This is a genomic window from Ramlibacter sp. GCM10027632, assembly GCF_042675325.1.
Classification (GTDB): Bacteria; Pseudomonadota; Gammaproteobacteria; order Burkholderiales; family Burkholderiaceae_C; genus Ramlibacter.
Genome location: NZ_JBHTGW010000001.1, coordinates 710,571 through 754,271, shown reverse-complemented (window position 1 = coordinate 754,271; position 43,701 = coordinate 710,571). Strand labels below are relative to the sequence as shown.

Annotated in this window: 40 protein-coding genes and 1 other RNA gene (1 of these 41 cut by a window edge); 17 read left to right on the top strand and 24 right to left on the bottom strand. The window is 69.5% G+C overall.

Annotation, left to right across the window (positions count from 1 at the left end; translation table 11 throughout):
• Positions 1-142: 142 nt before the first annotated feature.
• The 11 genes from ACFQZY_RS03405 to gyrA form a co-directional block, all read right to left on the bottom strand.
• On the bottom strand, positions 143-463 hold the full coding sequence (locus ACFQZY_RS03405; RefSeq protein WP_377412581.1) for a ComEA family DNA-binding protein: 321 nt from the start codon (positions 461-463) through the stop codon (positions 143-145).
• A 97-nt stretch (positions 464-560) separates the two neighbouring features.
• A complete protein-coding gene (gene rfaD, locus ACFQZY_RS03400; protein ID WP_377412579.1) occupies positions 561-1,556 on the bottom strand; it encodes an ADP-glyceromanno-heptose 6-epimerase in 996 nt (331 codons plus the stop codon).
• Entirely contained in the window at positions 1,553-2,482 is a 930-nt protein-coding gene (rfaE1, locus tag ACFQZY_RS03395; protein WP_377412577.1) for a D-glycero-beta-D-manno-heptose-7-phosphate kinase, read from the bottom strand. The genes rfaD and rfaE1 overlap by 4 nt, the downstream gene beginning before the upstream one ends.
• Entirely contained in the window at positions 2,479-3,618 is a 1,140-nt protein-coding gene (gene lapB / locus ACFQZY_RS03390) for a lipopolysaccharide assembly protein LapB (protein WP_377412576.1), read from the bottom strand. Before lapB ends, rfaE1 begins: the two co-directional genes overlap by 4 nt.
• Positions 3,608-3,889, bottom strand: coding sequence for a lipopolysaccharide assembly LapA domain-containing protein (locus tag ACFQZY_RS03385; protein WP_377412574.1), 282 nt, complete (start codon positions 3,887-3,889; stop codon positions 3,608-3,610). The genes lapB and ACFQZY_RS03385 overlap by 11 nt, the downstream gene beginning before the upstream one ends.
• Before the next feature lie 36 nt (positions 3,890-3,925).
• A complete protein-coding gene (locus ACFQZY_RS03380; RefSeq protein ID WP_377412571.1) occupies positions 3,926-4,231 on the bottom strand; it encodes an integration host factor subunit beta in 306 nt (101 codons plus the stop codon).
• Between the two features lie 57 nt (positions 4,232-4,288).
• On the bottom strand, positions 4,289-5,965 hold the full coding sequence (gene rpsA, locus ACFQZY_RS03375; RefSeq protein ID WP_377412569.1) for a 30S ribosomal protein S1: 1,677 nt from the start codon (positions 5,963-5,965) through the stop codon (positions 4,289-4,291).
• Positions 5,966-6,117: 152 nt separating this feature from the next.
• Positions 6,118-8,100 carry a bifunctional 3-phosphoshikimate 1-carboxyvinyltransferase/cytidylate kinase gene (locus ACFQZY_RS03370; RefSeq protein WP_377412567.1) on the bottom strand — a complete coding sequence of 661 codons (1,983 nt, stop codon included), beginning with the start codon at positions 8,098-8,100 and terminating at the stop codon, positions 6,118-6,120.
• A 17-nt stretch (positions 8,101-8,117) separates the two neighbouring features.
• Complete coding sequence (locus tag ACFQZY_RS03365) at positions 8,118-8,984, bottom strand: prephenate dehydrogenase (protein ID WP_377412565.1); 867 nt, start codon at positions 8,982-8,984, stop codon at positions 8,118-8,120.
• A 15-nt stretch (positions 8,985-8,999) separates the two neighbouring features.
• A complete protein-coding gene (gene pheA, locus ACFQZY_RS03360; RefSeq protein WP_377412563.1) occupies positions 9,000-10,085 on the bottom strand; it encodes a prephenate dehydratase in 1,086 nt (361 codons plus the stop codon).
• Between the two features lie 64 nt (positions 10,086-10,149).
• Positions 10,150-12,801, bottom strand: coding sequence for a DNA gyrase subunit A (gyrA, locus tag ACFQZY_RS03355; protein WP_377412561.1), 2,652 nt, complete (start codon positions 12,799-12,801; stop codon positions 10,150-10,152).
• A 231-nt stretch (positions 12,802-13,032) separates the two neighbouring features.
• Here gyrA and ompA point away from each other — a divergent pair, with 231 nt between their 5' ends.
• The 4 genes from ompA to ssrA all read left to right on the top strand — a co-directional run bounded on the left by ompA (position 13,033) and on the right by ssrA (position 15,608).
• On the top strand, positions 13,033-13,728 hold the full coding sequence (ompA, locus tag ACFQZY_RS03350; RefSeq protein WP_377412559.1) for an outer membrane protein OmpA: 696 nt from the start codon (positions 13,033-13,035) through the stop codon (positions 13,726-13,728).
• 81 nt (positions 13,729-13,809) lie between these two features.
• A complete protein-coding gene (gene ubiG, locus ACFQZY_RS03345) occupies positions 13,810-14,514 on the top strand; it encodes a bifunctional 2-polyprenyl-6-hydroxyphenol methylase/3-demethylubiquinol 3-O-methyltransferase UbiG (RefSeq protein WP_377412557.1) in 705 nt (234 codons plus the stop codon).
• Positions 14,514-15,185 (top strand): phosphoglycolate phosphatase, encoded by a 672-nt coding sequence (gene gph / locus ACFQZY_RS03340; RefSeq protein WP_377412555.1) that lies wholly within the window; start codon positions 14,514-14,516, stop codon positions 15,183-15,185. Before ubiG ends, gph begins: the two co-directional genes overlap by 1 nt.
• A 15-nt stretch (positions 15,186-15,200) precedes the next feature.
• Positions 15,201-15,608: a transfer-messenger RNA gene (ssrA, locus tag ACFQZY_RS03335) on the top strand.
• A gap of 99 nt (positions 15,609-15,707) precedes the next feature.
• Here the strand turns inward: ssrA and ACFQZY_RS03330 are convergent.
• Positions 15,708-16,127: a MarR family winged helix-turn-helix transcriptional regulator gene (locus ACFQZY_RS03330; RefSeq protein WP_377412553.1), complete on the bottom strand. Its 420-nt coding sequence runs from the start codon at positions 16,125-16,127 to the stop codon at positions 15,708-15,710.
• A gap of 151 nt (positions 16,128-16,278) precedes the next feature.
• Between ACFQZY_RS03330 and ACFQZY_RS03325 the strand changes: the two genes are divergently transcribed.
• Entirely contained in the window at positions 16,279-18,195 is a 1,917-nt protein-coding gene (locus tag ACFQZY_RS03325; protein ID WP_377412551.1) for an FAD-dependent monooxygenase, read from the top strand.
• Between the two features lie 76 nt (positions 18,196-18,271).
• On the opposite strand, the gene ACFQZY_RS03320 is transcribed toward ACFQZY_RS03325, so the two are convergent.
• The 11 genes from ACFQZY_RS03320 to ACFQZY_RS03270 form a co-directional block, all read right to left on the bottom strand.
• Positions 18,272-18,679: a YbaN family protein gene (locus ACFQZY_RS03320; RefSeq protein ID WP_377412549.1), complete on the bottom strand. Its 408-nt coding sequence runs from the start codon at positions 18,677-18,679 to the stop codon at positions 18,272-18,274.
• Positions 18,680-18,820: 141 nt separating this feature from the next.
• Positions 18,821-20,350, bottom strand: coding sequence for a cryptochrome/photolyase family protein (locus tag ACFQZY_RS03315; protein ID WP_377412547.1), 1,530 nt, complete (start codon positions 20,348-20,350; stop codon positions 18,821-18,823).
• The gene (locus tag ACFQZY_RS03310) at positions 20,347-20,487 is read right to left on the bottom strand and encodes a DUF2256 domain-containing protein (RefSeq protein WP_377412545.1); all 141 of its coding nucleotides are present in this window, start codon (positions 20,485-20,487) and stop codon (positions 20,347-20,349) included. The genes ACFQZY_RS03315 and ACFQZY_RS03310 overlap by 4 nt, the downstream gene beginning before the upstream one ends.
• A gap of 25 nt (positions 20,488-20,512) precedes the next feature.
• Positions 20,513-22,093, bottom strand: coding sequence for a deoxyribodipyrimidine photo-lyase/cryptochrome family protein (locus ACFQZY_RS03305; RefSeq protein ID WP_377412543.1), 1,581 nt, complete (start codon positions 22,091-22,093; stop codon positions 20,513-20,515).
• Positions 22,094-22,095: 2 nt separating this feature from the next.
• A complete protein-coding gene (locus tag ACFQZY_RS03300; RefSeq protein ID WP_377412540.1) occupies positions 22,096-22,584 on the bottom strand; it encodes a nuclear transport factor 2 family protein in 489 nt (162 codons plus the stop codon).
• Between the two features lie 17 nt (positions 22,585-22,601).
• The gene (locus tag ACFQZY_RS03295; protein ID WP_377412537.1) at positions 22,602-23,372 is read right to left on the bottom strand and encodes an SDR family NAD(P)-dependent oxidoreductase; all 771 of its coding nucleotides are present in this window, start codon (positions 23,370-23,372) and stop codon (positions 22,602-22,604) included.
• The gene (locus ACFQZY_RS03290; protein WP_377412639.1) at positions 23,369-23,917 is read right to left on the bottom strand and encodes a DUF3833 domain-containing protein; all 549 of its coding nucleotides are present in this window, start codon (positions 23,915-23,917) and stop codon (positions 23,369-23,371) included. Before ACFQZY_RS03290 ends, ACFQZY_RS03295 begins: the two co-directional genes overlap by 4 nt.
• Before the next feature lie 71 nt (positions 23,918-23,988).
• Positions 23,989-24,561, bottom strand: a complete 573-nt coding sequence (locus tag ACFQZY_RS03285) for a chalcone isomerase family protein (protein ID WP_377412534.1) — start codon at positions 24,559-24,561, stop codon at positions 23,989-23,991.
• Positions 24,533-25,756 carry a class I SAM-dependent methyltransferase gene (locus ACFQZY_RS03280; protein WP_377412533.1) on the bottom strand — a complete coding sequence of 408 codons (1,224 nt, stop codon included), beginning with the start codon at positions 25,754-25,756 and terminating at the stop codon, positions 24,533-24,535. Before ACFQZY_RS03280 ends, ACFQZY_RS03285 begins: the two co-directional genes overlap by 29 nt.
• A complete protein-coding gene (locus tag ACFQZY_RS03275) occupies positions 25,753-26,568 on the bottom strand; it encodes a DUF1365 domain-containing protein (protein ID WP_377412530.1) in 816 nt (271 codons plus the stop codon). The genes ACFQZY_RS03280 and ACFQZY_RS03275 overlap by 4 nt, the downstream gene beginning before the upstream one ends.
• Entirely contained in the window at positions 26,565-27,872 is a 1,308-nt protein-coding gene (locus tag ACFQZY_RS03270) for an NAD(P)/FAD-dependent oxidoreductase (RefSeq protein ID WP_377412528.1), read from the bottom strand. Before ACFQZY_RS03270 ends, ACFQZY_RS03275 begins: the two co-directional genes overlap by 4 nt.
• 121 nt (positions 27,873-27,993) lie before the next feature.
• Here ACFQZY_RS03270 and ACFQZY_RS03265 point away from each other — a divergent pair, with 121 nt between their 5' ends.
• Complete coding sequence (locus ACFQZY_RS03265; protein ID WP_377412526.1) at positions 27,994-29,001, top strand: MerR family transcriptional regulator; 1,008 nt, start codon at positions 27,994-27,996, stop codon at positions 28,999-29,001.
• On the opposite strand, the gene ACFQZY_RS03260 is transcribed toward ACFQZY_RS03265, so the two are convergent.
• Entirely contained in the window at positions 28,985-29,902 is a 918-nt protein-coding gene (locus tag ACFQZY_RS03260) for a LysR family transcriptional regulator (protein ID WP_377412524.1), read from the bottom strand. The genes ACFQZY_RS03265 and ACFQZY_RS03260 overlap by 17 nt on opposite strands.
• Before the next feature lie 125 nt (positions 29,903-30,027).
• Between ACFQZY_RS03260 and ACFQZY_RS03255 the strand changes: the two genes are divergently transcribed.
• The 11 genes from ACFQZY_RS03255 to ACFQZY_RS03205 form a co-directional block, all read left to right on the top strand.
• Positions 30,028-30,882: a fumarylacetoacetate hydrolase family protein gene (locus tag ACFQZY_RS03255; RefSeq protein ID WP_377412521.1), complete on the top strand. Its 855-nt coding sequence runs from the start codon at positions 30,028-30,030 to the stop codon at positions 30,880-30,882.
• Between the two features lie 14 nt (positions 30,883-30,896).
• A complete protein-coding gene (locus ACFQZY_RS03250) occupies positions 30,897-32,981 on the top strand; it encodes a hydantoinase/oxoprolinase family protein (RefSeq protein ID WP_377412519.1) in 2,085 nt (694 codons plus the stop codon).
• Positions 32,978-34,738 (top strand): hydantoinase B/oxoprolinase family protein, encoded by a 1,761-nt coding sequence (locus ACFQZY_RS03245; RefSeq protein WP_377412516.1) that lies wholly within the window; start codon positions 32,978-32,980, stop codon positions 34,736-34,738. The genes ACFQZY_RS03250 and ACFQZY_RS03245 overlap by 4 nt, the downstream gene beginning before the upstream one ends.
• Positions 34,739-34,748: 10 nt before the next feature.
• Positions 34,749-35,159, top strand: coding sequence for a hypothetical protein (locus tag ACFQZY_RS03240; protein WP_377412513.1), 411 nt, complete (start codon positions 34,749-34,751; stop codon positions 35,157-35,159).
• A gap of 28 nt (positions 35,160-35,187) precedes the next feature.
• Positions 35,188-36,165, top strand: a complete 978-nt coding sequence (locus tag ACFQZY_RS03235; protein ID WP_377412510.1) for a Bug family tripartite tricarboxylate transporter substrate binding protein — start codon at positions 35,188-35,190, stop codon at positions 36,163-36,165.
• A 97-nt stretch (positions 36,166-36,262) separates the two neighbouring features.
• Positions 36,263-36,715 carry a cache domain-containing protein gene (locus tag ACFQZY_RS03230; RefSeq protein WP_377412508.1) on the top strand — a complete coding sequence of 151 codons (453 nt, stop codon included), beginning with the start codon at positions 36,263-36,265 and terminating at the stop codon, positions 36,713-36,715.
• Positions 36,716-36,752: 37 nt separating this feature from the next.
• Positions 36,753-38,675 carry a methyl-accepting chemotaxis protein gene (locus ACFQZY_RS03225; protein WP_377412505.1) on the top strand — a complete coding sequence of 641 codons (1,923 nt, stop codon included), beginning with the start codon at positions 36,753-36,755 and terminating at the stop codon, positions 38,673-38,675.
• 206 nt (positions 38,676-38,881) lie between these two features.
• Positions 38,882-40,795 carry a type IV pili methyl-accepting chemotaxis transducer N-terminal domain-containing protein gene (locus tag ACFQZY_RS03220; protein ID WP_377412502.1) on the top strand — a complete coding sequence of 638 codons (1,914 nt, stop codon included), beginning with the start codon at positions 38,882-38,884 and terminating at the stop codon, positions 40,793-40,795.
• Complete coding sequence (locus ACFQZY_RS03215) at positions 40,792-41,484, top strand: response regulator (protein WP_377412499.1); 693 nt, start codon at positions 40,792-40,794, stop codon at positions 41,482-41,484. The genes ACFQZY_RS03220 and ACFQZY_RS03215 overlap by 4 nt, the downstream gene beginning before the upstream one ends.
• Before the next feature lie 140 nt (positions 41,485-41,624).
• On the top strand, positions 41,625-42,872 hold the full coding sequence (locus ACFQZY_RS03210; RefSeq protein ID WP_377412497.1) for a nitrate/nitrite transporter: 1,248 nt from the start codon (positions 41,625-41,627) through the stop codon (positions 42,870-42,872).
• 40 nt (positions 42,873-42,912) lie between these two features.
• A protein-coding gene (locus tag ACFQZY_RS03205; RefSeq protein WP_377412495.1) for an MFS transporter crosses the window boundary here: on the top strand, positions 42,913-43,701 show its 5' end (the start). Its footprint extends 849 nt past the window's final position; the window shows 789 of its 1,638 coding nt (coding positions 1-789); its start codon is at positions 42,913-42,915; its stop codon lies off the right edge, out of view.

The following is a 43,701-nucleotide window of genomic DNA, read 5'->3' as shown; positions in this document are numbered from 1 at the left end:
CCGAACAGGACAGTGAAACGCCTCTGCGCCGATGATAGTGCGGATTCCCGTGTGAAAGTAGGACATCGTCAGGCTCTTACAGCAGCAAATACCCCCTGTGTCGAAAGATACAGGGGGTTTTTGTTTTCCAATCAGGAATTCATTAATTCGAGGGCTTCTTCTTCTCGCCCTTGGGTTCGACAGCCGTCACCATCGGCTTGTAGGACGCGCCGCTGACCGTCATCCCCTCTGCGGAAAGCTTGGCTGCGCGGGCCGGACCGATGCCCTTCACCCGGCCCATCAGGTCCTCCCAGTTCTTGAATTCGGACTTCTTGCGCTCCGCCAGGATCTGGCTGGAGGTGGCGGGGCCGACGCCCTTGATGCCATCCAGTTCGGCTTCAGTCGCCTTGTTGATGTCTACTGCTGCAAAGGCCGCGGAAAGGGCGCCGAGCAGGGCGACGCAGGCCAGGATCTTCTTGAACATGGTTCCTCCTTGAACGTGTGACACAAAAAAGGCCCGTCCGAATGGACAGGCCTTGGTTCAACGGAGGTTGAATGCTTTGGTTGACTATTGCTGGGTATCAACCCTGCGATTTCAGCCAGGTCATGTAGCGGGAGACGCCTGTCTGCACATCCACGAATGCATGGTCGCAGCCTGCAGCGCGCAGGCTCGTCAGGTCCGCCTGGGTGAAGCACTGGTATTTGCCACGCAGCGCGTCGGGGAAGGGGATGTACTCGATGAGGCCTGCAGCAGCGGCCTCGGCCGTGGAGACCGGTTTCCCCCCCAGGGACGAGGCGACCGAGGTGGCCACGTCGTTGAAGGGCTGCGCGCGGCCGGAACCCAGGTTGAAGATCCCGCTCTTGCCCGGGTTGTCGAGGAACCAGAGGTTGACCGCGACGACATCGTCGACATAGATGAAGTCGCGGGACTGCTGGCCGGGCGCGTAGCCGCCGTACTCGCCGAACAGCCGTACCTTGCCGTCCGCCTTGAACTGGTGGAACTGGTGGAACGCCACGCTCGCCATGCGGCCCTTGTGCTGCTCACGCGGGCCGTAGACGTTGAAGTAGCGGAAGCCCGCCACCTGGTGCTGCGCGCGCTCGAACCGCGTGCCGAGCTCGCGGCGCATGCGCTGGTCGAACAGCAGCTTGCTCCAGCCGTAGACGTTGAGCGGCTTCTCGAACTCGGGAGACTCGCGGAAGGTCTCCGAGCCACCGTAGGTGGCCGCGGACGACGCATAGAGGAGGCGAACGCCACGCTCCTGGCAGGTGCGGAACAGGCCGCACGAGAGCGTGTAGTTGTTGTCCATCATGTACTTGCCGTTGGTCTCCATCGTGTCGCTGCACGCGCCCTCATGGAAGACCGCCTCGACGTGGCCGTAATGGCCCGCGGCAAAGGCCTTGTAGAAGTCACCGGCGTCGACATAGTCGGCGATCTGGAGGTCGGCCAGGTTGCGGAACTTGTCGCCCTGGGTCAGGTCGTCGACGACGATGATGTCGTCGATGCCGCGGGCATTCAGGCCCTTGACGAGGTTGCTGCCAATGAACCCGGCGGCGCCGGTCACCACGATGCGGGTCATGCGAAGAGTTCCTCGTAGGAGACGGTGGCCGTGCCGAACTTGCCGACGACGATGCCGCCGGCCTTGTTGGCCAGGGGCATGGCCTCGCGCAGCGGCAGGCCGGCGGCCACCAGGGCGGCCAGGGTGGCGATGACGGTGTCGCCGGCGCCGGTGACATCGAAGACCTCACGGGCATTGGCTTCGACATGCGACTGGCCCTGCGCGTCGAAAAGGGTCATGCCTTCCTCGCTCAGGGTGACCAGGACGGCATCGAGCTGGAGTTGCTCACGCAGGTTCTGGGCCTTGACCGCCAGGCTGGCGGCATCGCTCCACGCACCCACCACCTGCTGCATCTCGGCGCGGTTGGGCGTGATCACGGTGGCGCCGGCATAGCGGGTGTAGTCCGAACCCTTGGGGTCGATCAGTACCGGCTTGCCGCCGCTGCGCGCGGCCCGGATCATGGTCGGGATGTGGGCGAGCCCCCCCTTGCCATAGTCGGAGAACAGCACCGCCTGGTGCTGGGGGACGATCTGGGTGAAGGTCTCGTTCTGCAGTGCCAGTGCCTCATGGTCCGGCTCGTTCTCGAAATCGAGGCGCAGCAACTGCTGGTGGCGGCCGATGACGCGCAGCTTCACCGTGGTCATGAGACCCGGGTTGCGTCTGAGATGGGCCTCGATGCCGCTGCCTTCGAGCAGGCGCTCCATGCGGTGGCCGGGTTCGTCGTCGCCGACGACGCCGAGGAAACTGGCCTGGGCGCCCAGGCAGACGACGTTGTAGGCTACGTTCGCAGCGCCGCCCATGCGCTCTTCTTCCTTGTTCACCTTGACGACGGGGACCGGCGCCTCGGGGGAGATGCGCTCGACGGCGCCATGCCAGTAGCGATCGAGCATGGCGTCGCCGACCACGAGCACGCGCGCCTGCGCGAGTTGTTCCTTGGAGATGTTCATAGTTCTTCCACGCGGCGCGCGGGGTAGCTGTCCCAGGCCTGGCAGCCGGGGCATTGCCAGAAATGGCGATTGGCCTCGAAGCCGCAGGCCGCGCAGCGGTAACGTGTGAGCGGCTTGGCGGCGTGGTCCAGTGCGCGCTGGACCTGGGGATGGAATTCGTCGTGCTCGAGCTTCTCGCCGGCCACCCACTTGGCGGCTGCGACCAGCGACGGCTCGCGCTCGAGGTGCCGCACGTACCATGCGCGGGCGGCTGCTAGGTCCGATTCAAGTAGCACCAGGGCGTCCAGAACGTCGAGCGACGGTGACGCCTCGTGGGACGCCTGCAGGATCTTCACCGCGCGGGCCTGCTGCGAGGCGGCGATCGCGCTTTCAGCCAGTGGGCGAGCGACCAGCCCGATGGCTCGGGGCGCGGAGCCGGCCAGGGTAGCGAGCGTCTCGAAGGCCTCGCGGTGCTGGCCGGCGCGGCGCTGGAGAGCGGCGAGCTCGATGGCGGGTCGGGCGGCGTCGGGCGCAATGGCCTGGGCCTTGCGCACCAGCGGCTCGGCCTGACCCTCGGCTGCGGTGGCCGCCTGCTCGCAGAGGTAATGGGCCAGGCGTCCGCTGTAGTCACCGTAGCCCCGCTGCGTGAGCTTGCCGGCGATCTCGCCGGCCTGGCTCCAGTCACGGGTGCGCTCGTAGATGGCGAGCAGCGCCAGCAGGGCCTGCTCCTCATGCGCCGTGCCTTCGAGCTTGCGCAGGGCATCTTCGGCGCGATCGAGCAGGCCGGCCTTGAGGTAGTCCAGGGCCAGGGCGTGCTGGGCGCGGTGCCGGTCGACACGGCTCAGGTCCGCCCGCGACAGCAGGTGCTCGTGCACGCGCACCGCGCGCTCGTACTCGCCGCGGCGGCGGAACAGGTTGCCCAGCGCGAAGTGCAGCTCGGAGGTGTCGGGGTCGTTGCGCACGGCCTCGATGAAGGCATCGATGGCCTGGTCCTGCTGCTCGTTGAGGAGGAAGTTCAGGCCGCGGAAGTACGCCTTGGGGGCCTGCGCCTGGCGGTTGTGGATGCGGAGCTGGCGCAGGTCCAGTCGGGAGGCGAGCCAGCCCAGCGCGAAGGCGAGGGGGAAGGCCCAGAGCAGCCAGCTGTAATCAGATTCCATTCGGTCCCAGGGAGTTGCCGGCATCTGCCGCGGCGGCGGTGGGCGCCTGCGCGCGGCGCGCATGGGCCCGGTGCTTCCACCAGCGAGGCACCATGCCCAGCGCGCCGACGGCCACGCCCAGCGTGAAGGCCGACAGCACCACCAGCACCAGCGGCGCGCTCCATTGCCTGCCGAAGAAGAAGTTCACGGTGGCTTCGTGCTGGTTGTTCAGCGCGAAAGCGAACAGGGTAAAAAAAATGGCTGCCTTGAGCAGCCACACGAGGTATTTCATCAGGCTCCTCGGTGGAGTCCTGATTCTAGCGGCGCGCTAGCCGCCAGCCTTGATCTCGGCGGTGCGGCGGTCCACGGCCTCGCGCAGGGCCTTGCCCGGCTTGAAGTGGGGGACACGCTTTTCCGGAATCTGCACGCTCTCGCCGGAACGCGGGTTGCGTCCCAGGCGTGGCGGGCGGCGGTTGATCGAGAAGCTGCCGAAGCCGCGGATCTCGATGCGGTGGCCTCGCACCAGCGCCTCGCCCATCGCGTCAAGGATGGTCTTGACGGCGTACTCGGCATCACGGTGCGTCAGCTGCCCGAAGCGGGCGGCCAGTTCTTCAACGAGATCGGATCGGGTCATGGGGCAAGGAAAAAGGGGGCGGCTCGCGCCGCCCCCGGTTCACCGGACGGGAAGTGATTACTTCTCGAGCTTGGCGCGCAGCAGGGCGCCCAGGCTGGTGGTGCCGGCGTTCTCGCGGGCAGCTTGCTGGCTCAGGCTGGCCATGGCGCCCTGCTCGTCGGCCATGTCCTTGGCCTTGACGGACAGCTGGATGTTGCGGGTCTTGCGATCCACGTTCACCACCACGGCGGAGACTTCGTCGCCTTCCTTCAGCACGTTGCGGGCATCTTCCACGCGGTCGCGGGAGATTTCCGAGGCGCGCAGGTAGCCGACGATGTCGTTGCCCAGGTCGATCTCGGCGCCCTTGGGGTCGACGGTCTTGACCTTGCCGGTGACCACGGCGCCCTTGTCGTTCACCGTCACGAAGGTGGTGAAGGGGTCCTGGTCCAGCTGCTTGATGCCCAGGGAGATGCGCTCGCGGTCCACGTCGACGGCCAGCACGATGGCTTCGACTTCCTGGCCCTTCTTGTAGTTGCGCACGGCGGCTTCACCCGGCTCGTTCCAGGACAGGTCGGACAGGTGCACCAGGCCGTCGATGCCGGCAGCCAGGCCGACGAACACGCCGAAGTCGGTGATCGACTTGATAGGGCCCTTGACGCGGTCGCCGCGCTTGGTGTTCTGAGCGAATTCCTGCCAGGGGTTGGCCTTGCACTGCTTCATGCCCAGGGAGATGCGGCGCTTGTCTTCGTCGATCTCGAGGACCATGACTTCCACTTCGTCGCCCAGGGAGACGATCTTGGAGGGAGCCACGTTCTTGTTGGTCCAGTCCATCTCGGAGACGTGCACCAGGCCTTCGATGCCGGGCTCGAGTTCCACGAACGCGCCGTAGTCGGCGATGTTGGTGACCTTGCCGAACATGCGGGTGCCCTGCGGGTAGCGGCGAGAAACGCCCATCCAGGGGTCGTCGCCCATCTGCTTCAGGCCCAGGGACACGCGGTTCTTCTCGGTGTCGAACTTGAGGATCTTGGCGGTGATTTCCTGGCCGGCCTGAACGACTTCGCTCGGGTGGCGGACACGGCGCCAGGCCATGTCGGTGATGTGCAGCAGGCCGTCGATGCCGCCCAGGTCAACGAACGCACCGTACTCGGTGATGTTCTTGACGACGCCGCGGACGATGGAGCCTTCCTTCAGGGTTTCCATCAGCTTGGCGCGCTCTTCGCCCATGGAGGCTTCGACCACGGCACGACGCGACAGCACGACGTTGTTGCGCTTGCGGTCCAGCTTGATGACCTTGAACTCGAGGGTCTTGTTCTCGTAGGGGGTCAGGTCCTTGATGGGACGGGTGTCGATCAGCGAACCGGGCAGGAAGGCGCGGATGCCGTTGACCAGGACCGTGAGGCCGCCCTTGACCTTGCCGGAGGTGGTGCCGGTGACGAATTCGCCGGACTCCAGGGCCTTTTCCAGGGCCATCCAGGACGCCAGGCGCTTGGCCTTGTCGCGCGACAGGATGGTGTCGCCGTAGCCGTTCTCGATGGCGTCGATGGCCACGGAGATGAAGTCGCCGACCTGGACTTCGATCTCGCCCTTGTCGTTCTTGAACTCGTCGATCGGCACGTAGGCTTCGGACTTGAGGCCAGCGTTCACGACGACGAAGTTGTGCTCGATGCGAACGACTTCGGCGGTGATCACCTCGCCGGCGCGCATTTCGGAGCGCTGCAGCGATTCTTCAAACAGGGCGGCAAAAGATTCGGACATTAGATTTCCTTGCACGTCGCGCAGGTTTCCATCGGCACCATTGCAGATGTTTCTAAGGCTGGGACGGCTTCGTGCGGCCAGGGGCCGCGGTTGGGTTTTAGATCCACGTCGCCGATGCGCTGTCGCGCGGCAGGAGCGCCGTGGGCCCGGGGTCAGGCGCGCCCGAAGGGTTGCCTGTCGCTCCACCAGTCGAGAACACGGGCAACCGATTCATCGATCGATTGCTCGGAGTTGTCGAGCAGCAGGGCGTCTTGCGCGGGCTTCAGGGGGGCGACCGTGCGGGAAGAGTCCCTCAGGTCACGCGCCTCCAGGTCCGCGCGAAGAGTGTCGAGTGTAGCCGCAATTCCCTTTGAAATCAATTGGTTATGGCGGCGTTCCGCGCGCTTGGCGGCGCTGGCGGTGAGGTACACCTTCAGCGGCGCGTCGGGGAAGATGACGGTGCCCATGTCGCGGCCGTCGGCCACCAGGCCGGGCAGCCGGCGGAAGGACTGCTGCAGGGCCACCAGGGCGGTGCGCACGGCGGGCAGGGCGGAGACCCGGGAGGCGTTCATGCCGGCCTCCTCGGTGCGGATCGCCTCGGCGATGTCCTCGCCGGCCAGCAGGACCTTGTCCGCCTCGAAGCGCACCGGCAGCCGCTCGGCGAGGTGGGCGATGGAGTGCTCGTGGGCGGCGTCCAGCGCCAGGCCGGCGCGCAGGGCGGCCAGGCCGGTGATGCGGTAGAGGGCGCCCGAGTCGAGGTAGTGGTAGCCAAGGCGGGCCGCGACCTGCGAGGCCAGCGTCCCCTTGCCGGAGGCAGTGGGCCCGTCGACGCAGATCACCGGCACATGGACGCCGTGGGCCACCGAGAACAAGGTCTCGAAGTAGTCCGGGAAGGTCTTGGCCACGCACTTCGGGTCCTCGATGCGTACCGGCACGCCGGCACGGTTGAACGCGGCGAGGGAGAAGCACATGGCGACGCGGTGGTCGTCGTAGGTATGGATGCTCGCCGGCGTCCAGGCCGCGGGCGGGGTGACGCGCAGGTAGTCCGCGCCTTCCTCCACCTGCGCGCCGAGCTTGCGCAGTTCGTTGGCCATGGCGGCGATGCGGTCGGTCTCCTTGACCCGCCAGCTGGCGATGTTGCGCAGCGTGGTGGTGCCGTCGGCGTACAGAGCCATGACGGCCAGCGTCATGGCGGCGTCGGGGATGTGGTTGCAGTCCAGGTCTATGGCCTTGAGCGGCCAGGCGCCGCGGCGCACCTCGATCCAGTTGGGGCCGCTCTGCACCGCGGCCCCCATGGCCTCGGCCGCTTCCATGAAGCGGATGTCGCCCTGGATGGAGGCGCGGCCCAGGCCCTCGATGCGCACCGGCGCGTCGGCCGCGGCGATCGCGCCCAGCCCGACGAAGTAGCTGGCCGAGGAGGCGTCGGCCTCCACATGGACCACGCCGGGCGAGCGCAGGCGGCTGCCCGCGGGGATGGTGAAGCGCTCCCAGCCGTCGCGGCGGACCGCCACGCCGAACTGGGCCAGCATGTTCAGCGTGATCTCGATGTAGGGCTTGGAGATCAGCTCGCCCTGCACCGCGATCACGATGTCGCGGTCGGCCACCAGCGGCAGCGCCATCAGCAGCGCGGTGAGGAACTGGCTGGAGACGTCACCGCGCACCGGGATCGGCTGGTCCAGCTTCAGCGCGGGGCGGCCGATGCGCAGGGGCGGGAAGCCCTCGTTGCCCAGGTAGTCGATCACGCAGCCGAGCTCACGCAGGGCGTCGACGAGGTCGCCGATGGGGCGCTCGTGCATGCGCTTGACGCCCGAGAGCTCGAACTCGCCGCCGCGCACGGCCAGGGCCGCCGCCAGGGGGCGCATGGCGGTGCCGGCGTTGCCGAGGAACAGCTTGGCCGGCGAGGCGGGGGCGGCGTCGCCCAGGCCGGTGAGGTGCAGCACGGCGCCGCGCCACTCGAGCCGGCAGCCCAGCTCGGCCAGGGCTGCGAGCATCACACGGGTGTCGTCGGAGTCCAGCAGGTCGTGGATCTCGGTGGTGCCGGCGCTCATGGCCGCGAGCAGCAGGACCCGGTTGGAGATGCTCTTGGAGCCGGGCAGGACCACGGTGCCGGCGGCGCCGTCCAGGGGCGGGAGGTCGAGGAATTCGGTGGCGAACATGGGGGCTCGTGCGGGTCTCAGTCCTGGCCCATGCGCCAGCGCGAACGCGTGTCGCTGGCCTGCTGGATCAGGGCTTGCAGGCCGGCGGCGTCGCCGGCCTCGATGGTTTTCTCCAGGGCGGCCAGGCCCTGCTCGAAGAGGCGGGCCTGGGCCAGCACCTGGGCGCGGTTGGCCAGCAGGATGTCGCGCCAGACCTGCGGGTCGCCGGCGGCGATGCGGGTGAAGTCGCGAAAGCCCGGGCCGCCCATGGCCAGCATGTCGGGCCCATCGGGTTGGCCGCTCATACCGTTGATGAAGGCGAAGGCCAGGAGGTGGGGGAGGTGGCTGACCGCGGCGAAGGTGGTGTCATGGGCCAGGGGCTCGAGCTGGCGAACGCGCCCGCCGACGGCCTCCCAGACCTGCTGCGCCCGCGCGGCCTGGGCCGGGGGCGTGTCGGCCGTCGGCGTCAGGACCACGAGGCGGCCCTGGTACAGGCCGGCGTCGGCATGGTCCACGCCGGCGGACTCCTTGCCGGTGATGGGGTGGCAGGGGACGAAGGCGCCGAGGCGGTCGCCGAGGGCGCGCTGCGCGGCCTCGACCACGTCCTGCTTGGTGGAGCCGACGTCCATCACCAGGGCGCCGGCCTCGAGGGATTCGCGGATGGCGGCGAGCGTGGCCTCGGTGGCCGCCACGGGCACGGCGACGAGGACCAGGTCGCTGCCGGCGGCGGCGTCGGCGGCGCTGGCCGCGGCCTCGTCGATGACGCCGAGTTCACGGGCGCGCGCGGTGCTCTGCGCCGACTTGCTGTAACCGACGATGCGGTGCACGAGGCCCGCCTGGCGCAGGGCCAGGGCGAACGAGCCGCCCATGAGGCCGCAGCCGATGAGGCCGAGCTGTTGGAACATCGGGCGCCGCTCCGCTCAGTCGGTGACCGGGTAGGTGCCCAGGACCTTGTAGTAGGCGCACATCTGGCGCAGATCGGCCAGGGCGGCGGCCACTGCGGGCTGCGAGGGATGGCCCTGCAGGTCGATGAAGAAGAAGTACTCCCACTGGCCGCCCGAGCGCGCCGGGCGCGACTCGAAACGGGTCATGGAGACTCCGTGCTGCTTGAGCGGCACCAGCAGGTCATGGACCGCGCCGGGGCGGTTCGGCACCGAGACCACCAGGCTCACGCAGTCCTTGCCGGAGGCCTGCGGCGCGTCCAGCGTCTGCGGCAGGCAGATCACGGCGAAACGGGTGCGGTTGAAGGCGTCGTCCTGGATCGCCTGGGCGGCCAGGAACAGGCCGAACTCGCTGCCCGCGCGCTCGCCCGCGATGGCGGCCCAGGCGGGGTTGGTGGCGGCCAGGCGCGCGCCCTCGGCGTTGCTGGAGACGGCGCGGCGCTCCACGTCGGGCAGGTGCTTGGACAGCCAGCCCTGGCACTGCGCCAGGGCCTGGGGGTGGGCCAGCACGGCCTCGATGCCCTCGAGCGAGTTCAGCTTGCGAAGCAGGTGGTGGCGCACCAGCAGGCTGGTTTCGCCCACGATGTGCAGGGGGGACTGCAGCAGCAGGTCGAGCGAGCGGGTGACCACGCCCTCGGTGCTGTTCTCCACGGGCACCACGCCGAAGTCGGCGCTGCCGGCGGCGGCGGCATGGAACACCTCGTCGAAGTTGGTGCAGCGCACGTGCTCGATGCTGGAGCCGAAGAACTGCACCGCCGCCTGTTCGCTGAACGTGCCGGCCGGGCCGAGGTAGGCCACGCGCTGCGGCGCCTCCAGGGCGCGGCAGGCCGACATGACTTCGCGCCAGATGGTGGCGATGTGCGGGGCCTTCAGCGGGCCGGGGTTGGCGGCCTGCAGGCCGGCGATGACCTGGGCCTCGCGCTCGGGGCGGAACACCGGGGAGCGCTCCACGCGCTTGATCTCGCCGACTTCGTGCGCGAGCTGGGCGCGCGCATTCAGCAACGCGAGCAGCTGGCGGTCCACCGCGTCGATTTCCGTCCTCAGTTGGTTCAGGTCTTTGGCCATCTCGAAAGCGAAGAAGGCCGCGCGCCCGGCTGGCGGGTCGCGCGGCGGGGTGAACAGGCGCCGGTCAGGCGTCGCCGGAGGCGGACTCGCCGGAGTCGCCCTCGGCGCCGGCATCGGCATCGAGGCCCGTCTGCGCGTCGTTCTCGACGATGCGCTGCAGCCCGCTGAGTTTGGCGCCTTCGTCCAGCGCGATCAGGGTGACGCCCTGGGTGGCGCGACCAAGCTCGCGGATCTCGGAGACGCGGGTACGCACCAGGACGCCCTTGTCGGTGATCAGCATGATCTCGTCGTCGGCATGCACCAGCGTGGCGGCGACGACCTTGCCGTTGCGCTCGCTCTGCTGGATGGCGATCATGCCCTTGGTGCCCCGGCCATGGCGGGTGTACTCGGTGATGGACGTGCGCTTGCCGTAGCCGTTCTCGGTGGCGGTGAGCACGCTCTGCTGCTCGTCCTCGGCGACCAGCATGGCGATCACGGACTGGCCTTCCTCGAGCATCATGCCGCGCACGCCGCGGGCGTTGCGGCCCATGGGGCGCACATCGTTCTCGTCGAAGCGCACGGCCTTGCCGCCGTCGGAGAACAGCATCACGTCGTGCTTGCCGTCGGTGAGGGCGGCGCCCACGAGGAAGTCGCCGTCATCGAGGTCGACCGCGATGATGCCGGCCTTGCGCGGGTTGCTGAATTCGTTCAGCGCGGTCTTCTTGACCGTGCCCATCGAGGTGGACATGAACACGTAGTGGTCCGCGGGGAAGCTGCGGAACTCGCCGGTGAGGGGCAGCACCACGTTGATCTTCTCGCCCTCGGCCAGCGGGAACATGTTGACGATGGGGCGGCCGCGCGAGCCGCGCGAGCCGGCGGGCACTTCCCAGACCTTGAGCCAGTACAGGCGCCCGCGGTTGGAGAAGCACAGGATCCAGTCGTGCGTGTTCGCGATGAACAGCTGGTCGATCCAGTCGTCTTCCTTGGTGGCGGTGGCCTGCTTGCCGCGGCCGCCGCGCTTCTGGGCCCGGTACTCGGACAGGGGCTGGCTCTTGATGTAGCCGGTGTGCGAGAGCGTGACCACCATGTCGGTGGGCGTGATCAGGTCCTCGGTGGCGAGGTCCTGGGCGTTGTGCTCGACCTCGCTGCGGCGCGCGCCCAGCTTGCTCTGGCCGAACTCCAGCTTCAGCGCGGAGAGCTCCTCGCCGATGATCACCGAGACGCGCTCGGGCTTGGCGAGGATGTCGAGGAAGTCCTCGATCTCGGCCATCACGTCCTTGTACTCGTTGACGATCTTGTCCTGCTCCAGGCCGGTCAGGCGCTGCAGGCGCATCTGCAGGATTTCCTGGGCCTGGGTCTCGGACAGCTTGTACAGCCCGTCGCCCTGCATGCCGTAGGCGCGGTCCAGGCCCTCGGGGCGGTAGTCGTCGGCGTTGACCACGCTGCCGTCCTCGCGGGCGCGCGTGAGCATCTGGCGCACCAGGCCGCTGTCCCAGGGGCGGTTCATCAGTTCGGCCTTGGCCACCGGCGGGGTGGGGGACTCGCGGATGATGCGGATGAACTCGTCGATGTTGGCCAGGGCGACCGCCAGGCCCTCCAGCACGTGGCCACGCTCGCGGGCCTTGCGCAGGTTGAACACCGTCCTGCGCGTGACCACCTCGCGGCGGTGCTGCAGGAAGACCTCGACCAGGTCCTTGAGGTTGCACAGCTTCGGCTGGCCGTCGATCAGGGCCACCATGTTGATGCCGAAGGTGTCCTGCAGCTGTGTCTGCTTGTACAGGTTGTTCAGGACGACCTCGGGCACTTCGCCGCGCTTGAGCTCGATCACGAGGCGCATGCCCGACTTGTCGGACTCGTCCTGGATGTGGCTGATGCCCTCGAGCTTCTTCTCGTGAACGAGCTCGGCCATGCGTTCCTGCAGGGTCTTCTTGTTCACCTGGTAGGGGATCTCGTCGACGATGATGGCCGTGCGCTGGCCGCGATCGATCTCCTCGAAGTGGCACTTGGCCCGCATGACCACCTTGCCGCGGCCCGTGCGGTAGGCCTCCTTCACGCCGGTGATGCCGTAGATGATGCCGGCCGTGGGGAAGTCGGGCGCGGGGATGATCTCCATCAGTTCGTCGATGGAGGCCTCGGGGTTCTTCAGCAGGTGCAGGCAGGCGTCCACCACCTCGTTGAGGTTGTGGGGCGGGATGTTGGTGGCCATGCCCACCGCGATGCCGCCCGAGCCGTTGACCAGCAGGTTGGGCAGGCGCGAGGGCAGGACCAGGGGCTCCTTCTCGCTGCCGTCGTAGTTGGGGCCGAAGTCGACGGTTTCCTTGTCGATGTCGGCCAGCATCTCGTGGGCGATCTTGTCCAGGCGGATTTCGGTGTACCGCATCGCCGCGGCGCTGTCGCCGTCGACCGAACCGAAGTTGCCCTGGCCGTCCACCAGCATGTGGCGCATGGAGAAGTCCTGCGCCAGCCGCACGATGGTGTCGTAGACCGACTGGTCACCGTGCGGGTGGTATTTACCGATCACGTCACCGACGATACGCGCCGACTTCTTGTAAGGGCGGTTCCAGTCGTTATTGAGCTCGTGCATCGCGTACAGGACGCGGCGGTGCACGGGCTTGAGGCCGTCACGGGCATCGGGCAGGGCCCGGCCGACGATCACGCTCATGGCGTAATCGAGGTAACTGCGCCGCATCTCCTCTTCGAGGCTGATCGGGAGCGTTTCTTTGGCGAATTGGGTCATGGAGGGCGGCGGCAAGGTCGCAACCTCGGGATTCTACGGCTTGGCCACACCCTGTCGCGGCGCAGCAACAGCGGGGCGGCCTCGGGGGCTTGTCCTACGGTAGCGGGGCAGGCGCAGCGTTGCCCTTGTAAAGCCCTATGGCACAATGATCCGGACGTTTTTGGTGATGGTCACCTGATTCGTAGTTATTTCGCAGCGCGGCTGCGGCTTTATTCCCCTAAGAGGAGAACCATGAAGAAACTGAACAAAGTGGCGCTCTTGTTTGCATCCGCTGCGCTGGCTACTGCCGCGGGCGCGCAAACCCGCGTGACCGCTGCCGACGGCGGCAACCGCGTCGACAACTGGGTCAACGGCTCGGGCGAGATCGTGATCAAGAACGGCTCGAACGAACTGTGCTGGCGTGATGCCAACTGGACCCCCGCCACCGCCGCCCGTGGCTGTGACGGCGCCCTGGTTCCCCCGCCGCCCCCGGCCCCGGCTCCCGCTGCAGCCCCGGCTCCGGCTCCCGTGGCCCGCCCGGCCCCGGCGCCCGCCCCGGCCCCGGCCCCGGCTCCCCAGCCGCCCGCTGCCACCAAGGTGACCTACGCCGCCGACGCCTTCTTCGACTTCGACAAGGCTGTCCTGAAGGCCGACGGCAAGGCCAAGCTCGACGACCTGGTCGGCAAGGTCAAGGGTGTGAACCTGGAAGTGATCATCGCCGTCGGCCACACCGACTCGGTGGGCACTGATGGCTACAACCAGAAGCTGTCGGTCAAGCGCGCCGAAGCCGTGAAGTCCTACCTGGTCTCCAAGGGCATCGAGAAGAACCGCGTCTATACCGAAGGCAAGGGCGAGAAGCAGCCCGTCGCCGACAACAAGACCGCCGAAGGCCGCGCCAAGAACCGCCGCGTGGAAATCGAAGTGGTGGGCACCCGCCCGAACCGGTAATCTCCCGGTCCTTGCCACGAAAGGCCCCGCTCCGCGGGGCCTTTTTCTTTGGCCGCGCCGCTGTCGCACAATCCATCTTCCATGAGCACCCTGAACGCCGATCCGGCCGAACTGGCCAAGTTTTCCGAGCTGGCCCACCGCTGGTGGGATCCCGAGAGCGAATTCGCCCCGCTGCACCAGATCAACCCGCTGCGCCTGGAGTGGATCAACGGGCTTGTGCCGCTGGCCGGCCAGCGCGTGCTGGACGTGGGCTGCGGCGGCGGCATCCTGGCCGACTCGATGGCCCGCAAGGGCGCGACGGTGCAGGGCATCGACCTGTCCACCAAGGCGCTGAAGGTGGCGCAGCTGCATGCCCTGGAGGCCGGCACGCCCAACATCGCCTACCGCGAGGTGGCCGTCGAGGCCCTTGCGGCCGAGGCCCCTGGCAGCTTCGACGTGGTGACCTGCATGGAGATGCTCGAGCACGTGCCTGACCCCGGCTCGGTCGTGCGCGCCTGTTCCACGCTGGTCAAGCCGGGCGGCTGGGTGTTCTTCTCCACCATCAACCGCAACCCCAAGAGCTTCCTGTTCGCCATCGTCGGCGCGGAGTACATCCTGAACATGCTGCCGCGCGGCACCCACGAGTGGAACAAGTTCATCCGCCCGAGCGAGCTGGCGCGCTGCTGCCGCGAGGCCGGCCTGGACATCGCGCAGACCCGGGGCATGGAGTACAACCCGCTGACCAAGCGCTACTGGCTGTCGGGCGACACCAGCGTCAATTACCTTTTCGCCACCCGCAAGCCGTGATGTTCGATGTGCAGGCGGTGCTGTTCGACCTGGACGGCACCTTGATCGACAGCGCCCCCGACCTCGGCGCCGCGGCCGACCGCATGCGCACCGACCGCGGGCTGCCTTCACTGCCCCTGGACCGCTACCGCCCCATGGCCGGCGCGGGCGCGCGCGGGATGCTCGGCATCGCCTTCGGCATGTCGCCGGACCACCCCGACTTCCCCGAGATGCGCGAGGAGTTCTTCCGCAACTACGAGCGCCGCATGACCGAGCTCACGCGCGCCTTCGACGGCGTGCCGGAGCTGATCGAGGCGCTCGGCGGGCGCGGCCTGGCCTGGGGCGTGGTGACCAACAAGTCGATGCGCTTCACCGCGCCGCTGACGCGCCAGATGCCGCTGTTCGCCACCGCCCGCGCGGTGGTGGGGGGTGACAGCACGCCGCACGCCAAGCCGCACCCGGCGCCGCTGCTGGAGGCCGCCCGCCAGCTGGGGCTGGCCCCCGGCCGGTGCCTGTACGTGGGCGACGATGAACGTGACATCGTGGCCGGCCGGGCCGCCGGCATGCCCACGGTGGCGGCCACCTACGGCTACCTCGGCGCGCGCACCGACACCCAGGCCTGGGGCGCCGACGCGGAAATTGATTCACCTTCGGCCCTGCTGGCCCTCTTGAAACGGGCGATTGCGGCCTAAAATGCGAGCTACCCTGGGGCTGCACCGGTTTCGACGTGGGTGCGGACACGCAGCAGGGCATGCCGAGGTTCAGGTTCCTCGTAAAACCGTCTGAAAAAAACTAACTGCCAACTTCAAGCAGTTCGGTGCCGCCTCGAACGATCGCTCGTTCGCGATGGCCGCTTAATTAAAAGTTAAGCAACCGCGTCGCACCAGTTCGTCGATGGGCTGGGGCAAGGGGCGAAAGCCCTGAGCTGCGACGTCATTCACATCGGCTGGCCTTGCCCGGGTACCTTGGGTGGAGGCGAGAAAATAGGGTACTGGCGGCCGGTGTAGCGTGCGTCTGCGCGACACCGGTGGCGAGAACCAAACCAGAACGCTAAGCATGTAGAACTGCTCGTAGAAGGCTTGCGGACGCGGGTTCAATTCCCGCCAGCTCCACCACATCAGACAACGGCCCGCTTCGGCGGGCCGTTTTCCTTGGTGCCCATCCTCCGGGATCGGCGGCTTTCGTCTCGCGTGGGCTGCGGCGAGATGCGCCTCTCACGGCAGGATGACCCGGCGCGCCAGGTCGATGAAACGCGCCCGATCGGCCTCGTTCAGGGGCTGCAGGATGTCCTCCTGCAGGCTCTCTACGATGGGTCGAAGGTCCGACAGCGTGCGCTGGCCCAGCTCGGTGAGGGACAGCTCGCGCGCCCTCCGGTCACGCTCGCTGACGACTCGATCGACCCAGCCCTTCTTCTCCAGCCGGTCAATGACGCCACCGATCGTGGCCCGGTCGTAGCCGATCAACTCCGCGACACGCGCCTGGTCGGTGGAAGGGTGGTTGTGGATCGCGTCCAGCGCCGCGAATTGCACCGGCGTCAGGTCGTAGCCGGCGGCCTGGGTGCGCTGCACGAAGACCTGGGTGGAGTGCTGGTGAAGGCGGCGAATCAGGTGCCCCGCCATGTCGAGTGTCATCATGTCCACGCCTCTTGATTCATGGGTACTGGTCTGGCACGGGTGATGCCGATCGATTGATAATCATACACATCATCTTGATAGGGATGATAAGTAGAGTTATTATTTCGGCGTGCCGGCGGTCCGGCGCTCTTTCAACCGATGGAGACGAGAGATGCAGTTCTACAAGAACGGATTCCGCGGGGGTAACCCTGATGTCAAGGAGGCGGCGCCGAACCGGCGCAATCGTGGCGTCCATGAGCCCTTGCCTGAAAAGGTGGATGTACTGATTGCCGGCACCGGGCCCGCGGGCCTGTGCCTGGCCGCGCAGCTGGCGCAGTTCCCCGAGATCGAGACGATGATCATCGAGCGCATGCCCACCAACATCATCAAGGGCAAGGCCGACGGCATCAACACGCGCACCATGGAAATGTTCCAGGCCTTCGGCTTCGCCGACAAGGTCAAGCGCGAAACCTACTGGGTCAACCAGACCAGTTTCTGGATGCCGGATCCCAAGAACCCGGCGCACATCCGGCGGGTCGGCCGGGTGCAGGACGTGGCCGATGACAGCTCGGAGATGCCGCACATCCTGATCAACCAGGCCCGGCTGCATGAGCTTTTCCTGGAGGTCATGAAGAACTCGCCTTCGCGCCTCGAACCCGACTACGGCTGGGAAATCGTGGGCCTGACGATCGACCCGACGACCGAGGACCATCCGGTCACGGTGACGCTCAAGGACGCCACTGGCGTGAACTGGGGGGCGACCCGGACGGTGCGGGCCAACTACGTGGTTGGCTGCGACGGCGCGCATTCGGCCGTGCGCAAGGCGATCGGCGGGAAACTGCACGGCGATGCCGCGAACCAGGCCTGGGGCGTGATGGACATCCTGGCCAATACGGACTTCCCGGACGTCCGGCAGAAGTGCCTGATCTCCTCCGCCAACGAGGGGAACGTGTTGATCCTCCCGCGAGAGGGCGGCTACGTGTTCCGGATGTATGTCGAACTGGACAAGCTCCGCCCTGATGAAAGGGCGGCGAGCCGCAAGTTCACCCAGGACGACATGATCGCGGCGGCCAATCGCATCATCCAGCCGTACTCGATCGATGTGAAGGAGGTGGTCTGGTGGTCCATCTACGACATCGGCCACAGCATCACCGACAAGTTCGATGACGTGCCGGAGGGCGAGGACCGCAACCCGCGCGTGTTCACGGCGGGAGACGCCTGCCACACCCACTCGCCCAAGGCCGGCCAGGGGATGAACGTTTCGATGCAGGACACGTTCAACCTGGGCTGGAAGCTGGTGCACGTCCTCCAGGGGCGGGCGGACGCCAGCCTGCTGCGAACCTATTCCAGCGAGCGACTGACCGAGGCCAAGCGACTGGTCGAGACGGACCACCAGTGGGCGCGGATCATGTCGGCGCCGACCACGCAGGCCGAGCGGGACGGCACCGAGGAGCCGCGCATCATCCGCCAGTTCAAGGCGAACCTGGAGTTCACGGGCGGCAATGCCGTGAAATACGACCCGTCGCGCCTGATCGGCCCCGGAACCCACCAGGCGCTGGCGCGCGGCCTGGAGATCGGTCGCCGCTTCCACTCGGCACCGGTCGTGCGCGTATCGGACGCCAAGCAGATGCAACTGGGCCATGTGGCCGAGGCGGACGCGCGCTGGCGCCTCTACGCCTTCGCGGGCAAGGCCGACAGCTCCGAGCCGGGCAGCGCGATCCACCGGCTGGCTGACTGGCTGGAAACCCACCCCGACTCGCCTGTCGTCCAGCACACGCGCAAGGGCGAAGACATCGACGCGGTGATCGACTTCCGCGCGGTGTTCCAGCAGACCTTCGACCAGCTCGCCTACGAGAAGATGCCGTCCCTCCTGAAGCCCAGGACCGGCAAGCTGGGCCTGCAGGACCACGAGAAGGTCTTCTGCGTGGACCACAAGGGCGTGGGCGACATCTTCGCCATGCGCGGGATCGACCGGGACCGGGGATGCATGGTCGTGGTGCGGCCCGACCAGTACGTGGCCCATGTCCTGCCCCTGGACGGGTTCGAGGCGTTGTCTGCCTACTTTGCGGGCGTCCTGAAGCGGGCGTGAAACGCGTGGTCCGCAGAAACCCCCGCGGGCATGGCTGCGGGCGGCGTCGCGGGCCCGGGGAATCCGATGACACACCCTAATCGCGCCCGCCGCCCGGGCGGGGTGCGTCGTCCGGGGCCGGCTCCGGACGGCGCCACAGCCAGCAGCCCACGGCCACCATGACTGCGCAGATGCCCGCCCGCAGCCAGCCGTTCACCGGCACGAACAGCAGCATCAGTGCGCTGCCCGACATCGCCAGCGTGGCGAACCATTTCGCCCGGCGCGGCACCGCCCCGTGCGCGCGCCACTGGCGGATGGCGGGGCCGAAGTGGGCGTGCGCGAGCAGCCAGGCATCCAGCGCCGGCCAGCCCCGCGAAGCGGCCCAGGCCGCCAGCAGCACGAAGGGCACCGTGGGCAGCACCGGCAGGAACACACCCACCACGCCCAGGGCCAGGCTGGCGAGCGCCAGCAGGCGCCAGAGGAGGATGCGGGTGGCAGCGAGCATCGCTGAGGGATGGTGAGGGGCGGTGAGGAGGTCGGCGCAGTGGATGCGCTCCCATCATCGCTCAAGGTGGCGGGCCGCCGCAGCCGCCATCGCCTGAGACGCCGCAGGCATCGCAGGCCCCGGGAATGCGGGCGGCCTGTGTCACAGGGAGTCCAGCCGCGCCAGGCTGCCGGCGGCCTGGGCCCGCAGGGCCTGCAGGGCGTCCGGGGCCAGGCGGTCCAGCTGGCGGTACACCATCGCGAGCCGGTGGTTGCCCGCGAGCCGCGCCCGGTGCCGGTCGAAGAAGTCCCAGTACAGCGCGTTGAAGGGGCAGGCGCGCTCGCCGGTGCGGGCCTTGCGGTCGTAGTGGCAGCCGGCGCAGTGGTCGCCCATGCGGTCCAGGTAGGCGGCGGTGCTCACGTAGGGCTTGGTCGCGAGCCGGCCGCCGTCGGCGAACTGGCTCATGCCCAGGGTGTTGGGCGCCTCCACCCACTCGAAGGCGTCGATGTAGATGCCCAGGTACCAGCGGTGGACCTCGGCCGGCGCGAGGCCCGCGAGCAGGGCGAAGTTGCCGACCACCATGAGCCGCTGGATGTGATGCGCGTAGGCGTGTTCGAGCGACTGGCCGATGGCAGCGGCCACGCAGGCCATGCGGGTGCGGCCGTCCCAGAACCAGGGCGGCAGCGGCCGCTCGTGGCCCAGCCCGTTCGCCTCGGTGTAGCCCGGCATGCGGGCCCAGTAGACGCCGCGCACGTACTCGCGCCACCCCAGCACCTGACGGATGAAGCCTTCCACCGCATGCAGCGGCGCCTGGCCTTCCCGCCAGGCCTGCTCGGCGCGGCCCACCACCTCGCGCGGGTTCAGCATCTTGGTGTTCAGGGCGAACGAGAGCAGCGAGTGGAACAGGTGCCAGTGGCGCCGCGAGAGGGCGTCCTGGTAGTCGCCGAAATGCGGCAGGCCGCGGGCGATGAAGTGGTCCAGCTGCTGCAGGGCCTCGGCCCGGTCCAGCGGCCAGCGGAAGTCGCGGGCCTGAGGCTCGCCCACGGTCTGCACGCCGGCGCGGGCGATGGCCTGCCACAGCGCCGCGTGGTCGTGGCGGGGCCGCGTGTCCTCGGGCGGCGCGGGCGTGCCGGGCCAGGGCCGGCGGTTGTCGGCGTCGTAGTTCCACCGGCCGCCCACGGGCTGGCCGTCGGGCTCCAGCAGCACGCGGTGCAGGCGGCGCTGCTGGCGGTAGAAGGTCTCCATCAGCCAGTGGGGCTTGTCCCCGAACAGCCGTTGCACCGTGTCGCGCGCGGTGTAGAAGTGATGGGTGTCCACCATCGACACTGGCACGCTGCAGCGGCGCGCCCACTCGGCCAGCTCGCGGTCCACGCGCCATTCGTCCGGGGCCTGGTAATCGACGGCGGTGGCGCGGTAGTGCGTGACCAGCGCGTCCAGGTTGCCGGTCAGGCTCTGGCGGTTGCTCGGGTGGTCGATGGCGATGTGCCGCACGCGGTGCCCCGCGGCCTTGAGCCGTTCGGCGAACGCGCGCAGCGCGGCGAAGATGCCCAGCACCTTCTGCGCGTGGTGGCGCACGTAGTCGGTCTCGCTGCGCACCTCCATCAGCACATAGACCACCTCCGGTCGCACCTCGGCATACCAGGGGTGCAGCGGGTCGAGCTGGTCGCCCAGGACGAGGCGAAGGACGGTCATCGCCGGGGCTCCCCGGCCGGCACGGCGCCCTGGCGGCGGCAGCGCTCCGAGCAGTACTTCACCGCCTCCCAGTCCCGCGCCCACTTGCGGCGCCAGGCGAAGTCCAGGCCGCAGCAGGCGCAGCGTTTGGTCGGCAACTCCGACTTCCTTCGCATCTTCATCTCAGAAATCCAGGGAGAGCTGGTCCGCCGCGGCGCACGCGCAGGGGGAGGCGGCGGACCGGGCCGGGCCGCGGGGACGCGCCGTGGCGCCCGGCATGCCGCGGCGCGAGCCGTGCCGCTCCACCACGGCGGCCTTCGCCTCGCGCACCTCGGGCTGGCGGCGCACGGCGTGCAGGCGGGCCTTGGCGTCGCGCAGCGCCGGCTCGAGGTCCACGAGGGGCTGCGGGATGTCGACGCCCACGCGCACGCCGCAGCGCGCCTGCACGTCGGGCGGCATGCGCCAGGGCTCGAACAGCCAGGTGTCCGGGACGCGGCGCATCGCCGGCACCCAGCGACGCACGAAGCGGCCCTGGGGGTCGTGGTCGAGCGCCTGCTTGACCGGGTTGTAGACGCGCGTGGTGTTGATGCCGGTGGTGCCCGACTGCATCTGCAGCTGCGGCCAGTGGATGCCGGGCTCGTAGTCGAGGAACTCGCGGGCCAGCCAGTGGCCCACTTCGCGCCAGTGCAGCCACAGCGGGTAGGCGGCCACCGAGACCAGCATCGCCCGCATGCGGAAGTTGATCCAGCCGGTGTGCCGCAGCATGGCGACGCAGGCGTCCACCATCGGCCAGCCGGTGCGGCCCTGCGACAGCGCCTCGAAGTGCGCCGGGTTCCAGTGCGGCTCGCGCAGGCCGTCGTAGCCGCGGTGCAGGTTGCGCCACTCCAGTTCGGGCTCGCTCTCCAGCTTCTGGATGAAGTGGCAGTGCCAGTACAGCCGGCTCTGGAAGGCCTGCAGGCCGCGGGCCTGCGCCGCGGCGGGCGCGTCCTGCATCGCGGCGCGGGTGGCCTGCACCACCTCGCGCATTCCCAGGCAGCCGTAGGCGAGGTAGGGCGACAGGCGCGAGCAGGCCTGCGGCGCGCTCAGGGGCGAGGAGATGCCGCCGCGGTAGCGGGCGCTGCGATCCCGCAGGAAGTCCTCCAGCACGCGCTCGGCCTGCGGGCGGCCGCCGCGCTGGCGCTGCGGCGGGTCGTGCGGGTCCAGGCCCAGCGCGGCGGGCGAGGGCAGTGGGCGCGAGGCCCAGGGGAACACGGCGGCAGGCAGGTCCCGCGCTTGCGGCGCGGCGAGGGCCGCGGGCAGCGGCGCCTGCGCGGCGGCCATGTGGGCCTCCCACCGGGGTTGCCAGCGTCCGCGGTCTCGCAGGCCGCGCACCACGCCGAACTGCGGCCGCTCGTGCCAGCCCACGCCGCGCTCGCGGCACCAGCGGGCAACGGCGAGGTCGCGCCGGTAGGTGAAGTCGTTGCCGGTTTCCTCGTGCGCGTGGAGCGCGGCGAAGGGCGCGTGCCGGTGCAGGGCGTCGAGGACCTCCACCGCCTCCCCCACCGCCACGTGCAGCCGCGTGCCCAGGGCGCGCAGCGCGCGGTCCAGCGTGGCCAGCGACTCCTCGATGAAGCGGTAGTGCTGCGTCGCCGCGTCCGGCTGCGCCCAGAGGCCCGGCTCGACGATGTAGAGGCACAGCACCGGCCCGAGGCGCGCGGCCTCGTGCAGCGGCAGGTGGTCCTGCACGCGCAGGTCGCGCTTGAACCAGACGACCCGGTAGTCCACGGTCAGGTGCGGGCGCGCCGCTTGAGCCAGCGCATGAGGCCGCCGATACCGGGCAGCTTCTCGTACAGCTCCTCGGCGGCGTCCCAGTAGTCGCGGTGCAGGGTGACGCGGCCCTGGTCGTCGAACACGAGGTGGCTGGCGCCGCGCACCACCTGCCACGACCGGGTGTCGAAGCGGCGGAAGCGGAAATGGAAGTCCCAGGTCAGGAAGCACTGCGCGCCCTGCACCACCTGGCCGGTGACGAGGAAGCGCGGCGCCTCGAGGGACTCGAACATGTGGCGGAAGATGCCCTCGATGGCCGCCGGGCCCTCGACCTCGTTGAACGGGTCCTTGAAGCGCGCGCCGGGGGCGTAGAGCGCGTGAAGGCGCGGCAGGTCGTGGGGCGCGAGGCGTTCGAAGAAGTCCACGAGTTGCGCCACCGCGGGGGCGATGGCCGTCGCGGCAGGCGATGCAGGCGATGCAGGCGGCGCCGGGGTGTCGGGAAGGGCCATGGTGTCAGGCGCCGGATTCACAGGCCGGTGGCCCGCCGCACGGCGGCGAAGTACAGGCGGTACGGCAGCAGCCGCAGCAGCTTCATCACGCCGGTGAAGCGCCGGGGGAAATGGATCTCGAAGCGGCCCCGTTCCCAGCCGGCCACGATGGCCTGCGCCGCCTGGTCGGCGGTGATCAGCGCCGGCATGGGGAAAGCATTGCCCGCGGTCAGCGGCGTGTCGACGAAGCCCGGGTTGATGAGGCTCACGCCCAGGCCCCGCGGGCGCAGGTCGAGGTAGAGCGTCTCGGCCAGGTTGATGAGGGCGGCCTTGGTCGGCCCGTAGGCCAGGCTCAGCGGCAGGCCGCGGAAGCCGGCCACGCTGCTGATGAAGCCCAGGTGGCCCTGGCCGCGGGCCAGCATCGCCGGCGTGACCGCGTCGAGCACGTGCAGCGCGCCGGCGGTGTTGATCGCCTGGTGGCGCATCAGCTCGTCGAGGTCCATCGCGGTGGCGCGCATCGGCTGGTAGTGGCCCGCGCAGTAGCACACCAGGTCCAGCGGGCCGCCGGCCAGGGCCTCCTGGGCGGCGCGGCGCACGGCCTGGCGGTTCGTCACGTCCAGGGGCAGGGCCACGCTGCCCGGGTGCGCCTGCACGAAGGCGTCCAGGGCCTCGGCCTTGCGGGCCGAGACCAGCACCGTGGCCCCGAGGCCATGCAGGCGCTCGGCCAGGGCCCGGCCGATGCCGGTGGACGCGCCCACCAGCCAGACGCGGCGGCCGCGCCAGTCGCGGATCGGCGGATTGAGGCTCACGGCTGCGGCTTGTTGAAGGACAGCGTGACCTCGCCCAGGCGCACGCCGAACTTGCTCATGGTGGCGCGATTGAGCATCACGCGGTCGTCCACCAGGAACATCCAGTCCTCGAAGCGCACCTCGTAGACCTTGCCGTCGACTGGCAGGCGCAGCACGTAGGTCCAGAAGAACGCATTGCCCGAGGCCTGGCCGCTGGCGGTGCCGACCACGTCGTCCGCGGTGCCGGTGTAGCGGCCGTCCGCATGCCGGGTGAGGCGCCAGACACGGCGGTCGGTGGTGCCGTCCGAGTAGGTGAAGCGCTCGTCGAGCACGCCCTGGTCGCCCTCCCAGCGGCAGTCCATGTCGACGGTGAAGCGCCGCACCACCTGGCCGCTGCGGTCCTGGAAGATGCCGTGCGCGACGACCTTGCCGTTGAAGTAGCGCGCCAGGTCCAGGGTGGGGCGCTCGCCGGCGTAGCTGGCGATGTCGGGGTTGGCGCAGCCGGCCAGGCCCGCCGCGGCGGCGAGGGCGAGCAGCAGGCGGCGGGCGCGTGCGAGGGGACTCATCGGGCGCGGCGCGCTGGGGGCTTCGGCGGGGCTCGTGGTGCGCATGGGTTTTCCTGGTGGGGCTCGGCGTCTCAGGGACCGGCGCGCTCGCCCAGGCCCAGGAGCGCCAGGCGCAGCGCCGGCTGCGAGGTGGTGGGGGCCAGCCAGATGCCGAAGAACCGGCGGCCGAAGTCGGGGTCGTCGACCTGCCCCACGGGGCGGCCGTTGTGCCAGAAGCGCGCGCCCTCGCCGGGCAGGTGCAGGCCGGCCAGCCGGTCGCCCGCCTTCACGTCGGGGAACACGCGCGCCATCTCCGCCTGCCAGCGCCGGGCCAGGGGCTCCGGCAGGGGCCCGGCGCGGCGCATCTCGTCCAGCGAGCGGCCGGCGATGGCGCTGCCGGCGAAGTCCCGCAGGTACTCCAGCTCCAGCACCAGCGGCTGGGCCTCGGGCTGGTCGGCCTGGAAGCCGGGCCGGGTCCACAGGCGCGCGTGGTAGACGCGCAGGCCGAAGTAGCGCAGCGTGGCCTCGCCCTGCAGGCGGCTGCCGGCCAGCTGGGGGTGGGGGCCGGGGCTCGCCGCCGCGGGCGGCAGCGCGCCCAGGCACAGCCACAGCGCCAGGGCCAGCAGCAGCGCCCGGTCAACGCGCCAGCGTGTACTGGACCACATCGATGTCCCCCACCGCGAAGCCGGCCTCGCAGTACGCCAGGTAGAACTCCCAGATGCGCAGGAAGCGCTCGTCGAAGCCCAGCGCCAGCACCTCCTCGCGCCGGGCCAGGAAGTCCTCGCGCCAGCGGCGGCAGGTCTCGGCGTAGTCGGCGCCGAAGGCCAGTTCGTCCACGACCTGCAGGCCGGCCGCTTCGGCCTCGCGGCGGAACTCGGCCGGGCAGGGCAGGCAGCCGCCGGGGAAGATGTACTGCTGGATGAAGTCGGTGCCGCGGATGTAGCGCCCGAACAGCCGGTCCTGGATCACGATGCTCTGGATGCAGGCCCGGCCGCCCGGCTTGAGCAGGCGCGCGATGCTGCCGAAGTAGGTGGGCCAGTACTCGCGGCCGACGGCCTCCACCATCTCGATGGAGCAGACCGCGTCGTAGGGGCCGTCGGCGATGTCGCGGTAGTCCTGCAGGCGCAGGTCGGCGCGCTCGGCCACGCCCAGCGCCGCCAGCCGCTCCTGCGCCCAGGCCAGCTGCTCGGTGGACAGGGTGACGCCGGTCAGGTGCGCGCCGAATTCCGTCGTCGCCTTCTCGGCCAGCGCGCCCCAGCCGCAGCCGATCTCCAGCACGCGGTCGCCCGGCTGCACGCCGGCCAGGCGCAGCGCGCGCCGCACCTTGGCGTGCTGGGCCTCGGCCATGTCGCGCTGCGGGTCGCCCTCGAACAGGGCGGAGGAGTAGTTCATGGTCCCGTCCAGCCAGAGCCGGTAGAACGCGTTGCCCAGGTCGTAGTGGGCGTGGATGTTCTTGCGGCTGTTGCGGCGGGTGTTGCGGTTCAGGAGGTGGCGCAGCCGGTACAGCAGGCGGCCGGCCCAGGAGCCGTGGATCACGTCGTCCAGCGCCTGCCGGTTGCGGGCCAGCAGCTCCAGCAGCTGGGGCAGCTGCGGGGTGGTCCAGTCACCGGCCAGGTAGCTCTCGGCGAAGCCGATGTCGCCCGAGCGCAGCGCGGCGCGGCAGGGGCTCCAGTTCTTCAGGTGCAGGGTGGCATGCGGGCCCTGGCCGTCGCCCACCGTGCACACCTCGCCGTCGGGCAGGTGGAGGGTGAGCGAGCCGTGGCGCAGCCGCTGCAGCAGGCGGAACACGGTGCGTGCCGCGGCGGGCGTGCGGGCGGGCAGGGTCAGGCCGGTGGGCGTGGCGGCGGTGAGGGTGTTCATGCGCTCGGGGTCCGGGGGCAGGGGACAGGGGGCTGGCGGGTCACCGCCGCCTCGGGGGCGGGCGGCTTGCGGTGGAATCCGGTGCGTTTCAGCCAGATCTGCAGCGCCTGCCAGTGGATGCGGGCCATCACCATCAGGGTCATGGCCGGGTAGCGCCACAGCGCGCGCCGCAGGGCGGCGGGCGTGACCGGCTCCAGGGTGCCGCTGACGCTGGTGTTCAGGAGCGGGCCGTCGCCGTCGTCATGGTCCACGCGCACCACGGTGCGGGGGCCGGCCTCGCCCTGCGTGCGCAGGAAGCGGAAGCGGTAGCGGCCCTCCACCCGGCAGAACGGCGAGACATGGAAGCACTTGCCGGCCTCCAGCTCGGCGCCGTAGCGGGGGCGGTCCAGCAGGTAGCAGTGGCGCTCGCCGAAGGTGTTGTTGACCTCGGCCACGATGGCGCGCAGGCTGCCGTCGGCCCGGTGGCAGTACCAGAAGCTCACCGGCTTGAAGGTGTAGCCCAGCATGCGCGGGTAGGTGTGGAGCCAGACCTCGCCGTCGGCGTCGGTGATGCCCTCCTGCCGGAGCAGCGCCTCCATCCAGGCCAGCGCGCCGCCCTCGGCCGGGCCGCGGCCGTCGCCGTGGTCGCTGTCGTGGAAGCTGATGGGCGCCGGCCGGTTGACGGCCAGGCCGCCGAGGGCGGCCGGGTCCTGGAGCCGGCGCATCGGCAGCATCAGGAAGAAAGTGTCGTAGACAAACGCATGCCGCCGCGGGCGCAGCCGGGTGTGCCGCACCTGGCCGAAGCCGAGCTGGGCGACCGGCGCCTGGCTCATGCGGCCACCTTGCGGGCAGCGGCGGTATGGGCCAGCAGGTCGGCGGCCACGGCGAGGCCGGACTTGAGCCCGTCCTCGTGGAAGCCGTAGCCCGTCCAGGCGCCGCAGAACCAGGTGTGGTTCATGCCCTGCAGCTGCGGCACGCGCCGCTGCGCGCGGATCGCCGCGGCGTCGAACACCGGGTGGCTGTACTCGAACTCGCCCAGCACCCGGGCGGGATCGATCGGGCGCACCGGGTTCAGCGACTCCACCACCGGCTGGGCGATGGGCAGGGGCTGCAGGCGGTTGAGGAGGTAATGGAGGCAGACCCGGCCGGCCTCCTGCGTGCGGTCCGCGGCGCGCTCGTAGTTCCAGGCGGCCCAGGCGGCCTCGCGGCGGGGCAGGACCGAGGTGTCGGTGTGCAGCACCGCCCGGTTCGGCTGGTAGCGGATCGCGCCGAGCACCTCGGCCTCGGCCGCGGTGGGCTGGGCCAGCAGGGCCAGCGCCTGGTCGGAGTGGGTGGCCAGCACCAGCTGGTCGAAGCGCTCGCTGCCCTGGTCGGTGTGGACCGTCACGCCGGCGGCGTCGCGCCGCACCTGGCGCACGGGCGTGCGCAGGCGGGCGTCCATCAGCTGGGAAATGATCCGGCGCACGTAGTGGCGGGCGCCGCCGGTGACGGTGTGCCACTGCGGCCGGTCGTTCACCTGCAGCAGGCCGTGGTTGTGGCAGAAGCGGATCATGGTCGCCACCGGGAACTGCAGCATCTGGTCCGTCGGGCAGCTCCAGATGCAGCCCAGCATCGGCAGGAAGTACCAGTCCCGGAAGGCCGGGCCGAAGCGGTGGGCGTCGAGGAAGTCGGCCAGGGGCTGCTCCAGGGCGGCCTCGTCCCCCGCCTGCGCGATCCGGGTGCACAGCCGGTTGAAGCGCAGCAGGTCCGCCAGCATGCCGAGGAAGCGCGGGCTGGCCAGGTTGCGCTTCTGCGCGAACACCGTCGCCAGGCTGTGGCCGCTCCACTCCAGCGGCTGGCCGCCGTGCACGCCCGGCACCTGGACGGAGAACGACATGTCCGAGGGCGTGGTCGCCACGCCCAGCTCCGCGAACAGGGCGATGAGCTGGGGGTAGGTGCGCTCGTTGAAGACCAGGAAGCCGGTGTCCACGCCGAAGGTGGTCGGGGCGCCGTGCCGGTTCTGCAGGGTGATGTCGACCGTGTGGGTATGGCCGCCGAAATAGTCCCCCGCCTCGAACAGGGTGACGTGGGCGTGCGGGCGGAGCCGGTGGGCTGCGGCCAGGCCCGAGATGCCGGAACCGACGATGGCGACTTTCATGAAGATTCCTACGGACTTTGAGTTTGTCCTAGACAAATCAATTGTAGGCTGAGTTAAATTCGGACGCAAAGCAGGGCGATCAGCCCCCCACTGCGCCCACCCGACACCCCAAAACCGCCCCATGGACTCCCCGCCCGGCACCCCACCCGACCGCCCGAACGACGGCGATGCCACCTGGTCGATCGCCGACGTGGAGCGCGACACCGGCCTGGGCAAGGACACGCTGCGGGTGTGGGAGCGGCGCTACGGCTTTCCCCTGCCGTCGCGGGACGGGCTGGGGGAGCGGGCCTACCCGCCGGACCAGGTGCGGCGGCTGCGGGTGATCAAGCGCCTGCTGGACGCCGGGCACCGCCCGGGCAAGGTGGTGCCGCTGCCGTTCGACGAACTCCAGGCGCTGGTGGCCCTGGGCGGGCCGGCCGGGCGGGCTGGCGCGGCCCGGGCGTCGGTGGCGCCGGCCGCCGGCCTGCTGCAGGACCTGGCTTCACCCTGGCTCGGCTGGCTGGCGGCCGACCGGACCGACGCGGTGCGGCAGGCGCTGCAGCAGCACATCCTCCGGCACGGGCTGGGCCCGACGGTGGAGGACCTGGTCGCGCCGCTGTGCGTGCTGGTCGGCGATGCCTGGCTGCGCGGCGAGCTGTCGGTCTACCAGGAGCACCTGTTCACCGAAACCCTGCAGACCGTGCTGCGCGAGGCCATCGCCTCGCTGGACGCCAGCGGCCAGGGCCTGGCGCGGCAGCCGCGCGTGCTGCTCACCACGACGCCGGGCGAGCAGCACGGCCTGGGGCTGCTGATGGCGGAGTGCCATTTCGCCCTGGAGTCCTGTGCGCGCTTCGTGCTCGGCGTGTCGACGCCGGTCGCGGACATCGTGCTGGCGGCCCGGCAGCTGCGCGTCGACGTGCTGGCCCTGAGCTTCAGCGCCCATGCCTCGCGGCGCGACCTCGTCGACAGCCTGCGCCAGCTGCAGGACCAATTGCCCGAGGGGGTGGAGGTGTGGGTGGGCGGATCGGCCGCCGCCGCGCACCGCCGGGCGCTGCCGGAGCGCGTGGTGGTGATGCGCCGGGCCAGTGACGTCTCGGCGCAGGTGCAGGCGTGGCGGGAGCGGCGGACGGCCCTCACGCCGGCGTCGTGAGCTGCCCCTTCCACGACTGCACGGTTTCCATCACCAGCCCCGCGACGATGCGGCTGGCCTGGGTCAGCGCCCCTTGCCGGGGGCGGGCGAGGGTCACGTAGCGCCTGAGGTCCGGCGCCACCACCCGGGCCGCCTGCAGCCGGCCCAGGCGCAGCTCCTGGTTCACGGAAAAGGGGCCGAGCAGGGCGTACAGGTGCTTGTGGCTGGCGATCAGCTCCTTCTGCATCGTCAGTGAATCCGCCTCGATCGCCGCCTGCAGCGTGAAGCCCTTGCTGCGCGCCGTCTCGTCGAGGATGGCGCGCCAGTGCCCCGGCCGGCGCGGCAGCACCAGGGGCAGGCCCTCCAGCCGCTTGAAATCCACCGTGTCCGCGTGCGTGAGCGACAGGCCGGGGCTGGACACGAGGTAGGTGCTGGCGGTGACCAGCAGGGTCTCGTCCGGCGTGGAAGGCTTCTCGTAGCGAAAGAGGATGGCCATGTCCACGCTGCCCGCGTCGAGCATGGCGTCCAGCTCGCCGCCCTGGCCCTCGCGGATGTCCAGCGTGATGCGCGGGTACTCCCGGTGCAGCCGCCTGAAGACCTGCGTCATCAGCGGATGCGCCGCCGAGGGCAGGATGCCCATGCGCACCACGCCCATGGGCACGCGCGAGGTCTGGCGGATGTCCGCGAAGAGCTCGTCGCTCTCCTTCACCCACTGGCGCACCCGCTGCGCCACGTGCTGGCCGAACTCGGTCAGCACCACCCCCCGGCCGGTGCGGCGGAACAGGGGGCTGCCGCACTGCTTCTCCAGGTCGCCGACCTGGCGGCTGATGTGGGATTGCACGGTCTGCCGCTGGGCCGCGACCTTGGTGAAGCTGCCGGCCTCGGCCACCTCGAGGAACAGGCGGAAGTCCTGGATCTGCATGTCGTTTCCTTGTCCTTTCAAGCCATGCCATGAAAGGCATGGCTGAAATCTCGGATTGCATTCTAGGCAGATGGCCGGTGCGTCCCTAGACTCCCGCCGCATCGAACCCCCCAAGAGAGAACGCCATGCGATTCGTGAGTTTTGAAAAACAGGGCCAGGCCAGCTACGGCGTGTGGCAGGACGAGGCCGCCTGGCTGCAGGCGCCGGCCGACTTCCAGGCCCGCTTCCCGGACCTGAAGTCCGTCATCGCCGCCGGCCAGCTGGAGGCCCTGGAGCAGGCTGCCCGCCAGGCGAACCAGGTGGTGTCCGCGGCCGAGGCCCGCCTGCTGCCGGTGATCGCCAACCCGGGCAAGGTGTTCTGCGTGGGCCTGAACTACAAGACCCACGTCGCCGAGATGAAGCGCGCCGACAGCGAGTACCCGGCCATCTTCACCCGCTTCGCCGACAGCCTCAGCGCCCACGGAGCGCCGCTGCCCAAGCCGTCCACCACGAACCGCTTCGACTTCGAGGGCGAGCTGGCCGTGATCATCGGCAAGGGCGGCCGCCGCATCGCGCAGGCCGACGCCTTCGAGCACATCGCCGGCTACGCCTGCTTCAACGACGGCACCGCCCGCGACTGGCAGCGCCACACCCACCAGTGGACGCCGGGCAAGAACTTCCCGGCCACCGGCCCGCTGGGCCCGTTCATGGCCACGCGCCAGGCCATCCCCGACGTCAACGCGCTGAACCTGCAGACCCGCCTGAACGGCCAGGTCATGCAGAGCGCCAGCCTGTCCGACCTGATCTTCACCCTGCCCGTGATCATTGAATACCTCTCGGGCTTTACCACCCTGTCCCCCGGCGACATCATCGCCACCGGCACCCCCGGCGGCGTGGGCGACAAGCGCGAGCCCGCGGTCTACATGAAGGCCGGCGACGTGATCGAGGTCGAGATCACCGGCCTGGGCACGCTGCGCAACACGGTCGTCGACGAGGCCTGAAGGAGCACCGACCCATGACCGCATCCAAGAAATCCCTGCGCATCGCCGTCGACATCGGCGGCACCTTCACCGACATGGCCTGCTTCGACGAGGCCACCGGCGAGATCTCCTTCGGCAAGGCCCTGTCCACCCACGGCCACCTGCACGAAGGCATCCAGAACACGCTCGACGGCGCCGGCGTGGACCTCACCAACGGCTACCTGTTCCTGCACGGCTCCACCATCGCCATCAACACGCTGCTGGAGCGCAATGGCGCCAACACCGCGCTGCTGATCACCGAGGGCTTCCGCGACATCTACGAGATCGGCCGCGTCAACCGCCCCGACGCCTACAACCTGTTCTTCTCCAAGCACGTGCCCCTGGTGCCGCGCTCGCAGCGCCATGAGGTGAGCGAGCGCCTGCGCGCCGACGGCTCGCTGCACAAGCCGCTGGATGAAGAAGGCGTGCGCGCCCTGGCCCGCAAGCTGCGCGAGGACCATATCGAGGCGGTGGCGGTGCTGCTGCTGCACTCCTACCGCAACCCGGACCACGAGCGCCGCGTCAAGGCCATCCTGCAGGAGGAGATCCCGGGTGCCTTCGTGACCGCCTCGCACGAGCTGTCGCAGGAATACCGCGAGTTCGAGCGCGTCTCCACCGCCGTGGCCAACGCCTACGTGGGCCCGCGCGTCTCCGCCTACCTGGGCGAGCTGGAGGAGCACCTGGAGGAGAAGGGCTTCAAGGGCGACTTCTACGCCGTGCAGTCCACCGGCGGCCTGTTCCCGCTGGAGCATGCCCGCCGCGACTGCGTGCGCATGCTGGAGTCCGGTCCCGCCGCCGGCGTGATCGGCGCGCAGGCGATCTGCGCCCAGCTGGGCCTGCCCGACTCCATCGCCTTCGACATGGGCGGCACCACCGCCAAGGCCGGCGTGATCAGCGAAGGCCGGCCCCTGACCACCGGCAGCGCCCTGATCGGCGGCTACGAGAAGGCCCTGCCGATCCAGATCCCGATGATGGACATCTTCGAGGTCGGCACCGGCGGCGGCTCGATCGCCCGCGTGGAGCTGGGCCACTCGCTGCGCGTGGGCCCGCGCTCCGCGGGCAGCATGCCCGGCCCGGTCTGCTACGGCCGCGGCGGCACCGAGCCCACCGTCACCGACGCCAACCTGATCCTGGGCCGCCTGGACGAACACAACTTCCTGGGCGGCGAGATGCCCCTGTACCTGGACCGCGCGCGCCAGGCCATGGAGGACAAGGTCGCCACGCCCCTGGGCCTGGACGCCACGAAGGCCGCCGACGGCATCCTGCGCATCGCGGTGACGCAGATGTCGCACGCGGTGAAGGCCGTGACCACCGAGCGCGGCCTGGATGCCGGCAGCTTCACCATGGTGGTCTACGGCGGCGCCGGCCCGCTGCACGCCTCGGCCATCGCCCGCGAGATCGGCATCCGCAAGGTGCTGATCCCGCACGCGCCGGGCTACTTCTCCGCCTACGGCATGCTGTTCTCCGACCTGCGCTACGACTACGTGCGCTCGGTGTTCCGCCGCCTGGAAGGCCTGTCGTTCGACGAGATCGAGGCCATCTACCAGGAGATGGAGGATGAAGGCCGCGCCGCCATCAGCGCCTCGCAGATCCGCCCCGAGGAGATCGTCTTCGAGCGCGCCGCCGACATGCGCTACGTGGGCCAGGAGCATGCGGTGACGGTGGACCTGCCGCAGGTGCACTTCGACCGCAAGGACCGCTCCGGCATCAAGACCCACTTCGACGAGGTGCACAAGGTGCGCTACGGCACCTCCGCGCCCAAGGAGCCGGCCGACATCGTCAGCCTGCGCGTCACGGTGATGGGCCGCATGGCCAAGCCGCCGCGCAACGAGGTCGCCTCGGGCCACGCCGCCCCGGACGACGCTGCCCTGCGCGCCCACAAGCCGGTCTACTTCCGCAGCGCCGGCGACTACGTCTCCACCCCGGTGTTCAAGCGTGACCGCCTCAAGAGCGGCAACGTGATCCTCGGCCCGGCCCTGGTGGAGGAACATGCCTCGACCACCGTCGTCCAACCCGGCGACACCGTCCACGTCGACCAGTTCGGCAACCTGCAAATCTCCATCGGGAGCGACCGCTCGTGAACACCGTCACCACCCCCCAACTCCAGGCCCAGGCGCAGGCCGTGGACCCCGTCATCGTCGAGATCATCCGCAACGGCCTGTTCGCGGTGACCGAGGAGATGAAGACCAACCTGATGCGCACGGCCTACAACCTCATCATCTATGAGGCGCTGGACTTCACCGTGGGCCTGTTCACCAAGGAAGGCGACACCGTCTCCATCGGCCTGGGCCTGCCGATGTTCATCCGCGGCATGTCCGAGACCGTCAAGTCCAAGATCCGCCACTTCGGGTACGAGAACATCCACCCCGGGGACATCCTGGTCACCAACGACGCCTACACCACCGGCAGCCACCTGAACCACTTCACGTTCACCATGCCGGTGTTCCATGAAGGCGAGCTGATCGGCTTCACCTGCTGCATGGCGCACTGGCTGGACGTGGGCGGCAGCCTGGGCCAGATCACCACCGACATCTTCTCCGAGGGCATCCAGATCCCGATCGTGAAGTACCAGAGCGCGGGCAAGGTGAACCAGGACCTGGTGGACATCATCGCCATGAACGTGCGCCTGCCCGAGCGCGCCCTGGGCGACCTGCGCGCGCAGATCACCGCGATCACCACCGGCGAGCGCCGCTTCCTGGAGCTGGTGCAGCGCTATGGCAACGACGCGGTGCAGGCCTCCATCCAGGAGATCATGAACGCCTCCGAGGCGCTGGCGCGGCAGAACACGCTGTCGATCCCCGACGGCGTCTACGAGGCCGAATCCTTCATGGACGACGACGGCCTGGAGATCGGCAAGCGCATTCCGATCCGCGTCAAGGTGACCGTCAAGGGCGACGAGATGGAGATCGACCTCTCCGACGTGAGCCGCCAGGTCAAGGGCTTCTACAACTCCGGCTTCACCACCGGCATCGCCTGCGCGCAGGTGGCGTACAAGTGCCTGACCACGCCCACCGACTACCCGGTGAACGACGGCAGCTTCCGCCCCCTGAAGGTGGTGATGCCCATGGGCACCGTGATCAGCGCCGAGCGCCCCTACCCGATGCGGGTGTGGATGACGTTCCCGATGACGGTGATCGACACCATCTTCAAGGCGCTGGCCCCGGCCATTCCGGACCGCTCCATCGCCGGCCACCACGCCGACCTGGTGTTCCCCAACATCCACGGCATCTCGCCGGAGGACGGCCGCCTGTTCATCGTGGGCATCGGCCCGCTGGGTGGCGGCTGGGGCGCCAAGAGCCGCGAGGACGGCGTGTCCGTCACGGTGTGCATCAACGACGGCGACACCCACAACAGCCCCACCGAGCAGCTGGAGGCCAAGTACCCGGTGCTGGTGGAGAGCTACCGCATCCGCGAGGACAGCGGCGGCGCGGGCGAGTTCCGCGGCGGCCTGGGCGCGGAGATGGTGGTGCAGGCGCTGTCGCCGTTCTCGGTGACCACCCGCATCGACCGCATGCACTGCAAGCCCTGGGGCCTGGAAGGCGGCGGCGAGGCGGCGGGCAACGGCATCGCCATCCGCCACAAGGGCGAGTGGAAGGAAGACCTGCCCAACGCCAAGATCTTCAACGTCCGCCTGGAGCGCGGCGACGCCTACAAGATGCTCTCGGGCGGCGGCGGCGGCTTCGGCAGCCCCTTCAAGCGCGACGCGGACAAGGTGGCCGAGGACGTGCGCGAGGGCTACGTGAGCCGCGAGGCCGCGGAGAAGCTGTATGGCGTGGCGCTCGACGAGCGCGGCCAGGTCAAGGCGGCCGAGACGGCGGCCCTGCGCGCGAAGGCCTGAGGGGATGCTCGTGGCGACCACCCCCCACCAGCAGCAGGCGGCCTACCTGGCCGAGCTGTGGCACCGGTTGTCGGCGCAGCACATCGCGCTGGGGTGTTCCTGCACCATGAGCGGCATCAGCGTCACGCTCGAGGACTTCGAGCGTGACATCGCCGACTACCTCTGGGCCGAGAGCGAGCGACTGGGGCAGGCCGCCGTGGTGGCCTTCCTGCTCGCGCCCGGCCCGGTGTCCGAACAGGTGCAGGCCGTGCGCGGCATCCTGGCCCGCCTGGAGGCCGACGAGGCCGAGGACGCGGTCGCGGAATGGCTGTTGGCGAGGCTGACCAAGACCATCGAGTCCTACGCCAAGTTGCATGGCCCTGCGCCGGAGGCGCCACTGCTGGGCGGCTCGAACGCGTGGCGCAAGGGCTACCGTGCCTGATGACTCTGATCAACCAAGGAGACAAGCGATGAATCGCATCACACGCAGGGCCCTGACAGTGGCCCTTTTGGCCATGGGCGCCAGCACCGGCGCCCTGGCGCAGGGCAAGTTCCCGGAGAGCCCGCTGCGGCTGGTCGTGCCGTTCGCCCCGGGCGGCGGCGTGGACAGCGCCGCGCGCCTGATCGCGCGGCAGCTGGGCACCAACCTCAACGTCTCCGTGATCGTGGAGAACAAGCCCGGCGCCAACGGCACGGTGGGCGGCAAGTTCGTCCAGACCGCCGCGGCCGACGGCCAGACCCTGCTGTTCTCGGCCTCCACCCAGGCCCTGACCCGCCAGGTCATGGCCACGCCGCCCTACGACCCGCTGACGGACTTCGCGGCGGTGGCCCGTGTCGGCGACGCGCCCCTGCTGATGGTGATCTCGCCCAACCTGCCGCAGAACCGGCTGAACGAGGTGATCACCGCCGCCAAGCAGAACCCCGACAAGTGGACAGCCGCCCTCCCGGCCCTGGGCGCCGCCAGCCACCTGGGCACGCTGATGTTCGCCAAGCAGGGCGGCCTGACGAACCTCACCACCGCCGTCTACAAGGGCACTGCCCCCGCGCTGACCGACGTGGCGGGGGGCCATGTGCAGATCCAGATCGACGCGATCGTGGCGCTGCAGTCCATGGCCAAGTCGGGCAAGGTCAAGCCGATCATGGTGACCTCGGCCAAGCGCAGCTCGGTCATGCCCAACGTCCCCACCGCGGTGGAAAGCGGCTACCCGAAGTTCGTGACCGAGTCCTGGTACGGCGTGTGGGCCCCCAAGGCCACCCCGGCGGACCGGGTGCAGTTCCTGAACAAGGCCTTCAACGACGCGGTCAGCCAGCTGGCCAAGGCCGGCGCGTTCGAGCCCCTGGGCATCGAGCCGGTGGTCGAGAGCGTGGAGGACTTCCGCAAGTACATGGCGGCCTACATCACGGAAAGCGCCGACCTGCTCAAGGGCGCGGGCTTCAAGCCGGAGTGAAGCAGTAGGTCAACAAGCGCGGGAATTCATGGATAGATCAACGCAATTTTGGTCATTTACACTCTCCAGGATCAATATTTCACAACTGGAGACAATCATGAATTCCGCGCTGCGTGCCCTGTTCCTGGCCTCCTGCGTGGCCGCCACCGGCGCCTGGGCCGCCGGCGAACGCGCCACCAAGGCCGACGCCGAGGCCATGGTGGCCAAGGGCGTCGCCGCCCTCAAGGCCAAGGGCGATGCCGCCTTCGTCGAGATGACCGCCCCGAGCAAGACCTTCGCCGACCGGGACCTGTACCTGGTCGTCTACGACATGAACGGCAAGTGCCTGGCGCACGGCCAGAACGCCAAGCAGGTCGGCAAGGACCTCCTGAACCTCAAGGACCCGGACGGCAAGGAGTTCGTCAAGGAGCGCGTGAGCCTCGCGTCGTCCAAAGGCAAGTTCTGGCAGGACTACAAGTTCACCGACCCGCTGACCAAGACCATCCAGCCCAAGCAGATGTACTGCGAGAAGGTGGGCAGCCACGTCGTCTGCGGCGGCATCTACAAGTAAGCGCGGCGGATCCCGCATGCTTCCTGTGCTGAGCCGCTTGGGAATCGCTTCCAAGCTGATGGTGGCGCCCGCCATCGTGGCGGTGCTGCTGCTGGCGTTCGGCCTGTTCAGCCACCTCAACATGATTTCCATGGAGCAGGGGTTGCAGGACCTGCTGTCCGGCGCCGTCGCGCGCGAGCGCGGCGCCCAGGAGACCGAAGCCGCGGTCAACGCGACGCATTCGGCGGCCTACCGGAGCCTGGCGCTGCTCAATCTCAAGAGCGCCAAGGCCCGCGAGTCGGCCGAGGAGCTGATGGCCCGCCAGCTGAACGAGCTGGCGGAAGTCGGCCGCTCGCTGGCCGCCGCGCCGGATGCGGCGGTGCGCGGCCTCGGCCCCAAGGTCGAGGCCTATGACAAGGCCGTGCGCGACGCCTATGACTCGGCGACGTCCGACACCAACCTCGGCGCGATGATGATGCAGGACGCCGACAAGGTCTACGACGAGCTGGTCCAGTCGCTGCAGGCGGTTTCCACCGCCAGCCGCATCGCCTTCACCAGCGGCCAGTCCCGCCTGAACGAGCGCGTGGTGTTCCTGCAATCCGTGCAGGCGGCGGCCCTGCTCGCGGCCGTGGTCGTGAGCCTGGTCCTGGCGTTCGTGGCCGGGCGCGCCATCTCCCGGCCGCTCAAGCGCATGCAGCAGCGCATCGGCGAGATCGAGCGCCGCGCCGACTTCTCCCTGCGGGTCGATGCCCCGGGCGGCGACGAGGTGGCCAGCGCCGCCCGTTCGCTCAACGGACTTCTCGATTCCCTGCAGAACGCGGTGCGTGAAGTCAGCCAGGTCTCGACCGCGCTGGCGGCGGGCGAGTTCGGCGCCCGGGTGCAGGCGCCGCTGGCCGGCGACCTGGCCACGCTCAAGGACGCCGTCAACACCTCGGCCGACACCATCCAGGCCACGATCGCCAGCCTCAACCAGGCGATGCAGGCGCTGCAGAACGGCGAGTTTGCCGCCCGGGTCGAGGCGGACGCGCGCGGCGAGTACCGGCGCGCGATCCAGCAGGCCGTGGCGGCGATGCAGGCCCTGCGCGGGATGATCGGCGACATCGGCCGCGTGATGGCCGGCGTGGCGGGCGGCGAGCTGGGCCTGCGGGTGACGGCCCAGGGCCAGGGCGACCTGCGGGTCCTCAAGGACGACATCAACCGGTCGCTCGATGCCATGGCCCAGGCCATGCAGGTGATCCACCAGAACACCCGCCAGGTCGCCGCGGCCTCGCAGGAGTCGAACCGGGCCATCACCCAGATCTCCGAAGGCGTCATGAACCAGACCCATGCGGTCGGGCAGGTCGCCGCGGCGGTGCGCCAGACCGCGGCCTCCATCGCCGATGTGTCACGCAACACCGAGGTGGCCAGCCAGCAGTCCAAGGCCTCGGTGTCCATCGTCCGCGAAGGCATGGGCAAGATCGACCACATGGTCGAGGTCGTCAACAGCATTGCTGCCAACTCCGAGAAGATCACCCGGATCACCGAGGTGATCGAGAAGATCGCCAACAAGACCAACCTGCTGTCGCTGAACGCCGCCATCGAGGCGGCGCGGGCCGGCGAGCAGGGCAAGGGCTTCGCGGTCGTGGCCGACGAGGTCGGCAAGCTCGCCGTCAACAGCGCCGAGAGCTCCCAGGAGATCGCCACGCTGGTCCAGCAGGCCGTGGCCGACACCCGGCGGGCGGTGGTGGCCGTGCGCAACGTGAGCGACGACATGCGCCTCATCGAGGACGGTTCGCGGCAGACCGACGAGATGCTCCAGCGGATATCTGCGGCGCTCGAGGAGCAGAGCGCGGCGGTCGAGGAGATCAATTCCAACCTCGGCAGCGTCGACGGCATCGCGCGCAGCAACGCCGCCGCGTCCGAGCAGATTGCCGGCAGCATGACGGAGCTGGCCAAGATCGCCGACTCCACCCGGCGAGAGGTCGAGCGCTTCCAGGTCTGACGACCCGTCGCGCCTGCGGCCGTGGTGCGCGCGCGGCACGGTGCGGCATGCTTCGGGCCTGGCGGCACGGAGTCCCTCCGTGCCGGCGCCGTCCCCTTCCATTCATCCTGGTCGATCGCTACGCTACAGTAGCGGCCGCGGCGGAGGTCGTCCGCTGCGGTGGATGCGCCGGCCGCCCTGACCCCGCATCCGTATTCCGAAGATCGATGAGGACGACCGCCACCCTCTCCGCCAAGCTCATGCGCATTGGCGCCGCGCTCCTCGTCGTGGCGCTGGTCTCGATCGGCCTGACGCTGTGGGTCACCTGGCGGCTGAGCGGCGGGGCCGCGGCCCTGAACGAGGCCGGCCGGATGCGCATGCAGACGTGGCGCCTGGTCAGTGCCGTGCAGGCCCGCGAGGGCGAGGTGCCGGCCCTGGTGCGCGAGTTCGACGGCAGCATCCGCCTGCTGCGGCAGGGCGATGCCACCCGGCCGCTGTTCGTGCCCTGGGATCCCCAGGTCCGGGCCCGGTATGCCGAGGTGGAGGCCGCCTGGGCGGGGCACCGGGCCCTGCTGGCCGAGCGGGGCGATGTCGCGCCCGACCGGCTGGTGCGCTCGGCCGAATCCTTCCTCGTCGTGATCGACCGCTTCGTGCTGGCGATCGAGCAGCAGCTGGCCTCGCTCACCGCCGTCCTGAACATGTTCCAGTTCGTCATGATGGCCCTGGCCATCGGCGGCGCGGTGATCATGCTCTACACCGGCTACCACTACGTCATCCACCCGCTGGGGCAGCTGCGCGACGCGCTGCGCCGGCTCGAGTCGGCCGAGTTCTCGGCGCGGGTGGAGGTGGCCTCCAACGACGAGTTCGGCCAGGTGGCCCAGGGCTTCAACCGCATGGCCGCCACCCTGCAGTCGCTCTACGGCGACCTGGAAGGGCAGGTCGCCGCCAAGACCCAGCGCATCGCCGCGCAGAAGGAGCGGCTGGAGGCCCTCTACCGGGTCAGCGCCTTCCTGTCCCAGGCCGGCACCCTGCACGAGCTGACCCAGGGCTTCGCGGCCCAGGTGCGCGAGCTGCTCAAGGCCGACGCGGTCGCCCTGCGCTGGGCCGGCGACGACCCGTCCAAGTTCCTGGTGCTCGGCTCCGACCAGTTCCCGCTGGACATGAAGGAGGACGAGAAGTGCCTGCGCGCCGGCGTCTGCGCCTGCGGCAACGCCCGCACCGAGGGCCGCACCCGCGTGATCCCGATCCGCAACAGCGAGGCCGCCCCGCTGCAGCACTGCACCCGGATCGGCTTCGAGACCCTGGTGTCGGTGCCGGTCCGCTTGCAGAGCAAGGTGCTGGGCGAGATCGACCTGTTCTACCGCCGCGAGGTCCGGCTGGCCGTGGAGGAGATGGAGCTGGTCGATGCGCTGGCCAGCCACCTGGCCAGCGCGGTCGAGGGCATGCGCGTCGCCGCGCTGGAGCGGGAGGCCACGATTTCCGGCGAGCGCGCCCTGCTGGCGCGGGGGCTGCACGACTCGATCGCGCAGTCGCTGGCCTTCCTGAAGATCCAGGTGGGGCTGCTCAAGGGCGCCATGGCCAGGGGCGATGCCGCCAAGACCGCGAGCGCGCTGGACGAGCTGGACCAGGGGATCAAGGAGAGCATGGCCGACGTGCGCGAGCTGCTGGTGCATTTCCGCACCCGGGCGCAGGGCGACGACATCGAGGCCGCGGTGCAGGAGACCCTGCAGAAATTCCACCAGCAGACCGGCCTGGAGGTGCAGCGCGTGGTGCGCGGCGACGGCCTGCCGCTGGCGCAGGACGTGCAGATCCAGGTGCTGCACGTGCTGCAGGAGGCGCTGTCCAACGTGCGCAAGCATGCCCAGGCGCGGCGCGTGACCATCGAGATCCACAAGGGCGACCGCTGGCGCTTCGTCGTCGCCGACGACGGCCGCGGCTTCGACGCCGCCGCCGAGCGCACCCAGATGCACGTGGGCCTGAAGATCATGCAGGAGCGCGCCGCCCACATCGGCGCCACCGTCGCCATCGACTCCCGGCCGGGCGAGGGCACCCGCGTGAGCCTGGCCGTGCCCTCCACCCCCCTGCCGGGCAGCGCGACGGCGGCCATGCCGGCGGCGGCCGAGATTTCCCCGACGACATGAGCGACCCGATCCGACTGATGGTGGTGGACGACCACACCCTGTTCCGGCGCGGCCTGACCGCGCTGCTGTCCCAGGACGACCGCTTCGAGGTGGTCGGCCAGGCCGGCGACGTCAGCGAGGCCTGGCGCCTGCTGAATGCCGAGTGCCCCGACGTGATGCTGCTGGACAACCACCTGCCCGGCGTCAACGGCGTGGACGCGATCATCTCGCTGAAGCAGACCTTCCCCGACCTGCGGGTCATGATGCTGACGGTGAGCGAGGACGAGCACGATCTCGCCCGCGCCCTGCAGAACGGCGCCGACGGTTACCTGCTCAAGACCGCCGAGACCGACCACCTGTGCGATGCCATCGTCTCGGTCTTCAACGGCCAGTCGGTGATCAGCCCGAACATGATGGGCAAATTGGTGGCGGCCTTGCGCCAGCCCGCGGCTGCGCCGGACGCTGCGGCGTCCGCGGCCGAGGCGGCCCCCGCCGGCGCCGGGAAGGTCCAGGTGCTGGACAAGCTCTCGCCGCGCGAGCGCGAGATCTTCCTGCTGGTGGCGCGCAGCCTGAGCAACAAGCAGATCGCCCGCGACCTCGACATCGCCGAGACCACGGTGAAGATCCACATCCAGCACATCTTCAGGAAGCTGGGCCTGTCGTCGCGGGTCCAGATCGCGGTCTTCGCCGCCAGCAGCGGCCTGGCTTGATCCAGGTCAAGCGACCTACTACCAAGGAACGAGGGGGCGGCCCGCGCCATCCTCCTTCTGCCGGGCGCCGCATACCCATCCGGTGAATACCCAGTAACTCATCCGCCGGCCAGACTCATGCCCATCTGATGGAGATGGACATGACGACTGAGTTGTCGAAGCAGCGCAAGGCCTGGTCTGTGCTCATCGTGAGCACCTGGGCCTTCACCGTGTGCTTCATGGTGTGGATGATGTTCGGCGTGATCGGGATCCCGATCAAGAAGATGCTGGGCCTGAACGCCACCGAGTTCGGCCTGCTGACCGCCACGCCGGTGCTCACCGGCTCCCTGATCCGCCTGCCCCTGGGCATCTGGACCGACCGCTTCGGCGGCCGCATCGTGATGGCCGTGCTGATGGCCGCCACCGTGCCGGCCATCTGGCTGATGGCCTATGCCACCGAGTTCTGGCAGTTCCTGGTGATCGGCCTGTTCGTCGGCCTGGCCGGCGGCAGCTTCTCGGTGGGCACGCCCTACGTGGCCCGCTGGTTCCCGAAGAACAAGCAGGGCCTGGCCATGGGCGTGTACGGCGCCGGCAACTCCGGCTCGGCCGTGAACAAGTTCATCGCGCCGGTGATCCTGGTCGGCTTCGGCTGGGCCATGGTGCCCCAGGTCTACGCCGCGATCATGGCCGGCACGGTGGTGCTGTTCTGGCTGTTCAGCCACACCGACCCGGCCCACCAGGTGCCCAGCACGGTCACCTTCCGCCAGCAGCTCAAGGCCCTGAAGGACCCCCGCGTCCTCAAGTACTGCCAGTACTACAGCATCGTGTTCGGCGGCTACGTGGCCCTGGCGCTGTGGATGGTGCAGTACTACATCGGCGAGTACGGCCTGGACATCCGCGTCGCGGCCCTGCTGGCTGCCTGCTTCTCCCTGCCCGGCGGCGTGCTGCGCGCGGTCGGCGGCTGGCTGAGCGACAAGTTCGGCGCCCATGCCGTGACCTGGTGGGTGCTGTGGGTGAGCTGGATCTGCCTGTTCCTGCTGTCCTACCCGCAGACCGACTTCACCATCCAGACCGTCAACGGCCCGCGCACCTTCTCCATCGGCCTGAACGTCTACGCCTTCACCGCCCTGATGGCCATCCTGGGCGTCGCCTGGGCCTTCGGCAAGGCCAGCGTCTTCAAGTACATCGCCGACGACTACCCGACCAACATCGGCGCCATCAGCGGCATCGTCGGCCTGGCCGGCGGCCTGGGCGGCTTCGTCCTGCCGATCCTGTTCGGCGCCCTGATGGACCTCACCGGCATCCGCAGCAGCGCCTTCATGTTGCTGTACGGCGTGGTCTGGGTCTCCCTGATCTGGATGTACCGCACCGAAGTGCGCCGCGCCGACGTGCTGCATTCCCCCGCCTGAGCCCGTCCGGCCGAGCCCCCCCTGTCCCAAGAGGCTTCCCATGAAGAACCCGACCCATTCCCCTGACCGGGGCGCCGACATCAGCGACTGGCGCCCCGAGGACGATGCCTTCTGGCAGTCCACCGGCCGCCAGGTCGCCTACCGCAACCTCTGGATCTCCGTCCCAGCCCTGCTGTGCGGCTTCGCCGTCTGGGGCATGTGGGGGATCATCACCGTGCAGATGCTCAACCTGGGCTTCCCGTTCTCCCAGGCCGAGCTGTTCACCCTGACCGCGATCGCGGGCCTGGCCGGCGCCACCATGCGCATCCCGGCCTCCTTCCTGATCCGCCTCGCGGGCGGCCGCAACACCATCTTCCTGACGACGGCGATGCTGCTGTCGCCCGCCATCGGCACCGGCATCGCCCTGCAGCACCCCGAGTGGCCGTTGTGGGTGTTCCAGCTGATGGCGCTGTGGTCGGGCGTGGGCGGCGGCAACTTCGCCAGTTCGATGTCCAACATCGGCACCTTCTTCCCCAGGCGCCTGCAGGGCACCGCCCTGGGCCTGAACGCCGGCCTGGGCAACTTCGGCGTGACCACGATGCAGGTGGTGATCCCGCTGGTGATGACGATGCCCCTGCTGGGCGCCTTCGGCGGCGACCCGATGACGCTGGTCAAGGACAGCGGCTGGATCTTCGGCAAGATCCCCGCCGGCACCCCCACCTGGGTGCAGAACGCCGGCTTCGCCTGGGTGTTCTCGCTGGTGCCGCTGTCGGTGCTGTGCTTCTTCGGCATGAACAACCTGAAGACCGTCTCGCCCAACACCGGCGGCACCATCGCGGCCTTCCTGAAG

Bases quoted from the DNA above. Each gene is read 5' to 3' on its own strand.
- ACFQZY_RS03330 (WP_377412553.1), bottom strand. From the start codon at position 16,127: ATGATGACACTCGACATGGCGGGGCACCTGATTCGCCGCCTTCACCAG.
- ubiG (WP_377412557.1), top strand. From the start codon at position 13,810: ATGAGCACCCTGAACGCCGATCCGGCCGAACTGGCCAAGTTTTCCGAG.
- rfaD (WP_377412579.1), bottom strand. From the start codon at position 1,556: ATGACCCGCATCGTGGTGACCGGCGCCGCCGGGTTCATTGGCAGCAAC.
- gyrA (WP_377412561.1), bottom strand. From the start codon at position 12,801: ATGACCCAATTCGCCAAAGAAACGCTCCCGATCAGCCTCGAAGAGGAG.
- ACFQZY_RS03250 (WP_377412519.1), top strand. From the start codon at position 30,897: ATGACCGCATCCAAGAAATCCCTGCGCATCGCCGTCGACATCGGCGGC.
- ACFQZY_RS03235 (WP_377412510.1), top strand. From the start codon at position 35,188: ATGAATCGCATCACACGCAGGGCCCTGACAGTGGCCCTTTTGGCCATG.
- ACFQZY_RS03385 (WP_377412574.1), bottom strand. From the start codon at position 3,889: ATGAAATACCTCGTGTGGCTGCTCAAGGCAGCCATTTTTTTTACCCTG.
- ACFQZY_RS03210 (WP_377412497.1), top strand. From the start codon at position 41,625: ATGACGACTGAGTTGTCGAAGCAGCGCAAGGCCTGGTCTGTGCTCATC.
- ACFQZY_RS03290 (WP_377412639.1), bottom strand. From the start codon at position 23,917: ATGAGTCCCCTCGCACGCGCCCGCCGCCTGCTGCTCGCCCTCGCCGCC.
- ACFQZY_RS03380 (WP_377412571.1), bottom strand. From the start codon at position 4,231: ATGACCCGATCCGATCTCGTTGAAGAACTGGCCGCCCGCTTCGGGCAG.
- ACFQZY_RS03280 (WP_377412533.1), bottom strand. From the start codon at position 25,756: ATGAACACCCTCACCGCCGCCACGCCCACCGGCCTGACCCTGCCCGCC.
- ACFQZY_RS03230 (WP_377412508.1), top strand. From the start codon at position 36,263: ATGAATTCCGCGCTGCGTGCCCTGTTCCTGGCCTCCTGCGTGGCCGCC.
- pheA (WP_377412563.1), bottom strand. From the start codon at position 10,085: ATGGCCAAAGACCTGAACCAACTGAGGACGGAAATCGACGCGGTGGAC.
- ACFQZY_RS03315 (WP_377412547.1), bottom strand. From the start codon at position 20,350: ATGACCGTCCTTCGCCTCGTCCTGGGCGACCAGCTCGACCCGCTGCAC.
- ACFQZY_RS03285 (WP_377412534.1), bottom strand. From the start codon at position 24,561: ATGTGGTCCAGTACACGCTGGCGCGTTGACCGGGCGCTGCTGCTGGCC.
- ompA (WP_377412559.1), top strand. From the start codon at position 13,033: ATGAAGAAACTGAACAAAGTGGCGCTCTTGTTTGCATCCGCTGCGCTG.
- ACFQZY_RS03325 (WP_377412551.1), top strand. From the start codon at position 16,279: ATGCAGTTCTACAAGAACGGATTCCGCGGGGGTAACCCTGATGTCAAG.
- ACFQZY_RS03365 (WP_377412565.1), bottom strand. From the start codon at position 8,984: ATGTTCCAACAGCTCGGCCTCATCGGCTGCGGCCTCATGGGCGGCTCG.
- ACFQZY_RS03370 (WP_377412567.1), bottom strand. From the start codon at position 8,100: ATGTTCGCCACCGAATTCCTCGACCTCCCGCCCCTGGACGGCGCCGCC.
- ACFQZY_RS03260 (WP_377412524.1), bottom strand. From the start codon at position 29,902: ATGCAGATCCAGGACTTCCGCCTGTTCCTCGAGGTGGCCGAGGCCGGC.
- lapB (WP_377412576.1), bottom strand. From the start codon at position 3,618: ATGGAATCTGATTACAGCTGGCTGCTCTGGGCCTTCCCCCTCGCCTTC.
- ACFQZY_RS03265 (WP_377412526.1), top strand. From the start codon at position 27,994: ATGGACTCCCCGCCCGGCACCCCACCCGACCGCCCGAACGACGGCGAT.
- ACFQZY_RS03275 (WP_377412530.1), bottom strand. From the start codon at position 26,568: ATGAGCCAGGCGCCGGTCGCCCAGCTCGGCTTCGGCCAGGTGCGGCAC.
- ACFQZY_RS03320 (WP_377412549.1), bottom strand. From the start codon at position 18,679: ATGCTCGCTGCCACCCGCATCCTCCTCTGGCGCCTGCTGGCGCTCGCC.
- ACFQZY_RS03405 (WP_377412581.1), bottom strand. From the start codon at position 463: ATGTTCAAGAAGATCCTGGCCTGCGTCGCCCTGCTCGGCGCCCTTTCC.
- ACFQZY_RS03270 (WP_377412528.1), bottom strand. From the start codon at position 27,872: ATGAAAGTCGCCATCGTCGGTTCCGGCATCTCGGGCCTGGCCGCAGCC.
- rpsA (WP_377412569.1), bottom strand. From the start codon at position 5,965: ATGTCCGAATCTTTTGCCGCCCTGTTTGAAGAATCGCTGCAGCGCTCC.
- ACFQZY_RS03300 (WP_377412540.1), bottom strand. From the start codon at position 22,584: ATGGCCCTTCCCGACACCCCGGCGCCGCCTGCATCGCCTGCATCGCCT.
- gph (WP_377412555.1), top strand. From the start codon at position 14,514: ATGTTCGATGTGCAGGCGGTGCTGTTCGACCTGGACGGCACCTTGATC.
- rfaE1 (WP_377412577.1), bottom strand. From the start codon at position 2,482: ATGAACATCTCCAAGGAACAACTCGCGCAGGCGCGCGTGCTCGTGGTC.
- ACFQZY_RS03220 (WP_377412502.1), top strand. From the start codon at position 38,882: ATGAGGACGACCGCCACCCTCTCCGCCAAGCTCATGCGCATTGGCGCC.
- ACFQZY_RS03215 (WP_377412499.1), top strand. From the start codon at position 40,792: ATGAGCGACCCGATCCGACTGATGGTGGTGGACGACCACACCCTGTTC.
- ACFQZY_RS03255 (WP_377412521.1), top strand. From the start codon at position 30,028: ATGCGATTCGTGAGTTTTGAAAAACAGGGCCAGGCCAGCTACGGCGTG.